Source organism: Pandoraea iniqua, from assembly GCF_902459685.1.
Taxonomy (GTDB): Bacteria; Pseudomonadota; Gammaproteobacteria; order Burkholderiales; family Burkholderiaceae; genus Pandoraea; species Pandoraea iniqua.
The window spans coordinates 110521-168191 of record NZ_CABPSF010000007.1 but is presented as its reverse complement, the minus strand read 5'-3'; the positions used below and the strand labels follow the sequence as shown (position 1 = coordinate 168191).

The 57671-nt window shown below is 64.3% G+C and carries 41 protein-coding genes (2 of these 41 only partly in view); 19 read left to right on the top strand and 22 right to left on the bottom strand.

Annotated features, from left to right (window positions below; all coding sequences use genetic code 11):
- From PIN31009_RS21760 to PIN31009_RS21725, 8 genes are all read right to left on the bottom strand, one after another.
- Positions 1 to 505 carry the beginning of an MFS transporter gene (locus tag PIN31009_RS21760; protein WP_150791559.1) on the bottom strand. The gene continues 1028 nt to the left of window position 1, outside the view, so 505 of the gene's 1533 nt are visible here — the first part of the coding sequence; the start codon lies at positions 503 to 505; the stop codon falls past the left edge of the window.
- A 226-nt stretch (positions 506 to 731) separates the two neighbouring features.
- Positions 732 to 1700 carry an ABC transporter substrate-binding protein gene (locus PIN31009_RS21755; RefSeq protein WP_150791558.1) on the bottom strand — a complete coding sequence of 323 codons (969 nt, stop codon included), beginning with the start codon at positions 1698 to 1700 and terminating at the stop codon, positions 732 to 734.
- A 64-nt stretch (positions 1701 to 1764) separates the two neighbouring features.
- Positions 1765 to 3075 (bottom strand): c-type cytochrome, encoded by a 1311-nt coding sequence (locus tag PIN31009_RS21750; RefSeq protein ID WP_174997326.1) that lies wholly within the window; start codon positions 3073 to 3075, stop codon positions 1765 to 1767.
- 72 nt (positions 3076 to 3147) lie between these two features.
- On the bottom strand, positions 3148 to 4017 hold the full coding sequence (locus PIN31009_RS21745) for an ABC transporter ATP-binding protein (RefSeq protein WP_150791557.1): 870 nt from the start codon (positions 4015 to 4017) through the stop codon (positions 3148 to 3150).
- Complete coding sequence (locus PIN31009_RS21740; RefSeq protein WP_246185799.1) at positions 4011 to 5171, bottom strand: ABC transporter permease; 1161 nt, start codon at positions 5169 to 5171, stop codon at positions 4011 to 4013. Before PIN31009_RS21740 ends, PIN31009_RS21745 begins: the two co-directional genes overlap by 7 nt.
- Positions 5172 to 5177: 6 nt before the next feature.
- On the bottom strand, positions 5178 to 6221 hold the full coding sequence (locus PIN31009_RS21735; protein ID WP_150684944.1) for an ABC transporter substrate-binding protein: 1044 nt from the start codon (positions 6219 to 6221) through the stop codon (positions 5178 to 5180).
- Between the two features lie 85 nt (positions 6222 to 6306).
- Complete coding sequence (locus tag PIN31009_RS21730) at positions 6307 to 7203, bottom strand: class II aldolase/adducin family protein (RefSeq protein WP_150791556.1); 897 nt, start codon at positions 7201 to 7203, stop codon at positions 6307 to 6309.
- A gap of 29 nt (positions 7204 to 7232) precedes the next feature.
- Positions 7233 to 8357 carry an LLM class flavin-dependent oxidoreductase gene (locus tag PIN31009_RS21725; RefSeq protein WP_150791555.1) on the bottom strand — a complete coding sequence of 375 codons (1125 nt, stop codon included), beginning with the start codon at positions 8355 to 8357 and terminating at the stop codon, positions 7233 to 7235.
- 279 nt (positions 8358 to 8636) lie between these two features.
- Between PIN31009_RS21725 and PIN31009_RS21720 the strand changes: the two genes are divergently transcribed.
- From PIN31009_RS21720 to PIN31009_RS21695, 6 genes are all read left to right on the top strand, one after another.
- Entirely contained in the window at positions 8637 to 9995 is a 1359-nt protein-coding gene (locus PIN31009_RS21720) for an acyl-CoA dehydrogenase family protein (protein WP_150791554.1), read from the top strand.
- Positions 9992 to 10654 (top strand): cysteine dioxygenase family protein, encoded by a 663-nt coding sequence (locus PIN31009_RS21715; RefSeq protein ID WP_150791553.1) that lies wholly within the window; start codon positions 9992 to 9994, stop codon positions 10652 to 10654. The genes PIN31009_RS21720 and PIN31009_RS21715 overlap by 4 nt, the downstream gene beginning before the upstream one ends.
- Before the next feature lie 165 nt (positions 10655 to 10819).
- A complete protein-coding gene (locus tag PIN31009_RS21710) occupies positions 10820 to 12439 on the top strand; it encodes a rhodanese-related sulfurtransferase (RefSeq protein ID WP_174997344.1) in 1620 nt (539 codons plus the stop codon).
- Between the two features lie 176 nt (positions 12440 to 12615).
- A complete protein-coding gene (locus PIN31009_RS21705; protein WP_150791552.1) occupies positions 12616 to 13746 on the top strand; it encodes a glycosyltransferase family 9 protein in 1131 nt (376 codons plus the stop codon).
- A gap of 238 nt (positions 13747 to 13984) precedes the next feature.
- Positions 13985 to 16297, top strand: a complete 2313-nt coding sequence (locus PIN31009_RS21700) for an autotransporter outer membrane beta-barrel domain-containing protein (protein WP_150791551.1) — start codon at positions 13985 to 13987, stop codon at positions 16295 to 16297.
- A 247-nt stretch (positions 16298 to 16544) separates the two neighbouring features.
- Positions 16545 to 18839, top strand: coding sequence for an autotransporter outer membrane beta-barrel domain-containing protein (locus PIN31009_RS21695; protein ID WP_150791550.1), 2295 nt, complete (start codon positions 16545 to 16547; stop codon positions 18837 to 18839).
- A 112-nt stretch (positions 18840 to 18951) separates the two neighbouring features.
- On the opposite strand, the gene PIN31009_RS21690 is transcribed toward PIN31009_RS21695, so the two are convergent.
- The 3 genes from PIN31009_RS21690 to PIN31009_RS21680 form a co-directional block, all read right to left on the bottom strand.
- Positions 18952 to 19461 carry a hypothetical protein gene (locus tag PIN31009_RS21690; RefSeq protein WP_150791549.1) on the bottom strand — a complete coding sequence of 170 codons (510 nt, stop codon included), beginning with the start codon at positions 19459 to 19461 and terminating at the stop codon, positions 18952 to 18954.
- A complete protein-coding gene (locus PIN31009_RS21685; RefSeq protein ID WP_174997324.1) occupies positions 19458 to 20390 on the bottom strand; it encodes a transcriptional regulator in 933 nt (310 codons plus the stop codon). Before PIN31009_RS21685 ends, PIN31009_RS21690 begins: the two co-directional genes overlap by 4 nt.
- A gap of 162 nt (positions 20391 to 20552) precedes the next feature.
- Complete coding sequence (locus tag PIN31009_RS21680; protein ID WP_150791547.1) at positions 20553 to 22805, bottom strand: hypothetical protein; 2253 nt, start codon at positions 22803 to 22805, stop codon at positions 20553 to 20555.
- 261 nt (positions 22806 to 23066) lie between these two features.
- Between PIN31009_RS21680 and PIN31009_RS21675 the strand changes: the two genes are divergently transcribed.
- From PIN31009_RS21675 to PIN31009_RS28380, 7 genes are all read left to right on the top strand, one after another.
- Positions 23067 to 28112: a hypothetical protein gene (locus PIN31009_RS21675; protein ID WP_150791546.1), complete on the top strand. Its 5046-nt coding sequence runs from the start codon at positions 23067 to 23069 to the stop codon at positions 28110 to 28112.
- Between the two features lie 318 nt (positions 28113 to 28430).
- Positions 28431 to 33467 carry an RCC1 domain-containing protein gene (locus PIN31009_RS21670; RefSeq protein ID WP_150791545.1) on the top strand — a complete coding sequence of 1679 codons (5037 nt, stop codon included), beginning with the start codon at positions 28431 to 28433 and terminating at the stop codon, positions 33465 to 33467.
- Positions 33468 to 33560: 93 nt separating this feature from the next.
- Positions 33561 to 36791, top strand: a complete 3231-nt coding sequence (locus tag PIN31009_RS21665) for an RCC1 domain-containing protein (protein WP_150791544.1) — start codon at positions 33561 to 33563, stop codon at positions 36789 to 36791.
- 62 nt (positions 36792 to 36853) lie between these two features.
- On the top strand, positions 36854 to 38470 hold the full coding sequence (locus PIN31009_RS21660) for a hypothetical protein (RefSeq protein WP_150791543.1): 1617 nt from the start codon (positions 36854 to 36856) through the stop codon (positions 38468 to 38470).
- 21 nt (positions 38471 to 38491) lie between these two features.
- The gene (locus PIN31009_RS21655; protein WP_150791542.1) at positions 38492 to 39928 is read left to right on the top strand and encodes a hypothetical protein; all 1437 of its coding nucleotides are present in this window, start codon (positions 38492 to 38494) and stop codon (positions 39926 to 39928) included.
- A gap of 151 nt (positions 39929 to 40079) precedes the next feature.
- Positions 40080 to 40454, top strand: a complete 375-nt coding sequence (locus PIN31009_RS28385; RefSeq protein WP_281355896.1) for an acyl-homoserine-lactone synthase — start codon at positions 40080 to 40082, stop codon at positions 40452 to 40454.
- Between the two features lie 9 nt (positions 40455 to 40463).
- Entirely contained in the window at positions 40464 to 40835 is a 372-nt protein-coding gene (locus PIN31009_RS28380) for a hypothetical protein (RefSeq protein WP_281355895.1), read from the top strand.
- Here PIN31009_RS28380 and PIN31009_RS21645 read toward each other — a convergent pair.
- On the bottom strand, positions 40802 to 41515 hold the full coding sequence (locus PIN31009_RS21645; protein WP_246185798.1) for an autoinducer binding domain-containing protein: 714 nt from the start codon (positions 41513 to 41515) through the stop codon (positions 40802 to 40804). The two genes, PIN31009_RS28380 and PIN31009_RS21645, sit on opposite strands and share 34 nt — an antisense overlap.
- Here PIN31009_RS21645 and PIN31009_RS21640 point away from each other — a divergent pair.
- Positions 41514 to 41903: a hypothetical protein gene (locus tag PIN31009_RS21640; protein WP_150791541.1), complete on the top strand. Its 390-nt coding sequence runs from the start codon at positions 41514 to 41516 to the stop codon at positions 41901 to 41903. The two genes, PIN31009_RS21645 and PIN31009_RS21640, sit on opposite strands and share 2 nt — an antisense overlap.
- A gap of 251 nt (positions 41904 to 42154) precedes the next feature.
- Here the strand turns inward: PIN31009_RS21640 and PIN31009_RS21635 are convergent, their stop codons facing one another.
- From PIN31009_RS21635 to PIN31009_RS21595, 9 genes are all read right to left on the bottom strand, one after another.
- Positions 42155 to 42538, bottom strand: a complete 384-nt coding sequence (locus PIN31009_RS21635; protein ID WP_150791540.1) for a DUF4180 domain-containing protein — start codon at positions 42536 to 42538, stop codon at positions 42155 to 42157.
- 14 nt (positions 42539 to 42552) lie between these two features.
- A complete protein-coding gene (locus PIN31009_RS21630; protein WP_150791539.1) occupies positions 42553 to 42954 on the bottom strand; it encodes a DUF1801 domain-containing protein in 402 nt (133 codons plus the stop codon).
- A gap of 136 nt (positions 42955 to 43090) precedes the next feature.
- The gene (locus PIN31009_RS21625) at positions 43091 to 44251 is read right to left on the bottom strand and encodes an iron-containing alcohol dehydrogenase (protein WP_087722260.1); all 1161 of its coding nucleotides are present in this window, start codon (positions 44249 to 44251) and stop codon (positions 43091 to 43093) included.
- A gap of 75 nt (positions 44252 to 44326) precedes the next feature.
- Positions 44327 to 44977 (bottom strand): branched-chain amino acid ABC transporter ATP-binding protein, encoded by a 651-nt coding sequence (locus PIN31009_RS21620; protein ID WP_087686599.1) that lies wholly within the window; start codon positions 44975 to 44977, stop codon positions 44327 to 44329.
- Positions 44970 to 45743, bottom strand: a complete 774-nt coding sequence (locus PIN31009_RS21615; protein WP_150684929.1) for an ABC transporter ATP-binding protein — start codon at positions 45741 to 45743, stop codon at positions 44970 to 44972. The genes PIN31009_RS21620 and PIN31009_RS21615 overlap by 8 nt, the downstream gene beginning before the upstream one ends.
- An 11-nt stretch (positions 45744 to 45754) precedes the next feature.
- Complete coding sequence (locus PIN31009_RS21610) at positions 45755 to 46768, bottom strand: branched-chain amino acid ABC transporter permease (protein ID WP_084656056.1); 1014 nt, start codon at positions 46766 to 46768, stop codon at positions 45755 to 45757.
- A complete protein-coding gene (locus PIN31009_RS21605; RefSeq protein ID WP_150791538.1) occupies positions 46765 to 47661 on the bottom strand; it encodes a branched-chain amino acid ABC transporter permease in 897 nt (298 codons plus the stop codon). The genes PIN31009_RS21610 and PIN31009_RS21605 overlap by 4 nt, the downstream gene beginning before the upstream one ends.
- A 111-nt stretch (positions 47662 to 47772) precedes the next feature.
- Positions 47773 to 49083, bottom strand: a complete 1311-nt coding sequence (locus PIN31009_RS21600; protein WP_246185797.1) for an ABC transporter substrate-binding protein — start codon at positions 49081 to 49083, stop codon at positions 47773 to 47775.
- Positions 49084 to 49164: 81 nt separating this feature from the next.
- Entirely contained in the window at positions 49165 to 50613 is a 1449-nt protein-coding gene (locus PIN31009_RS21595; RefSeq protein ID WP_150791627.1) for an NAD-dependent succinate-semialdehyde dehydrogenase, read from the bottom strand.
- A 285-nt stretch (positions 50614 to 50898) separates the two neighbouring features.
- On the opposite strand from PIN31009_RS21595, the gene PIN31009_RS21590 reads away from it, so the two are divergent.
- A complete protein-coding gene (locus PIN31009_RS21590) occupies positions 50899 to 51738 on the top strand; it encodes an IclR family transcriptional regulator (protein WP_150791537.1) in 840 nt (279 codons plus the stop codon).
- A 332-nt stretch (positions 51739 to 52070) separates the two neighbouring features.
- Positions 52071 to 52709: a flavodoxin family protein gene (locus PIN31009_RS21585; RefSeq protein WP_087686603.1), complete on the top strand. Its 639-nt coding sequence runs from the start codon at positions 52071 to 52073 to the stop codon at positions 52707 to 52709.
- Between the two features lie 47 nt (positions 52710 to 52756).
- On the opposite strand, the gene PIN31009_RS21580 is transcribed toward PIN31009_RS21585, so the two are convergent.
- Positions 52757 to 53473, bottom strand: a complete 717-nt coding sequence (locus tag PIN31009_RS21580) for a GntR family transcriptional regulator (RefSeq protein WP_058377723.1) — start codon at positions 53471 to 53473, stop codon at positions 52757 to 52759.
- Between the two features lie 162 nt (positions 53474 to 53635).
- Here PIN31009_RS21580 and PIN31009_RS21575 point away from each other — a divergent pair, with 162 nt between their 5' ends.
- The 3 genes from PIN31009_RS21575 to PIN31009_RS21565 form a co-directional block, all read left to right on the top strand.
- Positions 53636 to 54856: a pyridoxal-phosphate-dependent aminotransferase family protein gene (locus tag PIN31009_RS21575; protein ID WP_087722259.1), complete on the top strand. Its 1221-nt coding sequence runs from the start codon at positions 53636 to 53638 to the stop codon at positions 54854 to 54856.
- 338 nt (positions 54857 to 55194) lie between these two features.
- Entirely contained in the window at positions 55195 to 56472 is a 1278-nt protein-coding gene (locus PIN31009_RS21570; protein ID WP_150791536.1) for an MFS transporter, read from the top strand.
- A gap of 109 nt (positions 56473 to 56581) precedes the next feature.
- Positions 56582 to 57671: the 5' end (the start) of an FAD-binding and (Fe-S)-binding domain-containing protein gene (locus tag PIN31009_RS21565; protein ID WP_150791535.1), read on the top strand. Its footprint extends 1985 nt past the window's final position; 1090 of the gene's 3075 nt are visible here — the first part of the coding sequence; its start codon is at positions 56582 to 56584; the stop codon falls past the right edge of the window.

Sequence of the window (57671 nt, the reverse complement as noted above, 5' to 3'; positions counted from 1 at the left end):
TCACGAGAAAGATGCTCTGCCAGCCAAAGTGTTCGACGAGCAGGCCACCCAGCAACGGCCCGAGAATCAGCGCGAGCGCACTGAATGCCGACCAGCCGCCGATAACGCGTGCCCGTTCGCGTGGATCGGGAAACGCATGCGTGAGAATCGGCATCGCGCTGGGAATCAGCAAGGCACCGGCCACGCCCTGAATTGTGCGGCCGACGAGCAGCGGAGCGAGGGTGTCGGCACAGGCGCAGACGGCCGACCCCAGCGTAAAGAGCACGACGCTCGCGCTCCACACGGGCTTGTGGCCGTAGCGATCGCCGAGCGGACCGGCGCTCAGCATGAACGCCGAGATGGCAATGGCGTAGGCATTGACGACCCATTGCAGGCCCGCCATGTCGGTGTGCAGACGGAGTTGGAGCGTGGGCAGCGCCACGTTGACGATGCTGATGTCGAGCGACGCGAGGAACGTGCCGAGGTAAGCCGCACAGACTAATGCGCGGCGGCGAGAGGGTTGCATGGTGACATCCCGGTGGTCGATAAGTTGAGAATGGTTCTCATCTTAATTAATCGACTGACCGTCGGTCAATGGAAATCTTCCACGCAATCGAGGCGCGCACCGATGCCACGACGCCGCAGCGCCGCAGTGCCGTAGCGCCGCGGTGTCGCAGTAGTGCTGCGATGGAATGGAGCCGCGACGCCCGCCCCGGACGGCGGAAGTGCCGCGTCCGGGCGAGTCCTATCGCTTACGCCGAAATCGGAAAGCTTCGGTCGTACGTCGGTTTCACGTCGAGCGGCTGGCGCAGCAACCCGACCTGTGCGTAGAAGTCGGCGGTGCGTTGCTGCTCGGCGACGAGGGCGTCGTCGATGTTGCGCCACTTGGTCGCGCGACGGGAAAACTGCAAGCGCGCGGCTTCGGGCGGAATGCCGATGATGCGCGCCATCGCCGCCGAGAACGCATCCACGTGCTGATACGACCAGACCTGTGCCCGCACCACGCGCGAGAGGAAGTCGCGCAACACTTCCCGCTTCGCGGCAAGCGCCGCGTCGGTGGCCGCGAGGTAACTCAGTCCCGACCACAGCCCCCGTCCATTGACGAGCACGCGACCGCGCCCCGTCGTTTCCGCGACGGCGGTGTAAGGCTCCCACGTGGCCCATGCATCGACCGAGCCGCTGGCCAGCGCGGTGATGGTGTCGGCGGGCGGCAGAAAACGGAAATTCACGTCGGTCGGTTTGAGCCCGGCCGCCGTGATCGCCTTGAGCGAGACGAAGTGACCGATCGAGCCGCGCGTCGTGCCGATGTTCTTGCCCTTGAGATCGGCGGCGGTGCGCAGCGGCGAATCGGGCTGCACGATGAGGGCCGTACCGTACGCATCGGAGCGATTGGCACCGATGATCTTGATCGCGGCTCCGGCGGACAGCGCGAAGATGACCGGCGCGTCGCCAATCGGGCCGCAGTCCACCGCCCCTGCGTTGAGCGCTTCGGCAAGTGGCGCGGCGGCAGGAAATTCCGACCACTGAATGTCGTAGGGCAACTGCTTGAGTTCGTCGGCGGCTTCGAGCAGCGCACGCAACCCGCCTTTCTGATCGCCGGCTTTCAGCACGGGGCGCCCGGACTGTGCGAGTGCCGAACCCGGCAGCGCAAGCGTGGTGAGGGCACCGGCGGCGCTCGACGTCGTGACGTATTGAAGAAACCTGCGGCGAGAAATCGTCATGTGAAAAACCTGTGGTGTTAGTGGGAGTTCGGTCGTTGGACGGTCAGACAAAGCGGTCAAGCGATCAATGCACGAAGCCGCCTTTGATGAAGCGCACCGGCTCGTTGTCCATCTGGCGCAGCGTGGCGCTTAGCGGATCAGGGGCGGCCGGCGATGTGAGCGACGCGGCAACGGATGACGTGGTGCACAGCAGGCCGCCGTCGGCCCAGCCACGCTTGCCCGCGGGTGCGAGCGCCCGCAGCCAGCCGTCGCGATCGGCAAGCCATTCGGTGCCCGCGAGGTCGTCCGGCGTCGTCCCGGCGATCTGTGCAAAGACCGGCCACGCCTCGGGCGAATCGGCAAAGCAATCGGCGCGCGCACCAAGGGTCGTCGTGGTCGACGCGACCGTCGTTGCGATGGCGGGCCGTGCCGTCGCGCGCAGGCCATCGGCAAGCGGCGCCGAGACACGCCGCACCCCGGCCGCCGCACCCGGCAGTGCGCGCAGCCGGGTATCGAACACGGCCGTCTCATCGCGACGAATCAGCAACGTCAGAAAGCGGGGATCTTCGAACGGCGCCGGATGCCGCGCATCGACGGCCACCACGCGCACCCGCTGCGTGCCACGCCATTGCGAGAGTTGCGAGAGGCTTCGCGCGGGCGCGTCGCCACAGGTGACGGTCAACGCGGGCAACGCAATCGGCACCGGCCAGCTTCCGCCCGCCGCCATGCCCGCCGACGCCGACAGTACGCGCATGTAATCGAGCGCGGCCCAGATTTCTTTGTCGCTCAGCCGGCCGGTAAAGCCGGGCATCGTCACGCCCGCATCGTCGCGCATGCCGTACAGCACGTGCCAGAACAACTCGCCATCGGCGCGACGGCTGAGCAGCGCGCTGGCCATCGTTGGCGGCCAGCGCCGCAGTGCTGCCGCTTGCGGCCCCTCGCCGCGGCCGTCCGCGCCATGACATGCCGCGCATTGCGCCGCATACACGTGCGAACCCCGCGCGATGCTCTCGACGGTGAACCCGCTGGGGTTGGTGTGGAAGCTGGTCGGTACCGCCGCCGTGAGCCACAGCGACGATGACGGCCACGGGGCGAAGACCAGCGATGCGATGGCCGCCGCGATCAGCCAACGGCGCGCGCGCCGCCAGAAAATTGCGATCAACACGCAGGCGACGGCGAAGGCCAACGCGGCGAGCGTCCATGCAAACTGGCGGGCCAGCGCGACGTCGATGATGAGGTTTTCGCCAGCGATGCGTGAGTCCCACGGCCACGCGGGCGCCCCATGCGTCTCACCCGCGATGCCGAGCGCATGCAGCGCCCACAACAACGCGGCCTGCACTGATTGCAGGCCGAGCAGAAGGGCGTTGAGCCAGACGTGTGTCGGAGGCAGTGTCATCGGGCGCGCTCCGGTGGCGCGCCCTTCAGGGTGCTTGTCAGCGTACTCGTCAGCGTGCTCGTCAGCAAAGTATTACCAGCTTGCATCGAGCCCCAGATGTCGCAGCGCCTCATGACGCAGTTCGGTGATACGGGCATCGCCGCGATGACGCGGGTAGGGCAGGTCGACACGCAGTTCGGCAACGATGCGCGCGGGGCGCGGGCTGAAGATGACCACGCGCTGTGCGAGGAAGATCGCTTCTTCCACGTCGTGCGTGACGAGCAGCGACGAGAACCCCGCGCGCTGCCACAGTTCCACGAGTTCGCTTTGCATCGCCAGCCGGGTGAGCGAATCGAGCTTGCCGAGCGGTTCGTCGAGCACGAGCAAGCGCGGATCGTTCACGAGCGCACGGGCCAGTGCCACGCGCTGCGCCATGCCGCCGGAGAGTTGATGCGGGAACGCGTCGGCGAATTCCGTCAGCCCGACACGCGCGAGGGCGGCGTCGACCCGATCGCGTTCGCGCGACAGCACGCCGCGTGCTTGCAGACCCAGCGCGACGTTATCGCGCACGCGTCGCCATGGGTAGAGCGTCGGGTCCTGAAACACGACGATGCGAGACGGATCGGGGCGCGTAATCGCCGTGCCATCCTGCGTGATCGTGCCGCGCATCGCCGTCTCCAGACCGGCGACCAGCCGCAGCAAGGTGGATTTGCCGCAGCCACTGGGGCCGAGCAACGCGACAAACTCGCCGGGTGCCACGTTCAGATCGACGCCGTCGAGCACCTGCAAGGGCGCCTGCCGTGTGCCGAACCAGTGGCTCACGCCACGAATATCGATCTGCGCACCGGTGTTGTTCGCGGCTGCCTGACCGGCATGGGCCGATGTTTCTGTCGAAGCGAGTCGCGCCGCAGCCGAATCGCCGCGCGTCGTATCGGATGAAGGAGAGATGGCCGTGCTTACCATTTGACGGTTCCTTTCTGCCACGCCAGCGCGCGGTCGCGAACGGTGAAGAGCAGGGTGATGACACCCGAGAACAGCAGGGCCATGACGATCAGTGCGGCGTACATGTTCACGTAAGAGGCCCAGCCCTGTGCCCACGTGAGGTACCAGCCGAGGCCGGACTTCACGCCCATCATTTCGGCCGTCACCAGCACCGAGAACGACGCGCCAAGCCCCATGAACAGCCCGACGAAGACGTTGGGCAGCGCCGCAGGAATGGCGACACGCAGCACGAGAAACACGTCGGACGCGCCGAGCGTGCGCGCCACGTCGTAGTAGCTCTTGTTCACGCTGGCCACGCCGGACCACGTGAGCACGGCAACCGGAAACGCCGTCGACAGCGCAATCAGGAACGCCGCCGCGGAATAGCTCGACGGGAAGAAGTAGAACGTCAGGGGCAGGAGTGCCGTGGCCGGCACCGGGCCGAGTACGCGCAGCACCGGATGCACCCAGTAGCCGATGGCGCGCGACCAGCCGATCGACACGCCGGTCAGAAAGCCCGCCACCGCACCGAAGCCGAAGCCAAGGCCCAGCAGCCGCAGGGTATTGAGCGCGCTGTCGCCCAGCCGTTGCCAGTCTTCGGTGTAGACCTCGATGAGCGCCTGCGGCGGGGCAAAGAACGGCGTGGGCAGCGAGGCCGTCTTCGCCGTGAGGATTTCCCAACCCGCGAGGACGACGGCGATGGCCACGAGCCACGGACCGCTGCCGGTCAGCGCTTCACGCAAACGCAGCAGGGGCGAGGTCGTGCGTCCTGCTACCGACAACACCGCGAGCGCGGCGGCGACCACCAGTGCGACCACACCCAACTCGTCGGTGAAGGCCCAGTCGGAGAAGCCGACGACTTTGTTGGGCCAGCGCAGTGTGATCGCACCGAACGCGGCCCAGGCGAGTGCCGCCACGAAGCCGACGCCCCACAGGGGCGGCGTGCGGGGCGCCGCAAAGAGTTGATCGAGGCTCGTGTCGTCGAAGGCGTTGGCAATAGCGCTGGTCGAACCGACTGCCCCCGCGCCATGCACGTTGCGTTCGCGCAGCGAGGGGCCGTCTGCCTGTTCTGCCAGTTCCAGTGCGCCAGCGGGGCTGGCGGCACGCAATGCGGCATTGTCGAGAATGGCGCTCATGGTGTTTTACCCAAGGACATTGGCGTAGACGTGCTGCGCCAGTTTCTGCGGATCGGTCGATTTTTTGAGTACGCCGATACGGCGGAAGTCGTCGGCGAAGAACGCGATCTCGTCGCGCAGATCGACACCGGTCGGATGGTGCGAGTAAGTGAGCGTGGCGTAGAGCTTGCGCAGGTCTTCGGGGCTGATCTTCGGCGAGTACTTGGCGAAGATCTTGGCGGCCTCGTTCGGGTTCTCGTTGACGAATTCGGTCGCCTGCACGATAGAGCGTGCCAGCGCGCTTGCTGCCGCGCGGTCGTTACGCACCAGTTCGCCACGTGCACCGATCACGCAGCAGACCTTGCGTGCGTATTCGCCGGTGAGGTTGGTCGCCAGTTCCACATACGCGCCGTTGGTGCGCTTTTCCAGCAGATAGAGGTTCGGGTCGCCGTCGGCGATGGCCTGAATCTCGCCCTTGTCGACGGCCACGCCCAGCAGGTCGGCCGGGTACTGGCGCCAAGTGATGTCACGCTCGGCATCGATGCCGTGCTTCGAGAGCAGAATCTGGAAGAAGTGCTTGCCCGGGGCGGCGAGATCGGACACACCGACCGTCTTGCCCTTGAGCGATTCAAGCGACGTGATACCGGCAGCCTTCGAGCCCAGCAAGCGCACGCAACCGCCGTGCGAGCTGCCGATGATCTTCACGTCGAACCCGGCTTCGAGTGGCTTCAACCAGCGGTGAATCATGCCGACCGCGGCGTCGGCCTTGCCGGTGGCAATCGATTCGAGCAACTGGTCGGTCGAGCCGCTGTAGTTGATGAGATCGACCTGAAGCCCGTTCTTCTCGAAGAAACCCCGCTCCTGCGCCGCCACGATGGGCGTCAGGCAGAACGAGTTCTGGTTCCACGCGAACGTGAGCTTGCGCTTCTGCGACCATGCCTTGCGGCCGAGCAGCAACGCCGGCGCCGCAAGGGCCACGGCCCCCCCGGCTCGCAACACCTTGCGGCGCCCCGTTTGCACGTTATCGATCACCGGCGACGGTGCGGTATTCCCCTTTTCCAGAAACTTCATGACGACGATTCCCCTGTTTGTTTTTGATGGTGGGTCTGAACGGGTTGCGATGCGGCGGATCAGCCGCGTAGATCAGTCGAGCCGGTCAGTCGAGCAGATCGGGCTCTGCTTCGACGAGCCCTTCGAACAGGCTCTCGAACGAGTACAGCGCACCCTCGGGGCCGCCGACCTGACTGTGCGTGTGCCGTGCGGTGGCCTCATCGATGGGCTGCGGCGTACCGGCGGCTTCGGCGAGCAACTGCGTGTGGGCGGCGTTCTCCAGCGCGATGTACCACCATGCGGTGGCCTCCACCGTCGGGCCGGCGGTGAGAATGCCGTGATTCTTGAGAATCACGCCTTTCACCGTGCCGCTGCCGTTGGGCTTGTTCAGCGCGTGCGCAATGCGTTGCCCTTCGCTGTCGTCGACCACCATGCCGGTGAAGTCGTCGAACAGCGCGTGGTCTTCGAAGAAGCCGCAAGAGTCTTGCGTGAGCGGATCGAGCGCACGGCCCAGCGTCGACCACGCTTTGCCGTAGGTCGAGTGCGTGTGTGCGGCGGCGACGAGATGCGGATGCGCTTCGTGAATGGCGGCATGAATCGCAAACGCCGCCTTGTTCAGCGGACGGTCGCCGATGACCGTCTCGCCCTTCGAATTCACCAGCAGCAGGTCGGAGACCTTGATGCGCGAGAAATGCACACCGAGCGGGTTGACCCAGAAGTGGTCGGTCAACTCGGGGTCGCGCGCGGTGATATGTCCGGCGAGGCCGAGATCGAAACCGTGGCGCGCGAAGATGCGGAAGGCAGCGGCCAAACGCGTCTGGCGATGGCGGCGCTCGGCGAGCACGTCGCTGCGCACGGGCGGCGCGTCGAACCAGAAGCGCTGTTGCGGCGCGGCGTTGAGCACCAGCCCCGTGGGCGTGGTGTGTGTCGGATGAGGGGTGTTGTGCGCAACGTCATCGTTGCGGGCAAAGGCGGTGGTGTTGACGGGCAGAACGGCGGCCATGGTGTTTTCCTTGGGTCGGCTGGACGTGATCAGGCGGCGCGGCGCGTAGCGCCGCTCTCGCTGTTTTCGCTGTTTTTGCCGTTCTGGCGGTCGCGTTCGGCAACGAGCGTGCGCAGGCGCGGAATCAGTTCGCGGCCGTAGTCGATGGTGTCGCCCAGCGGGTCGAAGCCACGAATCAGGAACGTGCTGACGCCAAGGTCGTAATAGTCGAGGAGCGCGTCGGCAACCTGTTCGGGCGTGCCGACGAGGGCGGTCGAGTTGGAGCGTCCGCCGATGAGCCCGGCGATCTCCGTCCACAGCACTTTGTCGAGGCGCGCGCCCTTGTCGGCTGCTGCCAGCAGACGCCGTGCGCCTTCGCTTTGCAGGGCCGAGCCTTGCGACAACCCGGCCGCGGCGCGAATCGCCTTCGCTTGCGCCAGAATCTGGTCGGCGCGAGCCCACGCTTTGGCTTCGGTTTCGGCCAGAATCGGGCGGAACGACACCGAGAAGCGGGGCGTGCGTCCATGTACGGCCGCTGCCGCGCGCACGCGGGTGGTCAGCTCACGCACCTGATCGAGCGATTCGCCCCACAGCGCATAGATGTCGGCATGTTTGCCCGCGACTTCGAGCGCCGCACCGGAGGCACCCCCAAAGAAGATCGGCACGTGCGGCTGCTGCACCGGCTTGACTTCCGAGTAGCCCTGCTTGAAACGGTAGTACCGGCCCTCGTGATCGAACGGCTTGTCTTCCGTCCAGATACGGCGAAGGATGCCCAGATACTCGTCGGTGCGCGCATAACGCTCGTCATGCGAGAGGAAGTCGCCATCGCGCGCCTGTTCCTCGTCCGACCCGCCGGAAATGAAGTGCACGCCCAGACGGCCGCCGCTGAATTGGTCGAGCGTGGCGATCTGGCGCGCAGCCAGCGTCGGCGCGGTAAAGCCCGGACGATGCGCGAGCATGAAGTGAATGTTCTCCGTCACCGTCGACGCATAGGCAATGGTGAGCGTGGCCGACGGGCTGGTGGAGTGGTGCGGCACGAGAATCCGGTCGAAGCCCGATTGCTCGTGGGCGCGGGCGAATGTGCGCACATAGTCGCGATCGACCACGGGGCCGCTTTTCGGATGAATTTCGGACTGCTTACTGCTTTGGATCATGCCGATGATCTCGACGCTCATGAGCGCTCTCCTTGCTTTCTCTTGTGGGGCAACAGAGGCGGCAGCGCGGACAGGGCGACGTGGGCCGGTTTGCGCTACACGCCCATCGATCGGAACAGACGGTGAACGGGAGTGAGCCTACGCAAACAAATCTCGGCCGTTAAATAATCATTTACGCAAAGATTATTCAATATGGATGGTTGGGCTTATGCGGGTGGCGCCTTACGCTATGAGCACTGCCTGAAACCCGGCGAACCGGCGCGTCCTATGCCGGACGCGTATTTGCTTATTCCAAATCTCATGTCTACCGTTGCTCAACCTTCCGAGTTGGCCGCGCCGGGCGACGACCGTACCGGCGTCTCCGGCGCCGTGCTGCATCTGGCCAGCACGCAGGGCGAGGTGCGCCATCCGGGCGCCGAGGCCCGTGCCATCCGCGCCGACACGTTTTCGCGATTGCTGGATGCGCGCTTGCCGCAGCTCACCCGCGACTTCGCTGCGGGGGCTGCCGCGCTCGATCGCGATGCCCGCTTCCCGTTTGATAACTTCGCGCAGTTGCAACGTCACGGTCTGATTGCTGCGGTGATTCCGCAGGCCCATGGCGGCCATGGCGCGGGGTTGGCCGAGGCACGCCGCATCATCGGCGCCGTGGCGGCGGGCGAATCGGCCACGGCCCTCGTGCTGACGATGACGTATCTGCAACATCGCTCGCTGGTACGTACCAGCACGCGATGGCCCGACGCCCAGCGCAACGAGGTGTTCCGCAGCGCTGTGACCGGCGGCGCGCTGATCAATGCGCTTCGCGTCGAGCCCGATCTGGGCACGCCTGCGCGCGGCGGTCTGCCGTCGACCATCGCGCGCCGTACCGAGACGGGCTGGCGGCTCTCGGGCCGCAAGCTTTATTGCACCGGCATTCCGGCGCTTAGCTGGCTGTCGGTCTGGGCGCGCACCGACGAGGCCGAACCGCGTGTCGGCGTGTTTCTGGTGCCGAGGCCAGCCAGTTTTCAGGATGGCGGGGATGCGCTGGATCGTCCGGGCATTCGCGTCGTGCCGAACTGGGACCATCTGGGGCTGCGCGCATCGGGCAGTCACGAAGTCATCCTCGAAGACGTCGATCTGCCGTTTGGCAACGCCGTCGATATCCGCCCGTTGCACGAGTGGGCACCGGCAGGCATCGGCCAGCGCGACAACGATGCCCACATCGAACAGCAGGCGTGGATGAGCGTGCTGCTGGGCACGCTGTATGACGCCGTGGCGCGCGCGGGCACCGAATGGCTCGTCACGTTCCTGAACACGCGCGTCCCGGGCAATCTGGGCGCACCGCTCGCCAGCGTGCCGCGCGTGCAGGAGACCGTCGGCGAAGTCGCGGCGTTGCTGCACGTCAACCAGCGCCTGCTCGATGCGGCTGCTGCCGCCGCCGATGCGGGGCAGCCCGACGACGACATCGCCAGCGGCGCACTCAAATTCACCGTGACGGGCAATGCCATCCGCGTGTTGGAACTGGCCTTGCAACTCACGGGCAATCACGGGCTCTCGCGCAACAATCCGCTCGAGCGCCATCATCGCGACGTGCTGTGCAGCCGCATTCACACGCCGCAAAACGACACCATCCTGAGCGCGGCCGGCCGGCGCGCGCTCGCTGCCTTCCGAGTTCACGCATGACCGCTGCTTTGGTTGAAAACAACCCGCCCAACGTCTCCGACGTTGCTAATTTGTCCGCGCACGACTACGACGCTCTCGACCCGCTGCGCAACTTTGTCGCGGCATTTTCACGGCTGCTGGAACGCCGTCCACACGAGACGACCTTGCTCGAAGAAGGCGCTGGCCTGCTCGCGCAACTGGTCGCGCGTGACGACTGGTTGCCTGATGCGTTCGCCACGCCGCACCCCGAGCACTATCAGCAATACCTGCTGCATTGCGATTCGGGGCAGCGTTTCAGCATCGTCAGCTTTGTCTGGGGGCCGGGCCAGCGCACACCGATTCACGATCACACGGTGTGGGGGCTGATCGGCATGCTGCGGGGCGCCGAAGATTCATTGCCCTATGTGCTCGATGCCAAGGGCGTGCCGGTCGAAGCCGGCGAGCCGGTGCGGCTGGTGCCCGGTGATGTGGAGATTCTCTCGCCGCGTCTTGGCGACATTCACCGTGTGACCAATGCCTTCGACGATCGCGTTTCGGTCAGCATTCACGTGTATGGCGCGAACATTGGCGCCGTGCACCGCAGCGTGTTCACTGAAGCGGGCGAGCGTAAAGGCTTTGTCTCCGGCTACGCCAACGCGCAATTGCCGAACCCATGGGGCAGGGCGGCGCAGCGCGTCTGACGCCCTTGCGCGGCGCGCCGCTCATGCGATGCCGCAGCGCACCACATCGCGTGGCACGGGCGGCCGGGGCTTCTGCCACAATGGCCGTCTGGCTGCGCAGGCCATGCCCTCCCTATTGCTTGATTCCGTATTCAAGGATTTGCTGTGTCCGATCATTCGACCGACGTGCCGTCGCAGACGGCCGAACCTGCCTCCTTTGCCCAACTGACCTTTGCCGACGTGCGCGCCGCGTTGCTCGCCGGGCAGGAGATCGCCCTGCTGGACGTGCGCGAGGAAGACCCGTTTGCGCAGGCGCATCCGCTGTGGGCGGCCAACCTGCCGCTGTCTCGCGTGGAAATCGAAGCGTGGGCGCGCATTCCGCGCCGCGATACGCGCATCGTCGTCTACGGCGAGCACGACGGGCAGGACCTCGCGCCGCGTGCCGCTGCCGTGCTGCGCAAGCTGGGCTATGGCGACGTGAACCTGCTCGCGGGCGGCCTCGACGGCTGGATTGCCGCAGGCGGCGAAGTGTTTCGCGACGTGAATGTACCGAGCAAATCGTTCGGCGAGTGGGTCGAAGGGCTGCGTCACACGCCGTCGTTGTCCGCGCAGGAAGTGCAGGCGTTGCTCGACGACGAAGCCGACGTGGTGGTGGTCGACGCGCGCCGCTTCGACGAATACCAGACCATGAACATCCCCGGCTCGACCAGCGTGCCCGGCGCGGAGCTCGTGCTGCGCGTGCGCGAACTCGCCCCCGACCCGGCGACGCGTGTGATCGTCAATTGCGCCGGCCGTACGCGCAGCATCATCGGCACGCAGTCGCTGGTGAATGCCGGCCTGCCCAACCCGGTGGCGGCGTTGCGCAACGGCACCATCGGCTGGACGCTGGCCGGTCAAACGCTGGAGCGCGGGGCGCAGCGCCGTCATCCGGCGCAGGTGCGCGAAGCGACGCTCGCCGTCGCGCGTGAAGGCGCGCGTGCCGTGGCCGACCGTGCTGGCGTGCAGCGCATTGCGCTCGATGCGGTGGCAACGCTGAACGCGCCCGGCCGTACCGTGTATCGCTTCGATGTGCGCACGCCGGAAGAATATGCGGCCGGTCACTTGCCGGATTTCGCGAGTGCGCCGGGCGGGCAACTCGTGCAAGAAACCGATCATCAGGCCCCCGTGCGCGGCGCGTGGATCGTGCTCGCCGACGACGATGGCGTGCGCGCCGACATGACCGGCTCGTGGCTCGCCCAGATGGGCTGGACCGTGTACGTCGTGGAGCCGCACAGCGCGCACGCGCGCAGTGCACAGGGCGGTTGGCCGTTGCACACGCCAAGCGCGCCGGAGGTCGCCTCGGTCACGCCCGCGCTGCTCGCACGCTGGCTCGACGATGCGGCGCCCGGCGAGATTGCCGTGCTCGACTTCACGGCGAGCGCCAATTACGTCAAACGGCATATTCCGGGGGCGTGGTTCGCGATTCGGGCCCGGCTGGCCGAGGCGTTGCGCGCCGTCGGTCCGGCACAGCGCTATGTGCTGACGTGCGGTTCGAGCCTGCTGGCGCGCTTCGTGGCGGCGGACCTGCGCCACCTCACCGATGCCGAGATCGTCGTGCTCGAAGGCGGCACGCAAGCGTGGATCAACGCAGGGCTGCCGCTGGAGACCGGCGAAACGCGTTTGGCCAGTGCGCGCGACGACCGCTATCGCCGTCCCTATGAGGGCACCGATAACGCGGCCGAGGCGATGCAGGCTTATCTGGACTGGGAGTTCGGACTGGTCGATCAGTTGCATCGTGACGGCACGCATCGCTTTCAGGTGATCTGACGCCGCCGCACGGGCCATCCCGACATTCCCGACGTTCCCGACATTTCCGGCAATCTGGGCAGTCTGCATGAGCGGAGCGGCAAGCGTGGCATACTCCGGTTTTTCCGAGGTCGCCGGCGGGCTCATCGACGTGAGCACGGGCCGGTACGGCGGCCCGCTTGCCCTCCGATTCGACCATGCCATTGCAGCGCTTCATTGCCCGCCGATTGGGCGCCCTCACCGAGCCCAGCACGCGTATTCCCTACGCGTGGGTGTATCACGAGCCCGACGTCTTCCTGCAACGCACGTCGCATCTCAACGTCGCCAAAAAATATCTGCATCGCCGCCTGCGTCTGGCGCTGAGCGGTCAGGCGAGCCGCGAGGTGCGTCACGTGCCGCCCGATGCGCGCGTGTTGTGGATCTATGGCGGCAAGGCGTCGGTGGGCGATGCAGTCATGGACCTCTCGGGACGTGCGCTGCTGCGCGGACGTGAGGCGCCGGTCGATCTGCTGATCACCCCCAGCCTCAAGGCGGTATTCGAAGGCGACGACATCTTCCGGCACGTCTACGACGATCCGAAGGCCGTGAATCCGGCCGATTACGACGTGGTCGTGATGCAGGAATTCAACTACCCGACGCTGCGCATCAAGCGACGCCATTTCCCGGCGTTGCCGTTCGCGTGCCTGTTCCGTTTCTTCCACGGCCCGGATCGCAATCAGACGCAGTTCAGTCTGGCAGCGGTCAACGATGTCTTTGCCCTCGGCCTCGGTCCTGACGCGTTGTTCTCGCGCGCGAAGCCGTATCTGCGTGCGGAGACCGATCTGCCCGAGAGCATCGCGCAGCAGCTGCCACAGCGTCCGTATCTCGTACTGGCGATGGGCGGTGTGGAACCGCGCCGCACCTATGCGCACTGGCGCGAATGTCTGGCGGCTTACGACGCCGCCTACATGACGGGTATGCCGGCGGGCATCGTGCTGCTCGGTTCGGGCAATGGTGTGGACGCCGCCAAGGCGCTCATGGAGGCGGAGTTCGCGCATCTTCAACTCGTCTCGTTCGTGGGCCAGCTCACGTTGCGCGATGCGAAGCGTGTGATCACCAACGCGGCGCTTTTCGTCGGTGCCGACGGTGGCCTGATGCACGTGGCGCACACCACACCGACGCCGAGCGTCACCCTGTTTGCGAAGGCGGAGCCGCCGTATCTGCGGCTTACGCCGGGTTGTCAGTCCACCCCGCTGCAAACCGAGAGCGACGTGAGTGCGGTCGATCCGGTCGAGCTTGCCGATACGATCATGGCAACGCTCGCGGCATCGCCGGCGCGGCTGCGCTGATCCCCGGCGCTTTCATCGCTTTCGTCACTTTCTTCGCTTTCATCACTTCCCCCCTTTTTCGACACACGAAGTCCCGCCGCGCCGCACCTGTCAACGTTGACAGGTGACGCTGCCTCCCCACAGGCCTATGTTGATCGCAGGCGGCGGCGTCGACGATGGCTGTGTCAGGATCGAGCGTACGTAGGACGGCTGTCGCGTTTAGCAGTCCGTCGTTCCTTTCTGAAAAGGAGCCAGCGTCATGCCTACGTCAACTTCCACAGCACCCCGGCAGCGCGTTCTGGCTTCGGCCATCGGACTCGCCCTCGCGACACTCGCGGTGTCCTCGCAAGCCGGCACGGTCATCGGGACCAATCAGACCATCGACGCACCCGGCGACGCGGCCGAAACATGGACAGTCAGCAACACCGGCTCTCTCACGGTCAATAGTGGTGCCGCGACCAACTGGATTGCGATTCAGGGCGCGCCCCCGTCGACGGGCCCCTCGACGCTGACGACCAACGGTGCGACGATCATCTCGACCGCACCGGGGGCCGGTGGTGGTACGCCGCCAGCCGCGGTCACGATCGAGAACTCCAACGCGACGATTTCGAATTCGACCATATCGAGCGCGACGAATGCCGGCATTCAATTGGTGGGGCAGACCACCGCCGGCCTCGTTGCGCCCACGGCAACCGTCACGAACAGTACGGTGTCGGGCTTCCAATACGGCATCTCGGTATCGTCGAACGGCGTCCTCACGTTGAATAACTCGAACGTGAGCGCCGGAACTGGCGCCGCGGGCGGGATCAACGGCGGCGTCGTGAACTTCGACTCGACGGTGGTCGCCACGGGCGGCACGATCAGCGGCAACATCTCCGGTGTGACAGCGACCACGACCAACCTGACCACGGAGACGACCTCGACCACGACCTTGAGCGGCGTCAGTGTGAGCAGCGCGACCGGTGCCGCAATCGTGGTGCAACCGGCCCGTCCGGCAGCGGCCTTCGAGGGACACACGGCCAATATCCTGATCGAGGCCGGCACGACACTCACGGGCGGCAACGGTTACGCCTTGCAAGCCACGGGCCTGATTACCGCCAACGCCACGATCGACAACTCGACCATCGTCGGCAACGTTAGCGGTGACGGTACGGCCACGCTCAATCTGACGTTGCAGAACAACGCCAACCTGACCGGTTCGCTCGCCAACATCAACGTGCTGGCGGTCAATTCGAATGCGACGTGGCGGCTCATCAGCGACAACACAGTCGGGACGGTGACGATGAATGGCGGGAACATCGATATTTCGGGCACCGCGCTCGGCACACCGACCACGCATACGCTGACCATTGCCACGCTCTCCGGCACCGGTACGTTCCTGATGAGCACGAATCTCGGCACCCACACCGGCGATCTGCTCAACGTGACGGGCACCGCCGCCGGGACCTATCAACTGCACGTGCGTAACTCGGGCGGCGAGCCGACCAACCTTTCACCGCTCACCGTTGTGCAGACCGGTGGCGGGGGCGCAGCGTTCTCGCTGGTCGGCGGCAAGGTCGACGCCGGCGTCTACAGCTACACACTGGAGCAGCAGGGCAACAACTGGGCGCTGGTCACCAACCCCGGTTCACCGGAAGACCCCGGTGAAGGCGATCTGACGCCGGGCGCGAAGACCGTGCTCGGACTCTCGGGCGCGGGGCCGACGGTCTGGTACGGCGAAGCGGCCATCTTGCGTTCCCGGCTGGGTGAACTTCGTATCGGAGACCAAAGTAATAGCGGTGTATGGGCACGCACTTTCGGCAAGCAATACAACGCCAAGCCGGGGGACGGCACCAGCTACCGGCAAACGCAGTACGGCGTGATCGGCGGTGTCGATGGTGTGGTCGGCCAGTCGTGGGGCGGTACGTGGCTCGTCGGCGCGATGATGGGCACCAGCCACAGCAAGCTGAGCTTCGACAACGGCTCGACCGGCGGCGTGAACAGCTACACGGCAGGTCTTTATGCGACGTGGATCACTAAGGGCGGCTGGTACTTCGACGGCCTCGTGAAGTTCAATCACTTCGTCAACAGCGCCGACGTCATCATGAGCGATGGCACCGGTTCGCACGGCGGCTTCAATAACAACGGCATCGGCATGACGCTCGAATTCGGGCGGCACATCGAGTTCGGCAACCGCTGGTTCGTCGAGCCGTACATTCAGGCGTCGATGGTGCGCATCGGCGGAGATAATTTCTCGCTGGATAATGGTATGCAGTCATCGACATCTCACACCGGCTCGGTCGAGGCGCGTATTGGCGCGGCGCTGGGCAAGACGATCGAACTGTCCGGCGGCGCACTGCTGCAACCGTACCTGAAGCTGGCCGTGATTCAGGAGTTCATCTCGAACAACCAGATCATGATCAACGGCCTCGGGTTCAACAACGACATCTCCGGCACGCGCGTCGAGTTCGGGGCCGGTGTGGCGGCACAACTGCGTCACAACCTCCAGATCTATGCCGAAGTGGAAACGAGCGCAGGGCACAAGATCAGCCAGCCTTGGGGGGCTCAGGTCGGCTTGCGCTACGCGTTCTGACGACATTGGCGGGCGCTCGCTTCGACCCGAGGAGAGACGGGTCGAGAGACACGGGTCGATGAAAAGTAATGAATATCGCTGAAATTCGTCATTAAATCAGTGGTTTACGTCATATTTGGTTCTACCGTCTGCCTCGTTGGTCAACTTTCAACGAGGTCTTCTCTTGGCGCATTCGACGTTCTTCCCGCGTTCGCAACCTTCCCAGCTTTCCGTTCTTCCTGCGCTCTCTCAACGCGCCCAGTTACCGATGCGTGTTCTGGCCGCGTCGGTGTTCCTTGCCATGGCGGCAGTGTCGACTGAAGTCCGGTCAAAAGACATCGTCATCGGCGCGCCTTGCATCGGCACCGACCTCAGCGGCTTTTGCAATCATGGTCACAACGAGATCGACGGCAACAGCGTTACCGTGACCGGCGCCGGCCGGGCCCGCCTGATCGGTGCGCCGGACCGCGCGACCTCACTGGAATATCTGCGAGTGCTCGGCGGTGGCACCGTGGAAGCTTCGAATCTGACGATTTCCGGCCATTTCACCGCCGACATCTCCAGTGGTCTTCTCAGTGTCGTCGACGGCAGCCGTTTATCGCTGACCGATTCGACCGTCATCAATACTGGCGACATCGCGCTTTCCGTGGGGCGCTCGACGCGAGATCCGTCGCTGTCACCGGCGATCGCGAGTCTGGATAACGTGAGCCTGAAAGCGGTCGGCCGTGGGGTGCTCCTGACCGGCGACGCTCTCCTCGAGATGTGGGGCGGCGAGGTGATCGCCGAGCGTGGCACGGGCCGGTTGAATTACGCCGTACAGGTGACCGACAGTGCGTTTCGCGCCTACGGCGCGCGCCTCGTCGGTGCCGATCACGCGGTAGTTATCCTGACGGAAGTCAACCCGACCCAAGCGGGCTCGGAAGTCATCCTCTCCGGCGCGACGCTTGAGTCGGAGGATGGCGCGGCCATCAGCATTTATCGCGAGCGCGGGTCCACGCCAAACGACTTCGACGTGTCGCTCGCCATCGTGAACGGCACGACCATCAAGGCGGGCAATGGCACGCTGATAGAAGTGGGTTTCGATCAAGTGATCGATGACCCGCTTAGCGTGGACATTACGGTCGACAACAGCCGTCTGGAAGGCGACATCAAGATCAAGGATTACGTCGATTCCGATCTTACGCTGTCGAATCATGCCGTCGTCACCGGGCGCATCGAAGGCGCTGATCGTCTTCATCTCAACGACGGCGGCGAATGGCGCCTGATCGAGAGCAGTGCGACCGCCAATATCGCCATGCAGGGCGGTATCGTCGACATTCACGGCACGGCGGCCGAAGGGCAGTACCACACGCTGACAGTCGGTTCGCTCTCCGGCACGGGCATGTTCCGCATGAGCGTGGATCTGGTCGATGCCGTGAGCGACCAACTGCATCTGACGGGCGGGGACTCGACCGGCGACTTCAACCTCGCCGTAAAGAACACCGGCACCGAGGCGAAGGTGGAGCGTCACCAGCTCGTGCAGGACGACGGCGGTGCCGCCGGATTTTCGGTGCTCGGCGATAAGGTCGATTTCGGGGCTTATTCGTACAGCCTGCAAAAAGAAGTGATCGACGGCAAGACCTATTGGCATCTCGTGCGTGACGGCGGACCGTCGGCCGGTACTGACTCGATCCTCGGCATTTTCAGCGCGATTCCGACGGTGTGGAGCGGCGAAGCAGCGACGCTGCGCACCCGTCTAGGCGAAGTGCGCATGGCGCAGGAAAAGGAAGGCGGTGTTTGGGCGCGCACGTTCGGTAACCGTCACAACGCGAGTCCGAGCGTCGGTCAGGGATATTCGCAAGACCAGTGGGGCTTGATCGCCGGGGCAGACCGTGTGATCTCACGCAGCGACAACGGCACGTTGCTGGTCGGTGCCATGGCCGGTACCAGCAGCAACAACCTGAAGTTCAATGTCGGCTCGACCGGTTCGATCGAAAGCTACACCGCCGGTGTGTATGCGACGTGGCTCGGCACGCGTGGCTACTACCTCGACACCGTCTTGAAGTACAACCACTACCAGTCCGAGCTCGACGTGCGCATGCGCGATGGCCAGCGCAGCAAGGGCGACTTCAACAGCAATGGTGTCGGCGTCTCGGCAGAATTCGGCCGCAAGATCGCGCTCGCCAATGATTGGTTCGTCGAGCCGTATTCCCAGATTTCGGCAATGACGGCGGGCAGCGCCGAATTCACGCTCGATAACGGCATGACGGCCAAGTCAGATCGCAATGCGTCGGTACAAGGGACGTTGGGCGTGACGCTCGGCAAGACGTTCGAGACATCGAAGGGCAATTTCCAGCCCTACGTGCGTGCTGCCGTCGTGCAGGAGTTCGTGAAGAACAACAAGGTCCGCATCAACGACATCGAGTTCAACAACGATCTGTCGGGCACCCGGGGGGAAGTCGCCGTCGGTCTGGCGGCGCAGATGCAGCACAACCTGCAAGCCTATCTGGACACGTCGTACTCGATCGGCTCTCGTCTGGACAAGCCGTGGGGTGTGAACGTGGGCGTGCGCTACACCTTCTGACGCGCATTGCAGTCCCCAAGACTTCTTTCGTGACGAAGCGGGGGTGGGGCCGATCCCCGAAAGGTCGGTGCCGCTTCCTTGCCCCGTGTGACTTCTGTCACGCGGGGTTTTTTTATGGCCGTGCGCAGTACACGCGAGGTTGATCGGCAACGGCGACCGCCATGCCTTCACCCACACGCATCGCCTGAAAATAATCGGTGTTTCCCGGGCGAAAGCCCGGCAGCAGGTAGCGATACACCATCTCGTCGTCGGACGCGTCGTTGATCAGCCGCGTCGTGCGCGTGGTGGTCACACGCAGGATGTTGCCGACCGACTGATAGTCGAACTCCATGGCGCGATGTACACGTGTGAGCGGTGCGTCGCCGGGCTTACCGGTATCGGGGCTCGCGCGCAAAAAGCCCGAGAACCGCGTGAAGCCGGTGCCGTCCGGCCGGTACTCGGCATCCGCCCGGCCCCACGATCGCACCAGCCGTTTGCCGGAGTGCGTGGCGAATTCGACATCGGCCAGACATTGCCACTCGACGCGCTCCGGCTGCATCGAGAACCAGACGGCGCCCCACGGCAGCAGCGTGGCAAGGGCCATGCCCAGAACGAGATAACGCGGACGAATCATTGACGTCATGAGGAGGCGTGGGCCGCTTGCTGGTTGACGATCAGATAGGACACGCAATCGGGGGCGTGTTCTTCAATGGCATAGCGGCAGAGGATGTAGCTGGACGTATCGCCATGGGCGGTGTCGTTCATGTAGACGCGTCGCGTGTCGAGGTCCCCGACCGATACCGGTGGCTCCCGGTGAAGTGTGGCGATGCGATCCGCGATGAAGGCGGCGTCTCGCGCGCGCTCGGGCGTGATGAAGTAGCGGTGCGTGTCGTCGCCGTCAACGGGCAACCAGACGGCTGCTCGTGCGTTCGTGCGCAGGTCGCCGCGCAGCGGCGGGATCACCTGAAACGCCGCGAGCGTGCTAATGAGCGCGATGCTCGCCCAGATGGCGGTGGCCATCAAGGGCCGGACGGTGAACCGGGAGACAGCGCGAACTGACAATGACACCGGCGGCGATGTCGCTGGAATACCGGCCGCTACGTTCGATGCCTGTGCTTCTGCCGCTGATGAAATTTCTTTCTCATCTGCGTCACTTTGGGCATTTTCCCGGCCAAAGTGCGGCATGGGCAGCACCGGAGAGGCAGGAACGACGCTGGGTGCGGTGTTGGCGTCCACGAACGGACTGACCCTGACAACCTGATTCAGGCGATAGCCGATACGAGGGACGGTGACGAGCACGGCCGGATCGACGCTGGCTTGTTCCAGCGCCCGCCGGATCTGGACGATCGCCTGACTGAGGTTGTTGGCGGAGACGACCGCCCCGTATTGCTCCCACGCCTGCGCGAGTAGTGTCTTCTTGGTGACGATGTCGCCATCGGCTTCGAGCAGCACCAGCAGGCATCTGGCCGCGGCGGCGCCCAACGAGAGCGGCACGTCGGGGGCTTGCAGGCTCTCCAGTGCGAGGGTGTCGCTGTCGAAGCGGGCGGCATCGCCGATGAGGTACTTGGCCATGTCGAGGGGTCCGGAGGTGTCTGCGTTGCCCCATGTTACGTCGAAAACGCCGCTGTAAAAGTGTCGAGCCCGGCACCTCGGCCCCATGAAATAGACCGCACACCCCGTCAGGCGTGTGCGGTCTCAACGCCCCGTTACCGGGGCTGAAGGGGCTTCTGTCGACTAACGCGCTTTCTTGCCACCTTTTTTCGGCTTGCCATTCGACCAAGGCGACGGCATACGGGTGCGGCCGATGCGAGACACGGCTTGCAAATTGCTCATATCGCTCATATCGCCGGACGTCGACCAAGGGCCTACCGGACGATCGGGGTCAACCGGCGGATTGTTGTTGACCCGCGTGTCGCCGATGACGAACGACTCGCCCGACGTGACCGATTGCCCGGCGGCATTGGTGACGGTGACCGTGGCATACACCTGCCCCAGCAAGTGCACGTACTGAATGCGCTCCCACGGGTACCGGACTTCCACTTCCTGTCCAACGTCGCTGATCGCGACATATTTTTCGAACGAGTAGCCCGGGATCGGTGTGTCGCCGGGTTGGCCAAACTCGGCCCTGTCGATCGGCCCGAGCGCGCCGGTGCGCCCGAAGGCGGCATAGACGTGAACGTGCAGCAGATCGCCGTCCTTCATGTTGATGTAGGGCTGCACGAAGAGCGGCGCGTAGCCGACCCCCTTACCTTCAGGCGGCGGCGGTGAGGTGTCGTCATACCCGATGTTCTTCCTGAAAAGCGGCGGCGGCAGCGGATCGCCTCCGCCCGGCAGTTCGCCTGCGCTCTCTACCGTCACGTCCTGTTTGACGGAGTAAGCCACGTTGAACAAATCGGGAAGGGGGCCGTTGGCCGGCCGAATCAGGCGGGCGCTCGTGTACATCACCGGAATCTCGCCCGAGCCATGGGCGGTGATTTCAGCCTCGGGCAGCACAAACTCCAGATCGACGCCCGCAGTGACTTCTGCGGCGGTGACCGTGTGTTCGAAAAACGCGAGCGGCCACGGATCGTCGTCGGTAAAGGCATCGTCGGAGTAGTACAGACGAATGGTGTCGCCTGCCATGAAGGCGGCGTCACCGGCACCGGGCCCCATTGCAATTTCCCATGGCACGACGAAGGTAGCGTCGGCCGTCGAATCCGCAACCGGAATGACGTTTTCATCGTCGCCGGCCTGCCAGCCGTTGCGGCGCACGATTGGTACGCCGAGCCCCTCGTTTTCCGGCGTTTCCGGGTCGGGATCGATGCCGCCGGACTGATCGAGATTGATCACGACGGGCGTCGGAGGTGATACGCCGAGCAGACGCCCGTTGCGAAGAACTTCATAGGCGACGTCGACATCGTTGTCGCCTTCCGTCAAGACCGATGCCAGCAACAGAGCATAGGGGATGACAACGAACTCCATCGGGTCGTTGGTGTCGGTTTCGTTTGTGACGATGTGCGGTGCGCTGCGAAGCGTGGGACTCCAGAGCACGATGATCTCGTCACCATCGAGAATGCCGGCATGGCGCGGAATGCCGACCTGAACCGGCTCGCGGGCGTCGGCCTCGTCGATGATCCCATCGTCGGCATTGCGCGGCACGATGGGGGCGAGCAGGTCATCCATCCCTTCGTTGATGAACGCGGGGACTTTGACCGGCGTGGAGCGCAACGAGGTGTTGCCTGCCAGATCTGTGATGTCGTAGGTAAAGGCGAGCGTGCCGTCGCCGAGCGCTTCGAGCTGGGCGCGCGTGAACGTGACGACGAGATCATCGTTCGCGCCGCCGACGGGGATCATGACCGAGACTTCGTCGGTGGTGCCGGTGTCTTCATTGACGAGGTACACCGTGACCGTATCGCCGTCGATACGACCGGAGTAGCTGAGAATCGTGCAATCGAGCACGTCGCCCAAGGCAGTCAGCTTCGCATCGCTCAGGCCTTCCGCTTCCACCCCTTCAGGCAGATCGAGCCGCCCGAGTTGGGGTGACCCCGGCGCTTCGGTATCGACGATGTAGGTGAGGAGAGGAGCGTCGTCCGTCTTGTCATTCGAGATCGAGGACTCCAGGAAGTACGTCAACGTGTGCGTGCGGTCTGCGCGGGGCGCCGGGATCGTAAAAACCAGTACGCCGCTGGTGAATTCCTCCGTCGTGATGTCGCGCACGGGCTGCGGCACATCGTCGATTTTGAGATGGACAAAATCACCGTCATACCAATTGGGCAGCAGGATGGATGTGATCGTCAGCTCATTCGCCTGCCAGGACGACAGTAGCAACAACTGGTCCGGAAACCCCGAGGGAAGCGTGACAAGGGCAGCCGCTTCGATGACGAGGTCGTTTGGCGCCTCCAGAATCGCGGTGGCGCCCGCTTTACCCGGTGGTTTGTCCTTCTTGAGCGCGATCTTACGGCGGCCGGGGACTCTGTACTGCGCATAGTTCGCAGAATCGCGTTTCATGGCGGACTCCTTCGTCTACTGATTCGGACGTGCGTCTTGTCCGGCGGCGTTTGCCGCCGGGACACTGCCGTAGACGGCAGCCCCGTCACTCGCACGCAGCGTCGGGGAGCCCATTGTGGAACCGGAGATTTGTGCCCGGTAACTGTCAACGTTGACAGTTGGCGCGCGTGAGGCCGGCGTGGCTTGATGGGACACCGGATTGCCGGCCGCGCCACCGCTCATGTGGCATTCCCCCGGTTTCACGATCATGCGGAGACGACCATGCTCACGAACGACGCCCTGTCCGCCCTTCAGGCGAATTCATCAGCCAGTGCGAGGGGCAGTGCGACGGGCTCCCATGGCGTGCTTGCGCCGGTGACGCGCGACCCGACCTACGAGGCGTTGGTCGACTTCGACCCGCCACAGATCCCGGCGGCACAGGCCTACGACGGCATCGGTGCGCGCGACGTCAACAAACCGGACGGCAAGATCAAGGTGATCGTGCCGCCGAGCATCCTGTGGGATCTCGGCGATTCGATTGCGCTGTACTGGGGTGACGATCGCGTGGCCGTTGCACACCACGTGCTCGGCGCCGGTGACCTCGGCCTGCCGCTGACGCTGGAGGTCGACGTGCTCATCGTGCAGCGCGTCTACGATGCCTCGGGGCTGCAAGTCAGTCCGGTCGACGTCTGGTACGTGTTCACGACCGGCAATACGGGCGATGAACAGTCCTCCGTGGCAACGACCATCATCGTCAAGCTCACGTTACCCGGTGGCCCCGATCCCGATCCTATCGGCACGCCGTGGACCAACGACAATCTGGCGCCGGCCGAGATTCCCGACGGCATCATCGGCGGGCCGGACGCCGATAACGGCGTGCCCGTCACCGTGCTGCCGTGGCTCAACATGGCCGAGGGCGACGTCCTGCGCATTCGCTGGGGCACGCAGTCGGTGTTTCATGCGCCGCTCACCGCCAGTGAAGTCGGTCTGCCGGTCACCGTCATGATCGGCAAAGCGACGATCATCGATGCGGGCGACAGCGACACATTGATGGTCACCTACGACATCGACGATATCGTGCGCGAGTGGTCGCTCAACTCGCTGCCCGTCTTTGCGAAAGTCGAAGCGGGCGACGCGATACTCTCGCCGCCGACGGTACTCGAAGCGCAGGCCGGCGATCTCGACTACGACGCACTGGGTGGCGACGACGCCACGATCGTCATCGCGTTTCAGGACCCGCCCATGGTGGTGGGCGGCACGTTGCATATCGTCTTCGACGGGCTGGCGTCGGACGGCCATACGCTGCGTCACGAATTCGACGTGGCCATCGTGTCGCAAGCCCCCGTCATCGGTGCGGACCTGCCCAACGATGTGATCGGTGAAGTCACACCGGGGACAGCGTCGCTGTACTACATCGTGCGCGACGGCACGGGAGACACGGGACGCTCGCAGCGCACCTCGCTGCGTATTCTCGGCGAGCGCGTGGCGTTACCCGCGCCAGTCGTGCCGGAAGCCGTGGGCGACGAACTCGATCCGGCGGACGCTACGGCAGGGGCGACCGTCGTTGTTGCGGCGTGGGCGGGCATGGCCGTCGGCGACGTGTTGACGTTGCGCTGGGAAGGCACCAAGGCGAGTGGCTTGCCGATGGTGCACACGGAAGACAAGACGGTGGCGGCCGTGGGGGCATCCGTGAGTTTTCTGGTGCCGCCCGATTACGTGGCGGGTCTCGCGGGCGGGGCGGTGGACGTGTTTTACATCGTTAAACCGGCGGACGGCGATGCTTCGACGCGCGAGTCGGACCATCTCGCGTTGCGAGTGACCGGCGAATCGGCCCTGCCGGCGCCGCAGGTGGTGGGCATGGTGGGCGGAGAACTGAATCCGCCGGACGATCCGGTGGCGACCGTGGACGTCATCATCCCCGTCTGGGAGTTGATGAGCGTGGGCGACGTGCTGGAAGCGTTCTGGGACGGCCAGTCGCCGGAAGGCTCGACCAGCGGCGAGGTCACGATGACCGCGGCCGATCTGGCCAAGCCATACGTCTTCACCGTGCCGCGCAGAGTGATCGATGTGAACGCCGCAGGACAAGGGGCGGTGGACGCGTGGTATCGCGTGACGCGCGCCGGGCAGAGCACACCTCAAACGTCTGCCATCACGCGCTTTCGTGTGGTGGCACCGTCGCTCGACCTGTTGCCGCCGCCCAAAGTCGATGAGGCCGTGGGCAATATCCTCGACCCCGCGCCACTGCCGGCCGCAGGCGCGACGATACGTGTCGCGCCGTATGCGGGGATGATCGCAGGCGACTACCTCACCCTTCGGTTCGGTCCCGGCACCGGCGGCGGCGAGCACATCGATGTGATCGACGTCACCGAGAACATGGTGGGCCGCGACATGACCCTGCGCGTGCCTAAGACGAAGGTGCAGTTCCATCTGAGCAGCACGGTCATCGTCAACTACACCGTTCACCGGCTGGACGGCAGCGAACAGGATTCGGAAAACCTTGTACTCTCCGTGCGCAGCGAGACGAAGTGGCCGGCCCCGGATGTGGACGAAGCCGAGGGCGATTACCTCGACCCGGAACTGGCTGAGTTCGGTGTCGCGACGCGCGTATTCGGTTACACCGACATGCAGCGCAACGATCGCATCGTGCTGCACTGGGGCAACCCGGGCGATACCGGTTATTACACCGACAGCATCACGGTGAGTACCGAGCGCGACTATCAATTTCGTCTTCTGCCCGAGGACGTCACCCCGTGGATCGGCCGTACGGTGCCGATCTGGTATGAGGTCGAGCGCGGCACGCAGCACTTTACGTCGGAGACGTTTTCGCTGCGGGTCGGCATGGCACAGCAGGAATTGCTCGATGCGCCCGATGTCGTCGAGGCCGGGGGCGGCATTCTCGATCCGTCGGACCTGATCACCTCGGCCACCGCACGCATTCCGGTGTACGACGGCATGCGCAGCGGCGACTACATCCACATGACATGGGGCGGCGGCCCGGGCAGTGGCGGGCTGGAGTGGTTCATCGACGTGACGCAGGGCATGGTCGGCAACCCGATCACGCGTCCGATCCCGCTGGCGAACATCACGCCGTTCGACGGCAAGGATGTCACGCTCGTGTACACGGTCGACAGCGGCACGCCGCCTGAGCGCCAGTCTGAGGAATACACCGTGCGTGTGCAGCGCGGGACGATGGATCTGCCTGCACCCGAAGTGCCCGCCTTGCGTGACGACGGTGTGCTCGATCCGCGCGATGTTGCGCAGGGGGCCGAGGTGCGCGTGCTGCACGTAGATGGCATGCAGCAGGGCGACACCATTCGTCTGCACTGGGACAGCACGATTGACGGGGGCAGCGACGAACAGGACAAGATCGTCGGCAGCACGGCGGATCCGATCACGTTCACGGTGGCGACCGACAAGGTGCTGGCCGGTGTGGATGGCGGCGTAGCGGCGTGGTACGAACTCGTGCGCGGCGGCTCGGTGATCGGCACCAGCGACAAGCTCGATTTCACCATCAAGCTGTCGGCGCTGCCGTTGCCGGTGATCGATCAGGCCGACGGCGACACGCTGGACCCGGACGACGTGCCGGCCGGTGGCGCCACGGTCACGCTCGCCGCGGCGGCGTTCTTCAAGCAGGGGGATCGCATTGCACTGTCGTGGGACGGCGCACCGGGCAATGGCACCGGTCAGTATTCGCATACGGTGACGGCAGGCGAGGCGGGCAACAGCGTCAAAATCGCCGTGCCCAAGGCCATTGTCGAAGCGAACAACGGCGGCACGGTGGCGCTGAGCTATTCGGTCACACGCGCGGCGGGCGGCCCCGTGGAGACCTCCGGACGCAAGATTTACGACGTACGGCGCGAAATCGGCAGCGGCGATCTGCTCGTCATGGGGGCGCGCTACAACGGCTCGGTCTATCGCGCGTCGAGCGCGGCGCAATACCTGCGGGCGCTCAATCGCACGTCTCGTGCCGATCTGGTTGCGGAATGGCGTTACGACGACGAGGTGACGTGGACGACCGGCGTGACGTTCAAGGACACGCGTCCATGGCGGTCACTGCTGGTGCGATCGGCCACCAATCAGGTCACCATCAACGCGGCCAACATCATCGGCACGGGGGGCGACAGCGTCACGGTGCAGGGCAATGCGGCGCTCGTCGCCTATCTCACCCGAAAGAACGTGATCGGCTGGGGCAACGCGGCCTATGGCGCGAACGTGCCACCGACCATCATCACTTACACCGACGTCGTCGAGGTTTCATCGACGCGCTCGGCTTATGCCCTCAGGCGAGTCAACGGACAGGTCGCAGTCTGGGGCAATACGGCCGAAGGCGGGGCGATTCCCGGGGGCGGCGCTGACATCGTCAACGCGGTGCGTATTCACAGTAACGGCACGGCCTTCGCCGCAGTGCGCGGCAGCGGGTACCTGAGCGCCTGGGGGACGGCCGCGGCCGGCGGTCAGTTGACGGCCGAAGCGCAAGGCCTCACGGACGTGGCGTTCGTGGCGGCGACGGGGACGGCGTTCTGTGCGCTGCGCCGTAACGGGCAACTCGTCGGTTGGGGCACCACCGCCAGTGGGGGGACGGTGCCGCCCGAAATCAAGGCACTGACCGACATTCACGACGTGCGCGGCAACTTCACGGCGTTCTGCGCGTTGCGCGCGACCGGGGCAGTGGTGGCGTGGGGCGTACCGGCCGACGGCGGCGCCGTACCGCAGGCCATTGCGGTGCGCACCGACATCATCGAGCTCGCCAGCGCGTCGTCGCGAGCGCTCGCGGTTCGTACCGGCAACGGGCAGGTGCTGACGTGGGGACAAGCCGGTTACGGCGGTGCAGTGCCCGCCGAGATCGGCGCGCTGAACGATATCGAAGAGGTAACGGCCACATGGGGCGCGTTCTGCGCACGGCGCGGCAATGGCGCCGTCGTCGCGTGGGGTGACGCGACACGCGGCGGTGCGGTGCCGACAGACATTGCCGTGCTCACAGACATCGTGCAGGTCGCTGGTTCGAGCGGCGCCTTCGCGGCCTTGCGCCGCAACGGCACCGTGGTGACGTGGGGGCTGGCTGCGGTCGGTGGCAATTCGTCCGCGGTGGCCGGTCTGCTCGTCAACATCCGCGCGGTGTATGCCAATACCGATGCCTTCGTTGCCATCGAGGACGTTGGCGGGGCGGTCACCTGGGGCGTGCCCACGGGCGGTGGCAACAGCGATGCGGTGAGACCGATTCTGGATACCAACCTGTTCTATCAGGCGCTCGCCGGTGGTGCGTCAAAGCATGCACGGGCAACGCAAAAGGGAAGACCCGTCGCGGCAGCACCGGTGCCAGTCAAATGAGGCCGGCCGATGCGGGGCAATGGCGGCACTGTGCGCGCCGGTCGTTTCAGGCCGGCCGGCAACGCGCCGTCGTCGAGACACCCGGCAGCGATGTCTGGTGCCAGATTCCCATGGCCAGCGCCCGGCGTGGCCGCAACGGTCGACGGTTGTCCCGGCGCCGCGCCGAGTGAGGGCGGCGTACGCCCGCGCCCGGGGCTCACTGTCAACGTTGACAGTTGGCGCGCGTGAGGTCGGCGTGGCCTGATGAACCATCGAATTGCCGATCGCGCCACTGAGTGAAGGGCGCTGCTTCGGCCTCACCTTCTCGTGGAGACGATCATGCGCAGCAACGACCCCCTGTTCGCTTTTCAACGCAATTCGTCGGCACGCATGGGGGGCGGCGCAGCGAGCGCCCGACACCTGCTCGCGCCTGTTACGCGCGACGACACCGTCAGGCTTGGCAAAAACATTGCCAATCTGGAGCCGCCGCAGGTGCCCGCGGCGACGGTGTACGGCGGTATCGGTTATCGCGATGTGCGCGATGCCAACGGTCAGATTTTTGTCGTCATCAAGCCCAACAGCCTGTTCAAGGTGGGCGACACCCTCACCCTGTATTGGGGGGACGCGAACCGGCCCGTTGCGCAGCACACGCTCGTGGCCGGTGAGAATTTCTTTCCTGTGACGATGCAGGTGAATGTGGCCGACGTGCTCAGCACTGGCGATGGTGTGATCGACGTATGGTTCGACCTGACGTCGATCGACACGGGTGACACGACGACCGGCGCGCCGCTGGCGGTGATCGTCAAGACCACGCTGCCGGGCGGCCCCGACCCCGACCCCGTCACGTCGCCTTGGGTCAACGAGAACCTCGCGCCGCCCACGATTCCACCGGGCATCATCGGCCAGCCCGAGGCGACCGACGGTGTGCCCGTGACCGTACCGGCATGGATCAACATGGCGCCGGGTGACGTGTTGTGCATTCGCTGGGGAACGCAGTCGGTCTACTGGCCGGCGCTCACCGCCGCCGAAGTGGGCCGCCCGGTGGTCGTCGTCATCGACTATCAGACGATCATCGACGCGGGCGACAGCCCCAACCTCGTCGTGACCTACGACATCGACGACATCGTGCGCGAGTGGTCGCTCAACTCGCTGCCGGCTTTTGCCGAAGTCGAAGCGGGCGATGCCACGCTCGACCCGCCCGTGGTGCTTCAGGCGCCTGCGGGAGAACTCGATCACGATGCCCTCGGCGGCGACGATGCCGACATCGTCATCACGTTTCAAGACCCGGAAATGGCCGTGGGCGACACCTTGCATATCGTCTTCGAAGGCTTGTCTTCGGAGGGGCGCGAGGTACACCACGAATTCGACGTGCCGATCGCGTCGGACACGCCTTTCGTCACCGCCAAGCTGCCCAATGGCGTGATCGGCGACGCGGCGCCGGGCTCGGCGTCGCTGTTCTACATCGTGCGCGATGGCAATGGGGATAAAGGTCGTTCGCAACGCAATTCGCTGACGATTCTCGGGCAACCCGCACGGTTGCCGGCACCGATTGTCACGGAGGCAAACGGCAATGACCTCGATCCGGCCGATGCCGTGACGGGGGCCAATGTCGTCATTACCGCATGGCCCGACATGGCCGCGCAGGACGCGGTGACGTTGCGATGGGAGGGCGTCAAAGCCAGCGGTGCGCCGTGGGTGCATATCGAAGAGAAGATTATCGCTGCCGCCGACGCCGGACAGCCGGTGAATTTTCTGGTGCCACCTGCCTATGTCGCCGATCTCGCCGGCGGCAGTGTCACGGTGTACTACATCGTCGACCCGGCGGCGCCAGAGGTGTTGCCGCGCGAGTCGGCGCGCGTGACGTTGCGCGTGCTTGGCGAAGCGGCGCTGCCCGCACCGGATGTCGAGGGCGTGGCCGATGGCGAACTCAATCCTCCGGCGGATCCGGTCGAGGGTGTCGAAGTCATCATCCCCGTGTGGGAATTGATGAGTGTCGGCGACGTGCTCGAAGCGTTCTGGGAAGGGCAGTCGCCGGGCGGAACCGTCACCGGCACACATACGTTGGCCGCCGCCGACTTGAATCAGCCGTACGTCTTCCTTGTGCCGCGCGAATTCGTCGATGCCAATGCGGCAGGGCGTGACTTCGTCGACGTGTGGTATCGGGTCACGCGCAACGGTCAGACAACTTCGCAGACGTCCGCCATCACCCGCTTTCGTGTGTTGGCGCAGGCCCCCGATCTGTTGCCGCCGCCGGAAGTCGACGAGGCCGAGGGCGATGTTCTCGACCCCGCTCCGCTGCCTGCCGCCGGTGCGACCGTGCGGGTGGCGCCGTACGCCGGCATGACCGCCGGCGACGCCATTACGATTCGCTTCGGCGTAGGGTCCGGCGGTGGCGAGCACACCGATACGTTCGACGTGTCCCAGAACATGGTGGGGCAGGACGTCACGATGCGCGTGCCGAAAACCAAAGTCGAGTTTCATCTGGGCAGCACGGTCATCGTCAATTACACCGTGCATCGGCTCGATGGCCGCGAGGAGGATTCGGAGAATCGTGAGCTGCAAGTGCGCAGCGAACTCAAATGGCCTGCCCCGGTGGTGGATGAGGCCGAGGGCGATTATCTGGACCCGGAACTGGCTGTCTTCGGTGTGACCACACGCGTGCGCGGCTACGCCGGCATGCTGCGCGACGACCGTGTCGTGCTGCACTGGGGTAACCCGGGGGATGACGGGTATTACGTCGACAGCATTACGCTGAGCACGGCGCGTGACTATCAGTTTCAGTTGCTTGCCGCAGACGTTGCGCCGTGGATTGGCCGTACGGTGCCGATTCACTACGAGGTCGAACGCGGGGCGCAGCGGTTTGTCTCGGAGACATTGCTGCTGCGAATCGGCACGGGATCGTCGACCGACCTGATCGCACCCGAGGTACTCGAAGCCGAGGCTGGTGTGCTCGACCTGTCGACACTGACCACGCACGCGACGGCAAGTATCCCGGTGTATGACGGCATGCGCAGCGGCGACTACATTCATCTGACATGGGGCGGTGGTCCGGGGAGTGGTGGTGCGGAATGGTTCATCGACGTGACGGGTAATCAGGTCGGCAAGCCGATCACCCGCCATATCCCGATGGACAATCTCACGTCGTTCGATGGCAAGGATGTCGTGCTCGCCTACACCGTCGATAACGGCACCCCGCCCGTACTTGCGTCAGAGGAATACACCGTGCGCGTCGAACGCGGCGCCCCTTCGGTGTGGGCGCCGCCCCGCGTGCCGGAGGTCGTTGACGGCATTCTCGATCCGCGCGATGTGGTGCAGGGCGCGGAGGTCGTGGTGGACTTCGTCGAAGGCATGCGTCAAGGCGATACGGTCCGCATGCACTGGGATTGCACGATCGCGGCGGGCAGCGACACGCAAGACAAGATCGTCGGCAGCTCGCAGACACCCATCGCGTTTCTGGTCGATCGTGCCAAAGTGCTCGCCGGTGTGGATGGCAGTATCGAGGCGTGGTACGAGGTCATTCGCGCGGGCAATGTCGTGGCTACCAGCGAAACGTTCGGGTTCGCCATCAAGCTGTCTGAGTTGCCACTCGCGGTCATCGATCAGGCGGACGGCAAGACGCTCGATCCGGACGATGTTCCGGCAAGTGGCGCGACGATCACGCTCGATGCGACGGCCCTGTTTCAGCCGGGCGATCGGGTGGTGTTGTCGTGGGAGGGCGCGCCGGGCAGTGGTTCCGGCGAGTACTCGCACACGGTATCGGCGGGGGAAGCCGGCGGCGCGATCAAGATCACCGTGCCGAAGGCGGTCGTCGAAGCGAACAACGGTGTCACCGTTGTGCTGCGTTACACCGTCACGCGTGCGGCGGGCGGGGCGGTCGAGACCTCCGGCGAAAACATCTACGACGTGCGGCGAGAACTGGGCAGCGGCGAGTTGCTGGTGATGGGGGCTCGCTATTGCGGCAGCGCGTTTCGCTCGTTCGGCATGCCGCAGTATCTCCACGCACTCCATCGCACGACAACCGCCGACCTGCTGGCGGAGTGGCGCTATGAAGACGACGTCTCATGGGGGACCGGCGTGACATTCAAGGACACCCGTCCATGGATGCCGCTTCGCGTTCGCTCGGCGACCCATCAGGTCACCATCAACCCGGTCAACATCGTCGGTTCGGGCGCGCAGGCGACGGTCGCGGGGGGCTCCGGCGCTTTTGTTGCCCGCCTCGCGCGCAGGAACGTGATCGGTTGGGGTTTCACAACCTACGGTGGCACCGTTCCCGCCGGCATCATCGACCATGCCGACGTGGTTGAAGTCTCGTCGACCACGGCGGCCTATGCGGTCAGGCGTGCCAGCGGGCGCGTCGCCGCGTGGGGCAATACCACCTTAGGTGGCGCGATTCCCGGTGATGGTGCGAATCTGACCGACGTGGTGAGAGTTCATCCCAATGCGGCAGCATTCACCGCCGTGCGCGGGGCGGGTTATTTGACCGCGTGGGGTGCCGCAACACTGGGAGGTGCACTTTCCGATGAGGCGCAGGGACTGACGGACGTGACTTCCGTCGCCGGGACGGCGTATGCGTTTTGCGCGTTGCGGCGCAGCGGACAAGTCGTAGCGTGGGGCAATACGACCTATGGCGGAAACGTGCCGGACGCCATCAAGGGGCTGACGGATATGTACGACGTGCGCGCCAATTGTTATGCGTTCTGCGGGTTGCGCGAGAACGGCACGGTGGTGGCGTGGGGAGACGCGGGGAGCGGCGCAGGCGTGCCTGATGACATCGCTGCGCGCACCGACATCGTCGAGTTGTCGAGTGCGTCGATCGGCGCTTTTGCCGTGCGCACTCGAACCGATCAGGTACTCGCGTGGGGGTTTGGCTCTTACGGCGGTACTGTGCCGCCGGCGATTGCTTCGTTGACGGACATTGCCGAGGTCACGGCCACTTGGTATGCCTTCTGCGCGGTGCGGGGCAATGGGGCGGTCGTGGCGTGGGGCCATGAATCGTATGGCGGCGCGGTTCCCGTGGAAATCGCCCGGCTTGGCGATATCGTGCAAGTCGCCAGCTCCAGTGGCGCGTTTGCCGCGTTGCGCCGCAACGGCACCGTCGTCGCATGGGGCATCCCAACGTCGGGCGGCGACACGTCGTCAGTGGTCGACGATCTGGTCAATATTCGTGCGGTGTACGGCAACAACGACGCCTTCGTCGCGATCAAGGCCTCGGGCGGCGCCGTCACGTGGGGCCAGGCTGCCGCCGGCGGCAACAGCGACGCCGTCAAGGCGCTTCTCGACACCGACCTCTTTTACGAATCATCCGCAGGCGGCACCCAGCGCAAGCCGAAGACGCCGCACGCCGACCTGTCAACGCTGACAGTTGTTGCGCCATGAGGCCGCGTGGCTAGATGGTATTGCCGCCGTCGCGCGCCTGCGGACGGCGATCCGGGCGCGAGGCGTCCGATGCTCACCGGTGTGGAGATTCTTATGTCCAAGCTAGATGCAACCCTCGAACGGCCGGCTACGGCCATGCAACGCTCGGGACCCAAAATGTCCGGCCGAAGCGCCGCAGTTTCCTCGTCCGGCCTGCTGGCCGATGTCGATGCGCCCGTGTGTGAGCAAGCGGTAAATGGCGCGCTCAACCCCGACGATCTGACCGTGCAGGGCGCGAGTTTCATCGTCAAGGCGTATGCCGGCATGGCCGTCGGTGACTACCTCCTGCTGCGTTTCGACGTCGCCGGCCCGAACGAGGTGACGGTCGATTTCGACGTCACGACCAACTTCGTGGGGCAGGACATCACGATCCGGATTCCCAAGAACAAGATCTTGCCCGCGCTCGATACCGAGGTCGATGTCGACTACGTGGTCGAACGTGCTGCGGGGGGCGACAACCTCGAATCCGACATCCTGTCGTTGTACATCGGCGTGCGTGACGATGCCGGGCTGACGGCGCCGTCGGTCGATGAGGCCGATGGCGATCATCTCGATCCCGAGTACATCGAGTACGGCATACGCGTGCGTATTCCCGTGTACGACGGCATGGCGATCGGCGACGAGATCGTGCTGCACTGGGCCGCACTCGACGACGCCGGGTACTACACCGATAGAATCACCGTGCGAGCCGTACGCGAAGTCACGTTTCCGATTCTCACGGAGAACCTTGCGCCGTTTCTCGACAAACGGGTGCCGGTGAGCTACGAGGTGTTGCGCGATGGCGCGACCTATCCGTCCGACGTTTTCGACCTCCGCATCGGTGAGGTGGCAGACGAGGGATTGCTCGCGATTCCCGCGGTCGTCGAGGCCACCGGCAACGTACTCAATCCCGATCTGGTGACGGGCGGCGCGACGGCGCACATCGGTCCCTATGAGGGGAATCAGGCCGGCGATTACGTGCACGTCGTGTGGGGCGGTGGTCCGCCGACGGGGTTCGAGAGCTACATCGACATCACGGAGCGATATTTGACCGAGCCGTATCCGGTGCGTATTCCCTTCGACAAGATTTCACCGTTCATCGACCGGTCGGTGGCGCTGTACTACGAGAAGGAACTGCCCGACGGCACGTGGCAGCTGTCACAAACGCTGACGCTCGACGTCAAGCGCGAGACGGTGCAGGCAGGGCCGCCGGCCGTGCCGCTATCGAGCGACGGCAAGCTCGATCCGCGCGACATCGATCCCGCTTATGGGGCCGAAGTCGCGGTGCCGCCGTACCCGGGCATGCGTCAGGGCGACACCGTCGTCATGATTTGGAAGGGCGAGGGCGGTGGCGACTTCGAGAGTCCGCCATACATCGTGAAGTCGACCGACGTCGGCAATGCGGTGAGCTTCTACGTGCCGTATCTGAGTGTCATGGCCAGTCTCGACAAGGGCGTGGACGTGCACTACGAAGTCACGCGGGCAGGGACCGTCATCATCGTGAGCACGGCACTGGAATTGTCGATACGGCAGTCCGACCCGCCGGCAGCGATCCTGCTCGAAGCGGTCGGCGACAGCGTCAACCCTGACGATTGTCTCGACGGCGCGCATGTGCAGTTGCCCGCCGGCGCCAAGTTCCGCGCGGGCGACAAGGTGTCGTTCCGATGGCATGGCCTGTCGGGGGCCGGTACGTTCACCAAGACGATCACCGTGGCGGACGCCGAGGCGGGCGGCCCCTTGGAAGTCGTCGTGCCACACGCCACGGTAGCCGCCAACGTCAATGGCACCGTATCGCTGGAATACACCATTTCTCGCGCCAACGGTGCCGAGGACGAGACGGCGCCGCCGGCCATCCTCGATGTGGTCGCAGTGCCGGGCAGCGGTGAGTTGCTCGTGCTCGGTGCGCGTGGCAGCGACAACGTTTGCTTCGGCTATGGCAAGCCGCAGTACGTGAGCACATTTCAGAAGTCGTCGCGGCAGGGCCTGAACGCGCAATGGCGCTACGACGATGAAGTCGACTGGACACTCGCCCATAGCTTCCGGGACGTGCGGCCATGGATGCCCCTTCGTGTGCGTTCGGCGGACGACACCCTGACGCTCAATCCGGCCAACATCACAGGTTCCGGTGTGCAAGAGAGCGCCCTCGGCTACGCGGCATTCGTCGCGCACCTGAACAAAGGCAACGTTGTGGGTTGGGGATCGGCCGCTCACGGGGCCACGGTGCCGTCGACCATCGTTACGTATGACGACGTGATTGAAACCAGTTCGACCGAGGGCGCGTTTGCCGTGCGTCGCAGTAATGGCCGGATCGCCGTGTGGGGCAACACCGCGCAGGGCGGCGCTTTACCCGCCGACTTCACCGTCACCGATGCGGTCCGGATCGTGGGCAACACCAACGCGTTCGCGCTCTTGCGGGCGAACGGTCAGGTGAAAGCATGGGGGCGGGGAAACACCGGGGTCACGATTCCGCCGGAAATCGAAGCACTGACGAACATCATCTCGTTACACGCAGCAGGCACCGCCTTTGCAGCAAGGCTGGCAAGCGGCGCAGCGGTCGCGTGGGGCGTCGTCGCCTCCGGCGGAAGTATGCCGGCGGAAATCGGTGCGCTTACCGATATCGTGGACATACGCGGCTGCCGCGGTGGATTCTCGGCCTTGCGCGCCAACAAGCACGTCGTCGCATGGGGGAGCACACCGTACGGCGGTGTGGTGCCCGGCGCCATCGCGGCTCGCTCGGACATCATGGAACTTGCCAGTGCCACGATATACGCCTTTGCAGTTCGCACCGAAAGCCATGAGGTGCTTGCGTGGGGGGATGCCGACTTCGGCGGCACAGTGCCCGCAGACATTGCCGCGCTCAGCGATGTCGAGGAAGTGGTTGCCACGCAGAGCGCCTTCTGCGCACGCCGTGCCAACGGTGCCGTCGTCGCTTGGGGGAACGCGGCACAGGGTGGCACCGTGCCGCAGGAGGTGGCCGTGCTCAATAACGTTGTGCAGGTTGCCCGTACCTGGGGCGCTTTCGCGGCCTTGTGTTCCGACGGCACGGTGGTGGCGTGGGGAATGCCCGCGATAGGGGGCAGCACCGCGGCCGTGGCACCGCAGTTGGTGAACGTGCGCGCCATCTACAGCAACACGGAAGCCTTCGCCGCGGTACTGGCGGACGGCGGCGTCGTGACGTGGGGCGTCGCCGCAGCGGGTGGCGACAGCACGGCGGTCAAGCCGATTGTGGATTCGGGCCTGACGTATGAGGCGACGTCTGCTGTGCGCGGCCGCGCGCTGACGGCGCTGGCACTTCAGATGCGATGAGGTGAATCACGGCCCGGGAGCATCTGCCCCCGGGCATTGCCGGACATCACCGGAGCATGACCATGTATCTGGACAAAGACACCAGCGGCAAACGCAACAGCGCCGCGTCGCTCGAAGCCCCCTCGGTCGAAGAGGCCGACGGCGGCTCACTCGACCCCGGTTCGCCGTCGGCCACCGTCGTCGTGCCGTTATACCAAGGCAAGGCCGTCGGCGACACCGTCACGATGCACTGGGACGGCGAGACCGGGGCGGGCTCGACCAGTGACAGCATTCAGGTCACGGCGTCAAACCTGCCGCGCGTCATTCGCTTCTACGTGTCGGCCCAGTACATCGAGGCCAACGACGGCAAGACCGTTGCGGTGTCCTACACCGTCGTGAGTGTGGCGGGCGGCACCGAATCCTCCGACGCACTCACGCTTACCGTGGGCGATGCGTCCCCTGAGCCCGGGCTCGTTGCGCCGCCTGAGATCGAGGGTGTCGTCAACGGCGTATTGAATCTGGAAGACGTACCGGCAGAGGGGGCGAAGGCCAGCGTCGCGCCCTACGGCGGCATGGCGCGTTACGACGTGGTGTTCGTCAGCATCAACGGCGGCGAGTGGGAAGACGCGAAGTCGATTGCGACCGACGCGGACGTGGGGCAGCCTGTAACGTTCACCATCGCTCGCGACGTGCTGTTGCGTTTCTCAGGGCAGGCCGTGTCGATTCGCACGCAGATCATCCCGGCGTCGGGCGATCCATTCGAATCCAACGCATCCATCGCACGCATTCTTGAGCCGGTCGGTGCGTTGCCGGCGGTCGACGTGCCGCTGGCCGAAGGCAATTCGCTGGACCCCGAACAAGTGAGCGGACCGACCCTCGATGTCGTGCTCAAGCCTTATCAGGGCATTGCCACGGGCGATGTCATCGAGTTCACGTGGACCAATGCGAGCGGCGTACCGGCAGCGTTCGTCGAGACGGTGACCGTCGGCGAGACACCTCAGCAGGACCACGTTTTCGAAGTGCCGCGCGCGCACGTCGACCAGAACCGCGACCAGTCGGCGCACCTGTCGTACACCGTTAAACGGGGGGGCGGGGCGCCGGTCACATCGGATGTGCTCACGCTCTTCATCGGCGAAGCCTTCGAGGCATCCGCCACGGTCGATGCGACCGGCAAGGGCTACCTCGTTGCAGAGAAGCCGCCGCTGGTCGTGCCGGCCTTCGCGACCTACACGCGCGAGGGCAAGTTCGGCACCGCGCCATACACCTATGCGACGTCCGATTCGGATGTGGCGCAAATCAACAACACGGGTGTGGTGGTAGCGACAGGCAACGGCAGTGCGACGATCTCAGCGACCGACAGTCTTGGCCAGACGCGAAGTCATACCGTGACGGTCAAGGGCGTCCGGCAAGTGTTTTTTGTGAGTGCCTCGGCCAACTTTGCGGGCGCCAAGGTGGCGTGTACGACTGCCGGACTGGACATGGTGTCGCTCGACGACATGAAGGCGTTCTGGCGTGTCTACTACCCGAGCACGGGCCCGGTGGCCGGCTACATGGGGTGGTTGAGCTACCAGTTCTGGACCGGCACACAGATCGGTGCGGGAACGGCCTATGCCTACGATCTGAACGGCGGCTCGGAGCAGGGCAATGCGACGGGGCGTAACGAAGCGGACTTTTTGCAGGTGATCGGCATCGCGCCGTGATGCGAAATCGAGAGGTCATTCATGTTCTGCCGTCGCGTACTGACGATGACGCTTGGCGGGCTCGTCGCCGCATGGCTTGCGTTGCTGGCGATCCCCGCGCTTGCGCTGAGCGGAGCGGACGTGGCGAATCTGATCAACCAGCGATACCGGAACACGCCCTCGAAATGCTTCGTCAACAGCCCCGTCTACGAGTGCTCCGGTGTGTTATTGCGCACTGCGCCGCGCGATGGGGCCGGGGGCAATTTCTGGCGCTTGAGCGCCGATGATGCCGCCGCTGGCTATGCCGAGCTGAGCTACGCGAGGCAGGACCTGCCGCGCGTCGATCCGCCCGATACCGTGGGTTTTGTGCTGGCTGACAGACCGACGGCTGCGGGGGATGGCAAACCCTACGCGCTGGTCTGCGGCTGTCCACCGGTTCAGAGCCCATTGCCGCCCTGTACGCCGTGTCCGGCGAACGCCAGCGCAGCGGGCGTCAGTCTCTGGAACGCAAGCGCCCCCGCGAGCCTCGCCGTGCAGGCCATTTACTACGACGTCGCTGCGGGCGGTCAATTGGCGCAGGCGGTGCGTTATCAGAAGCAGTATTTCGACGGCACCGGGCAATGGGTGCCCATTCTGAAGGCGTCGATCGGCGACGGTGCTGCGACGGCGTTCGGCTTCGACGAGCGCGATCAACTTGACTGGGGATACGCCGTCGCGAAGCAGCTCGAGGCGCGCTATCTCGATACCCGGATCACGTGCCCGGGGAATTTGCCCGGTTATGACTGCTCGGGGGTACTGATCCGGAATACCGGTTTCGGCACCGCGTTCCATGCGTGGAATCCGAGCCCCAACTCCGTGTCTCGAAATGGCGTGTCGTTCTCGTATGCGCGCGTGGACATGAACATGACCCTGACCACGGGCGGGGTCGGCATCATCATGCGAGAGCTGTCGGCGCCCGCACAGCATCCGGTGATATGGCGCTGCGCGTTCCCGGTGAATGCCGTGACGGCGCAGCGTCCCGACAGTTGCTCTACCGAGGGCGATGCGCGGTTGTGCGATGCGTTGGGGATTACCACGGCGGCCCAGTATCTGGCGACGTGGGCAAACGGCAACGGGTGCGGTCTGGCACCGTCGGCCGCACAGTTCGGCGTACTGGTCGACCTGCGTAAATCGTTCGTCGACAAGCACAACGAAGTCATTCTCGCCGCGTGGCCGCAGGACATTCCTACCCAGATCCCGCTGGAATCGCTTTTCTATACGGGCGCGGAGAACTTGCCGGGGACCGAGTACGTTCAACAGGATTACATGGCCGTCACCGGCCGGTTCATGCCGATTGTGTCGGTCACCCTCTCGGCGGCGCCGGGGGCCATCTTCACATACGACCCCGGGCAACAGGACGGTGCGTTGTTGCCCGGTGCCCGCTTCATTGCGCCCGGGTCACGCAGTACGAATCTGCATTGGTGGAATTCGGAATATTGACCGATACTTGAAAGCACGTGGGTCTGAAAAATGGAAGGCGGTACCTGTCAAGGTTGACAGTTTCCGCCCATTTTTGGTGCCGATACCCTCGTTTCATCCAGCCTGTCGACGGAGGTATGCGATGCGGGTAGATGTTTTGAGGGGCGCACAGATGATGCCGTCGACGCGCGCGGAGATCGCACGCTTCCGGCATCGGGTCTTCGTTCAGAAACTGGGGTGGTGTGTCCCCGCGTCGCCGGTGACTGCCCGCGCGACGGCTGGTGAAGAATCCGACGAATACGACCACGACGATACCGTCTACGTGACCTTGCGCGGTGACGGCGATGCCATCGTCGGTTGCGCGCGCCTGCTGCCCGCTACCCGTCACTTCCTGCTGGGCGATCACTTCCGGCATCTCGTCGACGACATGCCGGCCGCGGTCATTTTCGAATACCCGAAATTGCGCCATCTCGACGAGGCGCTGAGCCTCGACCACGAGGCCACGTTTCCGGACGCTGTGTGGGAGTTGTCGCGATTTGCGCTGTAAGCTGCCGACGTGTGGACGCCCCGCTCGAAAGTCGCGTTGGAGCAATCGGCGCAAGGGGCACGGGAACTGCTGCGGGCTGCCATCTTTACCGCACGCGCGCTGGGTGCGCACCGGCTCGTTGGCGTGACCTATGTGAGCCTCGCGCGACTGTTTGTGCGCCTTGGTGTGCCGACCCACAAGCTGGGAGTGGCGTATCGCATCGACGGGCGCTGGGTCGCGGCCTATCGCATCGACATCGATGCGGTGGCACTGGCGGCGCTCGGGTTAATGCGTAACACCGGCGCCGACGCATCAACTGAAATCCCAGCCGGTGCCGACACTTTGCCGGCCGTGCCTTCAGGCGCGCATCAGCGCCACATCACCAGACGGATCGCGCTCTGAACCTTATTGCGACAGCCGGTTTTGTCGAGGCAGTTGCGAATATGGAAGTTGACCGTGCGCGTGGAGATGCCAAGGATGTCGCCGATTTCGTCGGCGGTTTTTCCTTCGGCCGTCCAGAGCAGCACTTCGCGCTCGCGTGCCGAGAGCGAGTCCATATCGAAGGGCGGATGCTGAGGCCGGAGCAGACGGCTCATCGATTCGTGCGTGTAATTCGCCAGCACGCCCATGCCGACGTTGAGCGATTGCAGCTCGGAAGACGATAGCGCGTCGTGCGCTCGCCCGAAACTCAGCAGACCGAATTCGCCGTGCGGCCCCCAGCATGAGCGTCCCACACCGTGATTCAGACCGAAGTCGGCGGCTTCCTGCCAGAGCGCGTCTGCGCGTGGCATGGCCGGATCGCGCCACAACAGCAGTTTGTCGCTATGCATGCCGACCAACACCGTCGGATCCACGTCGAGAAAGCCTTGATGGCAGTAGTGCGACATCCAGCCGGTCGGGTACGTGTCGAACACGCGAACTTCGGCCTGCGTCGCAGAACGGTGACTGCGAAAGCCGTAGCAGCAGAATTCGAAGCCGATGCGGCTTGAGAAGTTGACGATCCGCTGAAAGAGCTTTTGCGCGTCGTCGATGTCGACGCAATCGTCGTGAATCGTTTCGAGCAGGTGCATCAGTGCAGACATGACGCCTCCAGAGGCGGGTATTTCCGATCATGTTGCGGATGACGGTCTGGCGTGCGGCGCCCTGATCCAATCGCGTACACGCCTCCAGCGCGGTCTTGGCCGCGTCGGCCCTGAGGTGTGCATTCACGTCGGACTTGGTAACGAAGGGCGTAACCGAGGGGTTCCCGAAATCCCGGACAATCTATTTTCTGACGGGGCGCATTATCTGCACCGGATGTTTCAACTCAAATTCCGGTCGCCATTGTTTTTGGTAGTCCGGTTTATTTCGTACGTCGATGTGATGAAGGATATCACCGGGTTCCGGAGAGTCAATGCGTTATTTGTCCGGGTTCCGAGACAATCTCTTGCGCTTCAAGAGGTCTTTCTCAAATCGTTACATATTGATTGAATGGTTCTTATTTCATCGAAATGTCAGGGCGAATCGCGTGTTTTCGATGAAGTGCCGTCGAGCTTCGAGATCCTTGGCGGGTGGGATTTCGCAGGGTTTTTTCGCGGTGCGAAATAATTTATTTTCAATTTTTTGAAAATCAAAAATAAAAATAAATTCAAAATTTCCCGCAACTATTTAATTTTTAATTCGGCATTTATTTTTTGTAATTTTATTAAGTGTCTATTTATATATTCGTTGAATATGGAAATTTACACATCAGAATGCGGGAAAAATGCATCAAGCGTTGCAACAAATGATGCCGTCGTGCCTCGATTGGTTTCCCGGACAAAGGCACGAAATGCTTCGCTGCGCGCCAGCCAAGCGTCGATATTGCCGACGATCGTCAGTTTGATGCGGTAGTTCACGAGTTTTTGCAGAATGGCGCCCGCGAGGCCGGTTTCGAGCCGGAAAAAGTCGTCGTGCAGCACGTGAGTGTGCAGGGCGACCCAGTCCACATCGTTCTCCCATGCGGCGGACAGCAGGTCACCGACATCGGCTTCACGGGATAGCGCGTTCGCGGGGGCGTTCCAGACCAGAACGGGGCGAGCGTCGAGCGTGACGATCTCATCGCGAGGGTTGAGGGCTTGCGGCATGGGCAAAATCGGTATCAGCGTTGATTGGCAGCGATGGCGGCACGGATGAGGGCGGTGAGCGCTTTCTCGTTCACCGTGTCGCCTTCATGGAGATCAATGGCCCGGCGGGTGTTCCCGTCGAGGCTGGCGTTGAAGAGTTTGGCGGGGTCGGGCAGCGAGGCACCTTTGGCGAAGGTCAGCTTCACGGCGGCCTTATACGATTCGCCGGTGCAGAGTATGCCGTCGAGCGACCAGACCGGCACGCGCCATTTCCATTCCTCGGTGATGCCGGGATTGGCCTTCGTGATGATGGCGCGGACGTGGGCGAGCATGTCGCCGCGCCAGTCACCCAGTTCTGCGATACGCGCGTCGATGAGTGCGGCGACATCGAGCGGTGTGGGGGGCGTGGGGGAAGTCTCCGACTGGGGCTTCTTCATGGCGAGTGCCTCCGGGGGAACGCGACAGGCGTTCGGGAGCGCACATTGTAAAACGAGAGAAAATCGGGGAGGGGCGATTCAGGGCGAGGGGCAGGCGCTGCGCCCGTCCCGGAGGACGGGCGCAAGAGAGGCTCGATCAGAACGCTGCGCTATAGATGGCAAACGCGTCCGCTTCTTTGACTTCGCGGGGGTTGTTGACCAGCAGGCGGGTCTGAAGCATCGCGTCGCTGGCCATCCGTGCGATGTCGTCCTGCTTCACACCGACTTCACGCAACGTGCGCGGAATGGCGGTCGCAACGATCATCGATTCGATGTGGCGGATCAGCGCATCGGTTTTGGCTTCATCGCTGCCGGTGGCGTTATCGCGCAGGATCACGTCGGCCAGTTCTGCATACAGCTTGCTGGCAGCAGGCGCATTGAAGCGCATGACGTGCGAAAGCACCAGCGCGTTCGAGAGACCGTGCGCCACGTGGAAGATGCCGCCGATCGGGTAAGCGAGCGCATGCACCGCTGCAACCGGCGAGTTGGCGAACGACTGACCGGCGAACATGGCGCCCACGAGCATGGCTTCGCGTGCGTCGCGGTTGTTGCCGTCGTCGCAGGCGGGCAGCAGGTTACGCGAGAGCAGTTCGAGGGCCTTCACGGCCAGCATGTCCGAGACCGGGTTCTTCAGGTGCGCTGACGTATAGGCTTCGATGGCGTGCACCATCGCGTCGATACCGGTGGCGGCAGTGGCCGCGCGCGGCAGGCCGAGCGTGAGTTCCGCGTCGAGAATGGCCAGATCGGCGAAGAGTTGCGGTGCAACCACGCCCATCTTCGTCGTCTCGCCGGTCGTCACGATCGAGACAGCGGTGACTTCCGAGCCCGTACCGGCGGTGGTCGGCATCTGCACCAGCGGCAGGCGCGTGCCCGTCACTTTCTTCACGCCGTACATGTCTTTGAGCGATTGCGTGCCCGGCAACAGCACGGCGAGCAGCTTCGCCACGTCCATCGACGAACCGCCGCCCAACCCGAGCACGATTTCCGCATCGCCGGCGCGCGCACGTTCGGCAGCTTCGAGCACCACATGTTCGGGCGGATCGGCGATCACGTCGTCGATCACCGAGACCTGCCAGTCATGCTTCGTCAGATCGGCCAGTGCCGGGTTCAGCAGACCGCTCTTGTGCAGAAAGCCGTCGGTGACCACGCACAGGCGCTTGCCCGACGGAAACTGCTCACGCAGCAGCGCGCCGAGACGGCGGGCTGCACCAAATTCCACAATGACGGTGGGGACCGTCTGGAAACGAAACGGATTCATCATCGTTTTCCTCTTGGTGACTGCGTGCGGCTCGCCTTCATGCATCCATGCATCGGCGCGCCGCACGCGACAAAACTAGACAGACGCCGCGACCATCTGGCCGCGATCGATACGGTAGACGTTATCCAGCACCGCGCCCGCGTGTTGCAGGTCGGCGCCGGACAGAATGACGGCGAGGCCGGCGCCACGCATCTGACCGATCACTTCCGCAATACGCTTCGAGAGCGCCGGGGCCACGCCCTCGAACGGCTCGTCGAGCATCAGCAGGCGCGAGCTCGTCATCAACGCGCGTCCGACGGCCACCAGTTTCTGCTGGCCTCCCGACAATTGCAAGGCACGGCGCGGCGCCCATTCGCGGGCTTCAGGAATGATGCGGTAGACCGCGTCGAGACGCGTCTGCACATCCTTTGCCTTCAGGGCCCACGCGGGCACGCAGAGATTCTCTTCCACGGTCATGTCCGGAATCAGGCGGCGGTCTTCCGGCGCGTAGCCGATACCGAGCGACGTGCGCTGATGCGACGGTGCGCGCACCAGATCCACGTCGTCGAATGTCAGCGTGCCCGAGGCCGGTTTCACCAGCCCCATGATCGCGCGCAGTGTCGTCGTCTTGCCCGCGCCGTTACGGCCGATCAGTCCCACGATGGCGCCCTTGGGCACCGAGAACTGCACGCCGCGCAGAATATCCGTTGCGCCGAAACGCACGTTCAGATTTTTGACTTCAAGCATGGGCCACCTCGCCCGGGGTCGTGGCCGAGCCGCCGGCCGCAGGCGCTGCGGCCACCGTCTCGCCGATGATCAACTCGCGCACCTGCGCGTCGGCCAGCACCACGTCGGGGGTGCCATCCGCCAGAATGCGGCCGTCGCAGAAGGCGAGCACGCGGTCGCTGTAGCGGCGCACGATTTCCATATCGTGTTCCACGAACAGCACCGTGATGCCGAGCAGGCGCGCAGCATCCAGCACGCGGTTCATCACGTCGAACTTTTCTTCAGCGGCCACGCCGGACGTCGGTTCGTCGAGCAGCAGCACTTCCGGCTTGCAGACCATCGCCAGCGCAATGTCCAGCAGCTTGCGAACGCCTTCGGGCAGCGTGCCCGAGATCATGTCCGCGAATTCCAGCACGCCCAGACGCGCCAGACTCTCGTTCGCCAGATCGGCTGAGAGCCCCGAAATCGCCAGTGCAATCTCGATGTTCTCGCGTGCCGTCTGCGAGCCGAACAGCTGCGGAATCTGGAACGAGCGGGCAATGCCCAGACGCGTGATCTTGCGCGGCGCCAGCCCCGTGATGCGCTTGCCGCGAAACACGATCTCGCCCCGATCCGGTTTGATGTAGCCCGTGAGCATGTTCACGAACGTGGTCTTGCCCGCCCCGTTCGTGCCGATCAGCCCGACCACGCTCTGCGCGTCGATATTGACCGTGATGTCTCTGGCAGGTGTCACGCTGCCGAAGGTCTTGTGCAGGCCCGTAGCCTCAATGATGTGATTCGATGCCATCTCGCCAGCCCTCATGCCGTCGCGTCGCCCGAGGCGCGCGCCGTCTTCGTTTGCGTGACCGGGTGTGCTGCCGCCGTCTTGCGACGGCCCAGCCCCAAACTCGTCAGACCGCCCGGCAGGAACGCGATGATCGCCAGCATGATGGCGCCCATCACGATTTGCCACGTGTTCGGTGCGTAGCGGTAGGCCATCGCACGTGCCACTTCGAGCAGCAGGGCACCGATGAACGGCGAGAACGCGAAGCGCGTGCCGGAGAGCACGGCGATGAAGACGAACTCGCCCGACGTCGTCCAGAACGCCATGTCCGGATCGATGTGACCGATGTTGAACGCCTGCAACGCGCCACCCAGCCCGGCGAGTGCACCGGCGATGATGTACGTCAGGTGAATGTTCTGGCGTGCCGACGTGCCCAGATACTCCACACGGATCTCGTTATCTTTGATTGCCGGACCGAGACGCCCCGGTGTCGAGCGCATGTACAGCGCCACCACCATCACGCAAAGGATCGCTGCGATAAAGCCCACCGCGAACAGGTTGGTGCCCGTGAGTTGCCACGGCGTTGCGCTGCTGCCCAGCGTCGGGGCGTTCACGTTGAAGCCGTCGCTGCCGCCAAGCTCAACGTTGTTGAGCAACAGGCCGTAGCAGATCATCGACAGCGCCAGCGTCAGCATGGCGAAGAAGATGTCGCGATATCGCGCGAGCAGGAAGCCGAGCACGAACGCGAGCACCGCCGACACGATCATCGACAGCGCGAGCAGCGCAAACAATTCGGTCAGCCCGTAGAAGTTCATGCCGAGGCCGACGCAATACGCGCCGACGGCGAAGAACAACGCCTGACCGAACGACGCGAGACCCGTGCGAAGCAACAGCGCGAGACCCAGCGCCACGATGCCTTTCGACAACGCGACGGAGACGAGAAACTGCCACTGCGGCAGCGCCAGACCCGCCGCGCCGATAACGACGAAGCCGATCACCGCGAGCCACGTGCCGGGCGCGCGCAGGTGAGAACAGATTGCGGAACTCATATCTTGCGAGCCTCCATCGGAGCGAAGATGCCTTTGGGACGCACAGCCAGCACCAGCGCCATGACGATATAGATCGAGAACAGCTCGCCTTGCGGCCAGTAATGCACGGCACTTGCGCGCACCAGCCCCACGAGCAACGCGCCGAAGGCGGCGCCGGGCAGCGAGCCGAGCCCGCCGATGACCACCACGGCAAACGTCAGCACCACGATTTCGACGCCCATGCCGGGCGCCACCGATACCGTCGGTGCCGTCAGCGCACCACCGATGGCGGCGAGCACGGCACCGGCCATGAACGTGATCACGAAGTAGCGGCTCACGCGAATGCCCATCGCCTGACTCACTTCGCGATCGTGAATCACGGCGCGCAGCAGGCGGCCGCTGCGGGTGAATTTCAGAAACGCGGTGAGGCCCACGCCGGCGATCAGCGCAACGCCCACGATCAGGAAGTTGTAGTTCGGGTACGAGAGGTCACCGACTTCGAAATTGCCGAGGAAGCTGTACGGCTCCGAGACCGTGTACGGGTCGACACCCCACACGAGCTTGATCGCGTCTTCCATGATCAGGAAGAGCGCATAAGTGACGAGCAGCAGCACCACCGGGTCTTGCCCGTAGAAGCGCTTGAGCACGCCGCGCTCCATGATGAAACCGATGGCCCCGCCTGCGACCATCGCCGCCAGCACGAGCAACAGGTAGCTCACGTAGAGGTTGCCGCCCTGGGCAACCCACGGGCCGATCAAGGTCACGCCAGCGTACGCGCCGAGCGCGTAGAGGCTGCCGTGCGCCATATTCAAGATTTTCAGCACGCCGTAGACGAGGGTCAGTCCCAGAGCAACCAGGAACAGCCACGCGGCGTACATCACCCCGTCCACCAGGACGGCGTAGATCTGCGACATCTCGCATTCTCCTTGGAACGCAGAACGGGCAGCGCGCGATACGCGGCGCCCGCCCTGCGGGTACGACTCAAGCTTGCTTTGTTACGTTGAAGCAGCGAAGGCGCGGTGCGCTTAGTGCTTCAGGCCGCCCTTGATCCAGTCGGCCGACTTCACACCTTCGGGCGGCGTGACTTCTGCGATCGAGTACTGCTTCACGTCCGTCACGGTGACCTTGCCGTTCACGTTCTTCACGATGCCGAACGCGGTGCCTTGCGCGGCCTGGTGGCCCTTGCCCAGCGTCAGGCCGATCTTGCCGGCCGGGGCTTCGAAGGCGAGGTGTTCGAACGAGGCGATGACCTGCTCCGGCGTCGGCTGCTTGCCGCCGTTAGCGGCCTGCGCCTTCTCGTAAGCGGCCTTGAGCGCGAGAATGCTCTGGTTCATCTTGTACGACGGGTAGCTCGGCGTGTCGTTGAACTTGGCGCTGTAGGCCGTGCGCAGCCAGCGGTTCAGTGCGTTGTCCGGCGCAAACATGCCGTACATGCCGCGTGCGCCGATGATCACGCCGTCGGGCAGACGCGTCTTGCCGTGCGTGGCCGTCTCACCAGCGGTCAGCACCGTCAGCGACTTCTTGAACAGATCGCGCGGACCGGCCTGCACCACGAGGCCTTCCAGATCGCCACCCCAGAAGCTGGAGTGCAGCACGTCCGGGTGGGCGGCGAGCAGGCTCGAGATGCCGGCGTTGTATTGACCCGCGCCCAGTTGCGGCATTTGCGAACTGACCGACTTGGCGTTCGGCTTGAGCGACTTCAGCGTGCCTTCGAAGTCGGCCCACGCGTCCTGACCCCAGGCGTAGTTCTGGTTGATACCGGCGTACGTTTGCAGATCGGGCTTGCGCTCGGCGACGTAGCGGGCAGCGCCCACGTTATCCATCGTGGCCGTGGCGACCGGACGGAACACGTACTTGAAGCTCGCATCTTCGAACACGCGCGGCGTGCCGCAATCGAAGAACAGCGTGACCTTCTTCATTTCTTCGGCCACCGGCGCAATCGCCAGACAGTTGCCCGACGACGTGTAGCCGACCACATAGTCCACACCCTGATTCAGCAGGTTGCGGTACTCGCTCACTTGCTTGCTCGTGCTGCCGGCTTCGTCGATGTAGACGAGTTCGATCGGTGCACCGCCGAAGCCCTTGGCGGCGTACGGTGCGGGCACCTTGCCGGCGTTGAGTTCGGCGGCCGTCACTTCGGCGGCGTTCTTGGCGGGCACGCCGAACGGGCCGGCGGCGGCGCCCGACATGAACGTGACGATGCCGATCTTGATCGGCTTCACGGCCGGCGTCTGGGCTTGTGCCGTAGCGGCAACCGAGGCAATGCCGGCGGCGGCCGCGAAGGTCGCGATAGCGAGGGCGAGCGGCTTCATGCCGCGCTGGGTCACGCGCTTCATACTGGTTTCCTTTGGTGGTATTGCGACTTGTGTCGTGTTATCGGTCTTGTGCCGTTAGTGGATGCTTGTTCGTACCGGGCATCACACTTGCAGGCACAGATACTTCAGTTCGAGGTATTCCTCGATGCCGTAGTGCGAGCCTTCACGGCCCACCCCGGATTGCTTGATGCCGCCGAACGGGGCGACTTCGTTGGAGATCAGCCCGGTGTTCAGGCCGACCATGCCGTACTCGAGGGCTTCGGCCGTGCGCCATGCGCGGGCGATGTCGCGCGTATACAGATAGGCAGCCAGACCGAATTCGGTGTCGTTGGCGAGGGCCACGGCGTCGATGTCGCGCGTGAAGCGGAACAGCGGGGCCACCGGGCCGAAGATTTCTTCGCGCGCCACGCGCATTTGCGAGGTGGCGTCGGCGATGATCGTCGGCGTGTAGTACGTGCCGCCCAGCGCATGGGCTTCGCCGCCGACGAGCACACGGCCGCCGCGCGCCTTAGCGTCTTCCACCAACGTCACGACCTTCTCCACGGCCTTGCCTTCGATCAGCGGGCCGATGACCACGCCGTCTTCCAGACCGTTGCCGACCTTCATTTCGGCGACGCGCTTGGCAAACTTCTCGGCGAAGGCGTCGTACACGCCGTCCTGAATATAGAAGCGGTTCGCGCACACGCACGTCTGGCCGCCGTTGCGATACTTCGCGGCAATCGCGCCTTCGACGGCGGCGTCGAGATCGGCGTCGTCGAACACGATGAACGGGGCATTGCCGCCCAGTTCCAGCGACAGACGCTTGATCGTCGGTGCGCATTGCGCCATGAGCAGACGGCCCACGCCGGTCGAGCCAGTGAACGACAGCTTGCGCACGGTCGGGTGTGCGGTCAGCACGCCACCGACGGCGCGCGCGTCGCCCGTCACCACTTGGAACACACCGGCGGGGATACCTGCACGATGGGCCAGCTCAGCCAGTGCGAATGCGGACAGCGGGGTGAGTTCCGACGGCTTCACTACGATGGCGCAGCCGGCGGCGAGGGCGGGCGCGACCTTACGCGTGATCATCGCGGCCGGGAAATTCCAAGGCGTGATGGCGGCGCACACGCCGACCGGTTGCTTGATCGTGACCAGACGCTTGTCGGCCGCCGGGGTGGCCAGCACGTCGCCGTCGATGCGCTTGGCTTCTTCGGCAAACCATTCGATGAAGCTGGCCGCGTAGGCGATTTCGCCGCGCGATTCTGCCAGCGGCTTGCCCTGTTCACGGGTCATCAGATACGCGAGATCGTCGGTGTTGGCGATCATCAGGTCGAACCAGCGGCGCAGCACAGCGGCGCGCTCTTTGCCGGTGCGGGCGGCCCACGGCTTCTGGGCGGCTTCGGCGGCGACGACGGCGCGCGTGGTTTCTTCCGCACCGAGTTCCGGCACGCGGGCCAGCACTTCGCCCGTGGCGGGGTCGAGCACGTCGAACGTCTTGCCGCTGTCGGCGGCGATCCACTGACCGTCGACCCAGGCGAGTTGCTTGAAGAGGGGGGTGTCTTTGAGTTGCATGGTGGTGGGCCGGGGACGCCGGCAGAAGTCGTTGATGGCATGACGCGCTACGTCGGTGCCGAGGTCTCCACTCACTCGGCTGGCAGCTTGCTGTTCCATCTATTGAACGGTATTCTATGTATTGAATTGAATTCTACGTATTGAACGGTATCGGTGCAACTAGGTGGTTTTCCTAGGGCGGATTGAGAATGACTTCCCCGTACCATGCTGGCGGCACGCCACCGGCGAACCGTTGTTCCACGCCGTTTTTCAGTTACCCACTTCCCTGAAGCCGATTTCCGATACATGCCCAAGCGCAAACTCGACGTCCCCGCCCACGCCCATCTCCATGCCCATACGACTACCGAGGCAGAACCGCTCAAGACCACGGCCCCGGCGGTCGTGCGCGCGGTGAATATCCTCGACGTGATCGCGGCCTCGAGCGAACCCGTGGGGCTGGCCGATCTGGCGCGCGAGACGGGGGTGCCCAAGAGCACGCTGCACGGGCTATGCGACACGCTTGTCAAGCTGCGGCTGGTCAAGCGGCACGCCAACGGCGGCATGACGATGGGCTCGTACGTGATGGGGTGGGCGAACGCGTTCCTGTCGCAGACGAACATCACCGAGGAGTTCCGTGCGGTGTGGGAGGACTCTCGCGCGTTTGCGCAGGAGACTGTCACGCTGTCGGTGCTCGATGGCGCCGAGGTGATCTATCTCGCCTGTCACAACGGCAACCGTCCGTTGGGCGTGACGTTCCGTATCGGCATGCGCCTGCCCGCGCCTTATACCGCCACCGGCAAGGCCATGCTCTCGACGCTGCCCGCGCACGAAGTCGCCGATCTGCTGGCCGGTGCGTGGCCGGCACCGTTGACCAAGGCGAGCGTGGCGACGTATCCGGCGTTGTCCGAAGAAATGGCGCAGGTGCGCCGCGATGGTTATTCCATCGACAACGGTCAGATGCGGGAGGGGATGATCTGCTTCGGCGCGCCGGTCTTCGATGCGTCGGGCGAACACGCAGTGGCGGGGCTGGCGGTGAGTTTTCTGACCAATGAAATCGATGCGGTCACGGGCGAACGTATTGGCCGGCAAATGCGCGAGCTGGCCGACCAGTTGTCGATGCGGTTGGGTGCACCGGCCAGACGCTGACGTCGAGCGCTAAAGCCGAGCGCCAAAGCCCGACGCAAAACCCATGTCGGCGGCCCGGTTATCGGGTGAGTGCGGCAAACCTCAGGCGCGAACGCTGTCAGCTTCGCGCCATTTTTCTGTCAGAACAATGTAATGACCCGGACAGCGTGGCGTGGCCGTCCGATTGTTATCGTTTACGGAACAGTCATGTTCACGAATGCGGGCTATCCCCTAAGGGTTATCGCTGGCATCATCTGGCCTTGACTGATGTCCAGACAGCCAGCGGAAGCGAAGGGAAGCGCGATCCGGGCGGTGCCATGGGGCGGACATCCTGAGTTAGGAAGCACTACGCCATGTCCAATATCGCAATCGTTTACTACTCGCAGGGCGGCGCAACCGCCATGATTGCCCATTCGGTTGCCCAAGGCGTCAACGACGCCGGTGCACACGCACAATTACTTAGTATCGAACCGCATCAATTGATCGACGGTCAGTGGCACGACGAAATGATGCTGGCGCGTCTGGCGAATGCCGACGCCATCATCTTCGGTGCTCCGGCGCTGCAAGGGGGTATCGCCGCGCCGCTCAAGGCTTTTGCCGACGCCACGATGGATATGTGGCGCGCGCGCAGCTGGCGCAACAAGGTGGCCGGCGGGTTTTCGTTCAGCTACCGTCCGGGCGACGACAAGCGCAACACGCTCGACTATTTCGCCGCACTCGCCGCCAAGCACGGCATGGTGTGGGCCGACCCGGAAGACCCGGACACGCCGGACGAAGGGCTGCATGCCCGCCGTCTCAAAGACTTCGTGAGCGTGACTGGCCAAGGGGTGGAAGCCGATGCGGCTTACGCGCTCGATCCGGCAGATGTCATCGCCGGCAAGCAATACGGCCGCAGTGTGGCGGCGCTGGTCGCGCGTCTGGCCGGTGAAGTGCTGGAATCGCCCGCCGTGCTCGCACGTCGTGCGCGGGAGGCTGCCGAGCGCCGGCTGTGAGGCGCCCGGCGTCGGCTGGGGAGGGTGCGCGGTTAAACGACTTCGTGTTAATCGTTGCGCACGTCCCCGACCGGCTCCGCATGAATCTGCAACACCGCATCGCGCTTGGCGAGCAGGTGCTTGCGCAAAATCTCCGATAGCCGTTTGCCGTCTTTCGCTTCGAGCGCAGCAATCATCTGCTCGTGCTCGTCGATGGCCCGGTCCCACTTGTCGGTGCGGAAGTTCGAGCGAAAGCGCAGCGCCATCAAACGGCGATTGATCGAAATGTAAGTCTGCCGCAACGCCCCGTTGCGCGCAGCTTCATTGATCCGGTCGTGAATCTCCTGATTACGTGCGTAATACCCCGGCAGATCGTGCTGCGCGCGACACGCCAGCATGGCGTAATGCAGCGCCTTGATCTCGGCCAGTTCGACGGCGGTCATGCGCTCGGCGGCCAGCTCACCAGAAAACCCTTCGAGCGCACTCATCAGCTCGAACGTCTCCCAGATCTCCTTTTCCGTCATGCGTGCCACGCTCGCGCCGCGATTCGGCGCGATGTCGATCAGCCCCTCGGCGGCGAGCACCTTGAACGCCTCGCGCAACGGGGTGCGCGAAATACCCAGCGTCTCGCATAGCTCACGCTCGTTGAGCTTCACCCCCGGCGCGAGCACGCCTTCGATGATGAGCTTGCGCAGGTGTTCGACCACGGTGTCGTGCAAACGCAAGCGTTCCACGCGTGGGATCTCGGTTCCGGTAATCGTCGGCAAGTCTTCCATCTTTTGCATTCAAAATCATCAAACCTTCATGGCGGCGATTGTACCGTACTGAATCCCGGTCCCGTCCCGCCCGGGTAAACACCTGTATTAAAAGTGTTTCTCGCCCCTTGCGAGAATTTTCGGCTCTGCTAAAGTATTTTGCATGCAAAATTCAAAAGGAGAGAGTCGTTCATGTTGAAGCTCGATTTCCATCCCTCGGGTCGCCACTTCCTGCAAATTCCCGGACCGAGTCCGGTGCCGGATCGCATTCTGCGCGCCATGAGCTATCCCACCATCGACCATCGCGGCCCGGAGTTCGGCGCGCTCGGTCGCAAGGTGCTCGCTGACATCAAGAAGATTTTCAAGACCGAACAGCCGGTGGTGATTTACCCGGCATCGGGCACGGGCGCGTGGGAAGCCGCGCTCTCCAATACGCTCTCGCCGGGCGACACCGTCCTGATGTTCGAGACGGGGCACTTCGCCACGCTGTGGAAGAAGATGGCGGAGAACCTCGGCCTGAAGCCGGAATTCATCGGCCTGCCGGGCACCGACGGCTGGCGTCAGGGCGTGAAGCCCGAAATGATCGAGGCGCGTCTGCGCGCCGACACCTCGCATGGCATCAAGGCCGTGTGCGTGGTGCATAACGAAACGTCGACCGGTGTGACTTCCGATATCGCGGCCGTGCGCCGTGCCATCGACGCCGCCGGTCACCCTGCGCTGCTGCTCGTCGATACGATCTCGGGCCTTGGTTCGGCGGACTACCGTCACGACGAATGGGGCGTGGACGTCACCGTCTCGGGCTCGCAAAAGGGCCTGATGCTGCCGCCGGGCATCAGCTTCAATGCGGTCTCGCCGAAGGCACTCGAAGCCGGCCGACACGCGAAGATGCCGCGCGCGTTCTGGGGCTGGCAGGAAATCATCGAAGCCAACAAGAACGGCTACTGGCCGTACACGCCGAACACGAACCTGCTGTACGGCCTGTCGGAAGCGCTCGACATGATTCTCGAAGAAGGGCTGGACAACGTGTTCGCCCGTCACCAGCGTCTGGCCGAAGCCACCCGCCGTGCGGTGCAGGCGTGGGGCCTCGAGATTCAATGTCAGGACCCGGCGGTGTACAGCCCGGTGCTCACCGGTGTGGTGATGCCGCAGGGCGTGGATGCCGATGAAGTGCGCAAGCGTATCTACGAGCGCTTCGATATGTCGCTCGGTCAGGCGCTGGGCAAGATTCGCGGCACGATGTTCCGCATTGGCCATCTGGGCGATTGCAACGACCTCACGCTCATGGCCACGCTCGCGGGCTGCGAGATGGGCCTGCAACTGTCGGGCGTGAAACTGGCGGGCTCGGGTGTGGTGGCGGCGATGGCCCATCTGGCCGAAGCCAAGAGCACGCCGTCGCTCAAGGCCGCTGCCTGAACTGGCGGTCGCGCGATTGAGCGGGTGAGTGCGCGGCCCGTCGACGCAGCCAGCGCCCCGGTCTGGAGGCCGATTCTGTCGTAGACCGAATCGTTGACCGGGGCGTTGGCCCGTATTTCGAAGGTCGACTGGGCCGTTGAACGCCTTTGCCTGAGGCATGTTTTCGGGAAACAGGCGGGAATTACGGGGTATGCCATGCATGCCCTTGCAGTGAATGCTTTGCTTGCAATTCAGCCGGCTCCGGGCCATGTCACAGAACCTGCCCGTGCCGCCGCAACACCTCACGCGCCGCCTGCTGCGACCGGGCGCGCCCTACGGGCTGTTTCAGGAGACATGCAATGAAGCTTTTCAGAGCGACGCGAGTCGTGCTGGTGATGCTATGCGTCATGTATTTCATCACCTACCTCGATCGCGTCAACGTCAGCACGGCCGCTGCCGGCTTCGGTAAGGAATTCAATCTCAACAAGACCGAAATCGGTCTGGTCTTTTCGGCCTTCGCCTACCCCTATCTCGTCTTCCAGATCATCGGCGGCTGGGTGAGCGATCGCTTCGGCGCCAAGCGCACGCTGCTCGTGTGCGGTGCATTGTGGGCCGTCGCGACCATCCTCACCGGCATGGCCGGTGGTCTGGTCACGCTGTTGCTCGCGCGTCTGTTGCTGGGCTTGGGCGAAGGGGCAACGTTCCCGGCGGCCACGTCGGCCATGTCGCGCTGGATTCCCAAGGAAAAGCGCGGTTTTGCGCAGGGCATCACGCACGCCGCCTCGCGTATCGGTAACGCGGTCGCACCGGCGCTCGTCGTGGCGATCATGGCCACGCATGGCTGGCGCGAGTCGTTCTATCTGTGCGGTATCGTGAGCTTGGTGTGGGTGGTGGTGTGGGGCTTCACGTTCACGGAGCGTCCGCAAGATCATCCGCGCATTACGACCGAAGAACTCGCCACGTTGCCTGCACTGAAGGCCAAGAGCCCGTCGGTGCCGTGGGGCCCGCTGTTCAAGCGCATGGCACCGGTCACGATCGTGTACTTCTGCTACGGCTGGACGCTGTGGCTCTTCCTGTCGTGGATTCCGCAATACTTCCTGCATAGCTACGACCTCGATCTGAAGAAGTCGGCGCTGTTTGCGTCCAGCGTGTTCTTTGCCGGGGTGATCGGCGATACGCTCGGCGGCATCGTGACCGACAAGCTCTACGAGCGCACCGGCAGCCTCAAGAAGGCGCGTAGCTGGATGGTCTCGGTGTGCATGCTGCTCACGCTGATTTCGCTGGTGCCGATGATGTTCACGCACCATCTGTATGTGTCGATGGCATGCCTCGCATTCGGCTTCTTCTTCGCTGAAATGACGATCGGTCCGATGTGGGCGATTCCGATGGATATCGCGCCGGAATACTCGGGCACGGCCAGCGGCATGATGAACACGGGCTCGGCGCTCGCGGCCATCCTCTCGCCGGTGATCTCGGGGTATCTGATCGACCGCACGGGCAACTGGGAGCTGCCGTTCGTGGGCAGCATGATCCTGATGGGCGTAGGCGTGGTGCTCGCCTTCCGCATGCAGCCCGAGAGCAAGTTCTCGAGCGCCGGTGAAGCGAAGGGCGCAAGTACTACGCGCCAGCCGGCTTAAGCGACACGTCGGCAACACATCGGCGGCACATCAGCCACACATTCCTGCCGGGCGGGCGTTGGTCCGCCCGTGCAGCGACGCCTCAGGCCAGCTCAACGCCAGCAACGTCATGAATTCGCAATCGAAATCCTCTACTTCCTCTGTGCTCCAGCCCGTGCATCTGATGCCGATGCAACGCGGCGGTGTGGCCCTGACCCCGTTGCAGGAACGGCTGCGCCGCGAACTGCGCGGTGAAGTGCTGTTCGACCGCGCGAGCCGGGGCCGCTATGCCACCGACGCGTCGATCTATCAGATCTTCCCGATCGGTGTGGTGGTGCCGCGCGATCAGGACGATCTGATCCGGGTCCTCGATATCGCCCGCGATCAGCATGTGCCGGTGCTCGCACGCGGCGCGGGCACGAGTCAGTGCGGCCAGACCATCGGCGAAGCGCTCGTCATCGACAACAGCAAGTGGCTCAATCGCGTGGTGGCGTTCGATGCGGAGGCACGTACGGTGACCGTCGAGCCCGGCATCGTGCTCGACCATCTGAACGCGTGGCTCAAGCCGCACGGCTTGTGGTTTCCGGTGGATGTGTCGACGGCTGCGCAGTGCACGATCGGCGGCATGACCGGCAACAACTCGTGCGGTTCGCGCTCCATCGAGTACGGCAACATGGTGCACAACGTGCTTGGCATCGACGCGGTGCTGGCCGATGGCGCACAACTGCATTTCGGCTCGCTGCATACGCCGCCGTCCGATGCGCGCATGCAAGCGATTCTGGCGGGCGTGCACGAGATTGCCGTGCGCGAGCAAGCGGAACTGCGTGAGCGTGTGCCGCGCGTGCTGCGTCGCGTGGCCGGCTACAACCTCGATCTGTTCGACTGTCTGAACCCGCGCGCTTATACCGACGACGGCGTGGCGAACCTCTCGCATCTGCTGGTCGGTTCCGAGGGCACGCTCGCGTATAGCCGTCAGATCACGCTCAAGCTCGTGCCGCTGCCGGTGCACAAGACGCTCGGCGTGGTGAACTTCCCCACGTTCTATCAGGCGATGGATCTCACGCAGCACATCGTCAAGCTGGGGCCGGTCGCGGTCGAGCTGGTCGATCGCACGATGATCGATCTGGCGATGGACAACGCTGCGTTCCGGCCGGTGATCGAGAAGGCGCTCGTGGGCGATCCGCAGGCGATTCTGCTGGTGGAATTTGCGGGCGACGACG

Coding starts and splice junctions, on each gene's coding strand:
- PIN31009_RS21755 (WP_150791558.1), bottom strand. CDS start 1,700: ATGACGATTTCTCGCCGCAGGTTTCTTCAATACGTCACGACGTCGAGC.
- PIN31009_RS21750 (WP_174997326.1), bottom strand. CDS start 3,075: ATGACACTGCCTCCGACACACGTCTGGCTCAACGCCCTTCTGCTCGGC.
- PIN31009_RS21745 (WP_150791557.1), bottom strand. CDS start 4,017: ATGGTAAGCACGGCCATCTCTCCTTCATCCGATACGACGCGCGGCGAT.
- PIN31009_RS21740 (WP_246185799.1), bottom strand. CDS start 5,171: ATGAGCGCCATTCTCGACAATGCCGCATTGCGTGCCGCCAGCCCCGCT.
- PIN31009_RS21735 (WP_150684944.1), bottom strand. CDS start 6,221: ATGAAGTTTCTGGAAAAGGGGAATACCGCACCGTCGCCGGTGATCGAT.
- PIN31009_RS21730 (WP_150791556.1), bottom strand. CDS start 7,203: ATGGCCGCCGTTCTGCCCGTCAACACCACCGCCTTTGCCCGCAACGAT.
- PIN31009_RS21725 (WP_150791555.1), bottom strand. CDS start 8,357: ATGAGCGTCGAGATCATCGGCATGATCCAAAGCAGTAAGCAGTCCGAA.
- PIN31009_RS21720 (WP_150791554.1), top strand. CDS start 8,637: ATGTCTACCGTTGCTCAACCTTCCGAGTTGGCCGCGCCGGGCGACGAC.
- PIN31009_RS21715 (WP_150791553.1), top strand. CDS start 9,992: ATGACCGCTGCTTTGGTTGAAAACAACCCGCCCAACGTCTCCGACGTT.
- PIN31009_RS21705 (WP_150791552.1), top strand. CDS start 12,616: ATGCCATTGCAGCGCTTCATTGCCCGCCGATTGGGCGCCCTCACCGAG.
- PIN31009_RS21700 (WP_150791551.1), top strand. CDS start 13,985: ATGCCTACGTCAACTTCCACAGCACCCCGGCAGCGCGTTCTGGCTTCG.
- PIN31009_RS21695 (WP_150791550.1), top strand. CDS start 16,545: ATGCGTGTTCTGGCCGCGTCGGTGTTCCTTGCCATGGCGGCAGTGTCG.
- PIN31009_RS21690 (WP_150791549.1), bottom strand. CDS start 19,461: ATGACGTCAATGATTCGTCCGCGTTATCTCGTTCTGGGCATGGCCCTT.
- PIN31009_RS21685 (WP_174997324.1), bottom strand. CDS start 20,390: ATGGCCAAGTACCTCATCGGCGATGCCGCCCGCTTCGACAGCGACACC.
- PIN31009_RS21680 (WP_150791547.1), bottom strand. CDS start 22,805: ATGAAACGCGATTCTGCGAACTATGCGCAGTACAGAGTCCCCGGCCGC.
- PIN31009_RS21675 (WP_150791546.1), top strand. CDS start 23,067: ATGCTCACGAACGACGCCCTGTCCGCCCTTCAGGCGAATTCATCAGCC.
- PIN31009_RS21670 (WP_150791545.1), top strand. CDS start 28,431: ATGCGCAGCAACGACCCCCTGTTCGCTTTTCAACGCAATTCGTCGGCA.
- PIN31009_RS21665 (WP_150791544.1), top strand. CDS start 33,561: ATGTCCAAGCTAGATGCAACCCTCGAACGGCCGGCTACGGCCATGCAA.
- PIN31009_RS21660 (WP_150791543.1), top strand. CDS start 36,854: ATGTATCTGGACAAAGACACCAGCGGCAAACGCAACAGCGCCGCGTCG.
- PIN31009_RS21655 (WP_150791542.1), top strand. CDS start 38,492: ATGTTCTGCCGTCGCGTACTGACGATGACGCTTGGCGGGCTCGTCGCC.
- PIN31009_RS28385 (WP_281355896.1), top strand. CDS start 40,080: ATGATGCCGTCGACGCGCGCGGAGATCGCACGCTTCCGGCATCGGGTC.
- PIN31009_RS21640 (WP_150791541.1), top strand. CDS start 41,514: ATGACGCCTCCAGAGGCGGGTATTTCCGATCATGTTGCGGATGACGGT.
- PIN31009_RS21645 (WP_246185798.1), bottom strand. CDS start 41,515: ATGTCTGCACTGATGCACCTGCTCGAAACGATTCACGACGATTGCGTC.
- PIN31009_RS21635 (WP_150791540.1), bottom strand. CDS start 42,538: ATGCCGCAAGCCCTCAACCCTCGCGATGAGATCGTCACGCTCGACGCT.
- PIN31009_RS21630 (WP_150791539.1), bottom strand. CDS start 42,954: ATGAAGAAGCCCCAGTCGGAGACTTCCCCCACGCCCCCCACACCGCTC.
- PIN31009_RS21625 (WP_087722260.1), bottom strand. CDS start 44,251: ATGAATCCGTTTCGTTTCCAGACGGTCCCCACCGTCATTGTGGAATTT.
- PIN31009_RS21620 (WP_087686599.1), bottom strand. CDS start 44,977: ATGCTTGAAGTCAAAAATCTGAACGTGCGTTTCGGCGCAACGGATATT.
- PIN31009_RS21615 (WP_150684929.1), bottom strand. CDS start 45,743: ATGGCATCGAATCACATCATTGAGGCTACGGGCCTGCACAAGACCTTC.
- PIN31009_RS21610 (WP_084656056.1), bottom strand. CDS start 46,768: ATGAGTTCCGCAATCTGTTCTCACCTGCGCGCGCCCGGCACGTGGCTC.
- PIN31009_RS21605 (WP_150791538.1), bottom strand. CDS start 47,661: ATGTCGCAGATCTACGCCGTCCTGGTGGACGGGGTGATGTACGCCGCG.
- PIN31009_RS21600 (WP_246185797.1), bottom strand. CDS start 49,083: ATGAAGCGCGTGACCCAGCGCGGCATGAAGCCGCTCGCCCTCGCTATC.
- PIN31009_RS21595 (WP_150791627.1), bottom strand. CDS start 50,613: ATGCAACTCAAAGACACCCCCCTCTTCAAGCAACTCGCCTGGGTCGAC.
- PIN31009_RS21590 (WP_150791537.1), top strand. CDS start 50,899: ATGCCCAAGCGCAAACTCGACGTCCCCGCCCACGCCCATCTCCATGCC.
- PIN31009_RS21585 (WP_087686603.1), top strand. CDS start 52,071: ATGTCCAATATCGCAATCGTTTACTACTCGCAGGGCGGCGCAACCGCC.
- PIN31009_RS21580 (WP_058377723.1), bottom strand. CDS start 53,473: ATGCAAAAGATGGAAGACTTGCCGACGATTACCGGAACCGAGATCCCA.
- PIN31009_RS21575 (WP_087722259.1), top strand. CDS start 53,636: ATGTTGAAGCTCGATTTCCATCCCTCGGGTCGCCACTTCCTGCAAATT.
- PIN31009_RS21570 (WP_150791536.1), top strand. CDS start 55,195: ATGAAGCTTTTCAGAGCGACGCGAGTCGTGCTGGTGATGCTATGCGTC.